Raw genomic sequence first — 57,671 nt, forward strand, 5'->3', positions numbered from 1 at the left:
TTGGAAAATATGGGAGATAATGAGTCTGTAGATTACATTCTAAATTTTGCAGATACTTCAGGTAACTGGAAAGCTATGACTGAACTTATTGCTCCACAGGGCGGTATCTGCTGTATTGTAAATAATACTGAAGAAGTAGACCTGAATTTACTGAAGAAAAAAAGTGTAAGCTTTCACTGGGAACTAATGTTTACCAGAAGTATGTTTGGAACAGATGACATGATAAAACAACACGAAATTCTAAATAGACTTTCAAAACTTGTGGAAGAAGGGGTTATTGTTTCCACTATAAATAAAAAATTCAGCGGACTGAATGCCGAAACTTTTAGAGAAGTGCATAAACTTCAGGAATCTGGAAAATCTATTGGTAAAAACGTAATTTCCTATTAAAAATAAAACCCGCTTAAAAGCGGGTTTATTTAATCTCTAATATCCATCAGTTGCCTTAACCTGTCTATGTGTTCATCAACTTCCTGAATTTTGTCTGAATAGGATCTAGCAATATGATCAGATCCTTTTTTTCTGAAATTATCAGACATATTTAGCATTAGAATTTTTTTCTCTTCCAACGTTCGTAAACAAACCCAAAGGGTTTCTTCCAGGTTTTCATTTTGTGCGAGCAGCAAAGATTCCTGCGAGAATGAGTGTCCTACATGACATCTATATCTCTCAATATCTGTATCCTTAATTTTCCAAAGAGGCCCGCCACAACTCGCACAACTTAAGGCTACTTTCTCACCAAGAAAATCCTCCGTATTTATCTGACTTCTAATTTTAGTAGCAATTTCAGCCTCGCGAATAAGAGAATAAGGGATGTCTACCCTCTTTGGAAGAGGCTCTTCAATTAGTTTTTCAATCAATTCACCTATTTCTTGTAGTGGAACAATATGGTCTATATCTACAAATTTTCGCGCGTTCTGTGGCATTCCGGAATATTCAGCAGTTTCAGGATCTTGAATTACACTTATTCCTCCGGATTTTTTGATCGCTTCCAATCCAACAGTTCCATCGTTCAATCTTCCGGAAAGTAATATTCCTATCACTTTGTTACCATAGGCAACAGCACCAGATCTGAATAAGACATCAATAGAAGGCCTGAACAAATTTTCCCTGGGGCCGTTGGAATTGGATAATCTATCGTTTATGATAACGAGATGTTGATTAGGTACAGCTATATAAACCTTTCCATTTTCTATCTCCATACTTTCTCTGGCTTCGATAGCCTCCAGCTGAATGTTCTGATTTAAAAATTTTGAGAAATTAGAAATCATATCAAATGAAGAATGAACCACAACCAAAAATGCGGCATCTATTTCCGGACTTATATTCTTCAAAATATTTTCAACGGCTGATCTGCCTCCAGCTGATGCGCCTATTAAAATGATTCTATTTGTACTCAAAATTCATTGGGTTTTTTCCTTCGAATTACGAAAGAGATTTAATAAAATGAAAAAGTCGGAAATATTCCCGACCCTTTAATAATTTGATCTGAATGTAATTCTATCCGTTCTTTTCAAAGGAAATCTTAGCATTCACCGCATAGGAGGTTATCGCATCCCCGTTCACCTGAGCCTTCATTTCCTTAATATAAACAGATCTAATATTACTAATTGATTTTGCCGCTTCTTTAACTGCATTTCTGGTAGCTTCATCAAAACTTTTGTCAGAAGTAGCGATAACTTCAATAACTTTTACAATTCCCATAATTTAATTTTTTAATTCAACATTAATTCTCTTGAATTTAACCAATATGGAATTGAATATGAAATGATTAACACAAGATTACGAGAAATGGCAGATTAGCAGACCTATTTTTCAGGCTTTATGGGGACTAAATAAACCGGAACTTTAGTGCTTTCCAGAATGTGGCTCGCTGTGGTTCCCATTAAAATCTTTTCCAGAACTGAATGACTATGAGTACCTAAAACAATCATACCTGCACCCCATTCTTCGGCATAATTTAAGATTGCCGTGGAAGTTGGTCCTTCAGCCATATAGGTGGTTACTGTTGGATCTTTTAAATGTTCAGCTGCTGTTTGAACGAAATCCTTAGCTACATCCCTCAATTCAGCGATGACATTTAAGTCTACAGCCATTTCATTGTAACCCTCGTAACCCATAAAACTGGGATAATTCATCCCGTAATAGCTAACGTCTGCAAGTACATGAATTAGGCATACTTCCGCTCCAAGCTTTTTGGCCAGCTCATAACCACTTTTAACCACGATCTCTGAATTCGGATTATAATCCAGACCTATAAGCACCTTTTTCATCTATATAAATTAAAAGTTATCACTTCTAATTTAACTATTATTCAGTTATAGCGAATCTGATAATGGTGAAATAATTTCGTGAACATTATTTTAATTTATAAATCATATTCAAAATTAGGACAGTGTTTTTAACTCTATTCAAGAAAAAAACTGAGATCCACGAAACTTTAAAATCTCAAGATAAGGAGGTGAAATAAATAAAAAGAAAAAGCATTAGAATGATAAGATAACTGGTTCGAATGATCAATGCGGAAGTCTTCATAAGGATTTAATTTAGAGTTAATAATCCGGGGTAAATGATCGGTTCAAAGGATTAATATACACCAATCTGAAGATTGAAAATATGGGGGTAATCCCGCATAAAAATACATTTTTAAAACACCTCTTAACCTCTGTCTATCAACTAAATAAACTCATTAAAACACTGTTTAATTTCTCTATTTTGAAGTATCTTTATATGGTTAAACCAATAAATTTTCAGTCGTATGAAAACTACAAGAGAATTAGCGCGGGAAGCAAGTCATAAAAGCCTGGTTCATATTCTTTCTGATCTGCTGGAGAAGAACTATGACGCTGAAAAGGGCTATAAGAAAGCAATGGAGCATACAAAGAATCCGGATCTCCGGAATTTTTTAAAAAATCAGGCCGTACAGAGGAATCATTTTGCCACGGAAATAGATAAACAAATACATCTTTTAAATGAACATCCTAAAAATAACAGCAATGGTAGCGCATTGGGATCTATTCACAGGTTCTGGATAGAGATTAAAGGTTCCTGGGCTAAACAAGATGATGAATCAATCCTGGAAGAGTGCCTTCGAGGTGAAAAGAAAAGTTTGAAAGAATATGAAGATAAACTTGAAAATCATATGTTCACCCTCGAGGTTAAAGAATTATTGGAAAGCCATCGAGATGCTATAAGTAAAACTTTGCGGCAAATAAAGATTCTTGAAGATCTGCGTGATTAAATAAAAAAGCCGGATTTAATTCCGGCTTTTTTTAAATATTTCTGTTTCAACTAATTCTTTACAACAATCAATTCGGCTTTGGCTCCGGTTAAAAGATTCCATTCCTTTTTTGCCAGTTGTTCACCTTTTTCACTCAACACTCTTAATTCAGCGGTGTTGGGACCAGAACTTCCCTGATTTAAAGCTACGAATTCTATACTATTAAAACCATCTTGTAAATTAACCAGAATAGGAGTAAATCCTGCCGTTAAGCTCACACTTTTTGCCACGAGCTCACCGTTTACAAAGATCTGAACTTTATCTCCATCAATATATTGATGGTCCCTGCAATAGACTTCAACAAATCTACCCTGAGTCACCACATTTCCAAGGCTTTGATCGTTTCTATATTCCTCTTTGACCTCATTATCTTCGCTCCACCTCTTCTTAATAACATCGGCTTCCGTCATCAGACCATTAGGATTTTCCCTAAGATCGATCGCTTTCGGTTTTTCCTTTAAAAATCTACTTTCTCTTTCTGTTTCCTCTCTTTTTAGAATAGGAAATCCTGTAGAGCTAGATTCCTCTGCTTTAATTATAGGGCCAGTATTAGTGGTTCTGGGAATATCAACCTGAGCAAAACAACCCAGACTGAAAAATATACTGAAAGTTAAGAATAAGTATGATCGCATTTTTTCTTTATTATACTAGCATATAATGTATCAAAAATACAGCCAAAATTCGAATTCCGAAAAATTCGGAATCAAACTTTTGTTTCCGACAACTTACCTCTTTTAATGAATCCTACAATTATTACCGCTCAAGGAGAATGGTGGAACGAATTATAATGGAAATGCCTCACATTCTAAATTCTTAAAGGAATATTTCCCTCAAACTTTACCTTTTTTTATATCGCTAAATTTTTATTCCTCCGGAAAATCAGGACTAGATTTAACTTCTTCAATCTGTGCGGTATGTCTTTCTGTATGTCCAGCCATAAACAAAAGTGTCTGATACCCGTCTACAGGGCCAAAAGGGAAATCGGTAATTACTATGCTTCTCATATCGGCATCTGAATCTTTGATCCAATCTGTAATATTTTCTCGCTGGTCTATGAAAGCCTTTATAGCGTCATCTGAAGTCATATATTCTCCTGTTGGCTCAAATTGATTTTGAGTTTTAAATTTCTGACTTCTATTAGTAATTAATTGGATCACCTGATCATCAGTCATCTTCACCACGGCATCTTCATTTTCATCACTAGCATTCATCTTATTGATGAGCATGGATTTCATAGAATTTTCAACCATATTGATATGTTCAATAATTTCAGCTATAGACCAGCTTTCTGTATCCGGTTTATATTGCATTTGTTCTTCAGAAAGATCTTCGGTAATCTCAATAAGTGCCTCCTCTGTTTCTTCAAGATATTCTAGTATATCTTTTTCATTAAGATTTATAATATTACCTGTGCTGGCAAGTTCAGTATCTGTGCAATTTTTATTTCCTATATAAATTGCACCAAAGAAAAACAATCCAAAAAATGCTATTAATGTCTTCATATTTATTTATTTATGATTTTTATTTAAAGTTTTAATTCAGCATCGTTCAAGCTTTTTTTATCTGAGTGACATAAGTTCTAAGTTCTTTAACTTTATTCTTCTTAGAGGAAAATATGTAAATATCACAAAAGGCATATTTTCTCTTTTTTCCGGGTTCTACCTGAAACTCTACCACGCCTTCTACTACCGATTTTTCTTGATGAATAATCATATCACTAACGGTAATTTGCATGGGGCCGCCATGTTTCATTCTGTCTAATGAACTTTCAAATTCTGTTCTTCCGGAAATGGTTTTTTCTCCTACGATGATCCAGCGAATATCGTCCGTAACGCTGTCGGCGAGAAATTTTGTATTGCAATCTGCAAAGGCTTCATTAAATTCATATAATAATTTTTCTCTCCCTTCCATACTTTTCAATTTAAGTTATATAAGCAGAAAAATTTTTATCTACCTATTACTGATAATCAGATTACCAAAGCTCCGGGTTGGGGCAAGAATGAAAATCAACAAATTTTAAATAACTGACTTTCTGAATTTTAGGTCTATAAAAATACATTTTTATTTTGAATGTATATCCTTTAAGCAACTGATCTTATGAACATTGCATTCTGAGAATAGGTGAAATCAAAACGTCAAAATCGATTAAATTTTGAGAGTTTAGGTTCTGAAATGAAAAGCTTAAATTTGAGCTGAAATCAATAAAATTGAAGAATGCAGGTTCAGGAAATACTCAAAACCAATTCTATTGCGAACAGGTTTATTTCGCAATTAAGAGATACGGGAATTCAAAAAGACAGAATGCGTTTTCGCCGGAATATTGAGCGACTTGGAGAAATCATGGCGTATGAATTAAGTAAGGAACTTGAATACGAAAAAAGAGAATTCAATACTCCGCTTGGGAAATCTGAAGTTGCGATGCCTAAGAATGAATTGGTAATCTGTTCTATCTTGAGAGCTGGTTTACCTTTGCACCAGGGAATTCTCAATTATTTTGATGATGCTGAAAATTCATTTATATCTGCATATAGACATCACCCTAATAATGACGAAAATTTCGAGATTTTAGTTGAATACCTGGCTTCTCCTTCCCTTGAAGGAAAGACGCTCATTTTAGCAGATCCCATGCTTGCTACCGGAAGATCTTTCAGTAATGTTTTAAATGCCTTAGGTTCTATGGGAACTCCTGAAAAAATTCACCTGGTTTCTGTCATAGGATCTGATGAAGGCGTGCAATATTTAAAATCTGAATTTCCTGAAAATTCCAAATTATGGATAGCTACCATTGATCATGAACTGGACAAGAATGGATATATAGTACCGGGGCTTGGAGATGCCGGAGATCTTTGCTTTGGAAATAAAATGCAACATTAGAATGGGTATCCAATCGCAAAATTAAATACCGGACTTCCAAAATCGTTTACCCATCTATCACCCATTGGTTTTCGTGGGTCGTGCATTGGAAAAGCAAGATCAAACCTGATCACAAAACTTTGTATATCTATTCTTAACCCTGCTCCTGCTCCTATTCCCAATTCATTCAAAAAGTCTGAATCAAACTTTCCAGTTCCATCGCCATTTGCATTGGTAGTTTCCGGGTTTGCTTTAGAGGTCCAAACGTTCCCTGCATCTATAAAGAATGCTCCGTTCAAATAAGTGACAATAGGAAATCTGTATTCTGCATTGGCTTCAAACCTAATATTTCCTGTCTGATCCCTGAATCCTATATTTACCGGATCATCTTCAGGATTATCAGGATCTAAGGGTTCTTCTTCAATTAAATTGTCTTCAGCAGGATTATAAGTTCCTGGGCCAAGTGACCTTGTTCTAAAAGCTCTTACACTATAAGGCCCGCCAGAAAAATACTGTTTACTAAATGGCAGCACATCAGAATTGCCATAAGGATGTCCATAACCGGCAAATAATCTGGTAGCTATTACCTGTTGCTTTCCAAGCCTCAGGTGATAACGAAGATCCATGTCAAGTTTAGCATACTGCGCATATTCCAGCCCCAGAACTTCTTTATTTCCGCTTTCAGCCTCTTTCCCAAATAAACTCATGGTATTTCCAGCCATGTCAAAATTTGTGTTCAAAAAGAATGCGTGCGTTTTATCGGTATCAATAATTCCGTTGTAAATGAAGGAATACGTGAGTCCGGCAATAAACTCCTGGTCAAAACTGCTTGCCAGAAATGGATTTTCATCCAGGGTTGCCTGAAATTCTGGAGTAACATTACTTAAGCTTACATAGTTTAAACTTATCGGGTTAAACTCATGTGTTACATACCTGTTGGCATTCCACAGATAACCAAAGGAAGCATTGAGAGAACTCAAGGTAAAAAGCTGACTTCTTCTTAGATAATCTCCTCCAAGACTCATCTTCGTTTTTGGAATATCATATTTGAAGAAATTCTTACTAAAACTTATAGGAAACAGTAACCTTGGAATTATAAGATCATTGGTTAATCCCAATTGCAAGGAGTTTCTTCCAGGCACATTCCCTGTCCCCTGCTGAAATTCATATCCTAAATTTGCTGATATATTCAGACTTTCCCCACCCTTGAATAAATTTCGGTTAAGGAAGCTTAGCGCCAGGTGTGGACCTGTAAAACTATTAGATTTTGTTACTGCCTGTAATTCGGCCCTGATAGCACGCTTTTTAAGAGGAGATAAATAAATATTTGCCTCCAGTAAACCAAGATCGTCACCAGCGAGCGTGTCAATTTCATCATACCTTATATTGACGAATTTATAGGAACCAATTGAACCTAGCCTTCTGCTAGTACTCCTGGACAGAACCGGGTCGTAATAATCCCCAGTTTCGATCAATATATATGGATCAAGGTATTTAGGTTTAAAAAACAGTTCTTCCTGAAAGTAATTCTTATCCTTAAAACGCTTGTAATTTTTGGTAACCGAATCTTCATCTACATTATAATTCACATAAACATTCACATTCGAAATCTGATAAGGTATCACCGATTTTGAAGGAACATCCTTTTTTAATCTTAGAAAAAGATCAAATTTCTTCTGGTCATATTGATTTGTATCTGATTCAAAAATCAGAAACCCGGGATTGAAATTATAATAGCCATCCTTTTTTAGATGAAGATCAATACGCTCACGTTCTAACTTCAAATTTGGAAGATCAAAACGCATTCCTTTTTCTAAAACAGTCTCATCCAGCTCCTTTTGAATATCTTTATATACCAGCATCGTATCTGTATCCAGCTGGTAAGTTTCCATAGTATAAGGTGTTGGAACAGTAAGTTTGTAAGAAGTAGACGCAGTTTTATTCTTTTCATCCTCTTCAGAATCTGAACTCACTCTACTGTAGAAAAAACCTCGATTTTCCAATCGGTTAAGCAATAGATCCTCCGTATTGGTAAGATCTACATCTGATAGATAAACAGGCTCTTCTCCAAGTTTTTTATTTAAGAACTTGTTGATGAAACCTGGCTTTTCACGTTGAGCTTTATAATGAAAATATAGGCCAGGACGCATTCCCAAAAGTTGTGTATTTGGTTTGGGTCTTAATACGCTTTCCAGTTCTGTCTTTAACTGAGGTCTATCTTTTATGGTGGTGTCTGAATCAATTTCGATCTTCGCCCCAGTATAAAGAAACTCATCTTCAGGTATGAATTTTTCAACGCTGCAAGCCTGAAATAAAATTATCAGAAGTATTATAATGCTAATATCTCTAGTTCTCATCGGTCGTAGATTCTTCTTTTTTTGAATTTCCAGCTTCCTCCTTCTTCACATTTTCCATGACAGCCTTTTCAAACATATCCTGGAATTTGTTGAATTCTTTTGTGAAAATTAGGGCAATCCCGCTTACCACTAACTGGCCATCTATAACATTCTCATATTGATTTTTGCTGAAACCTTTCAATCTCCAAACGCCATTTTCATCCAGAAGATAAGAGATACTTACATTCCCAATTACAGGACTTGCTTCCTGACCCTGCTGATTACCACCCTGGATATCTACTTCACTACCAACCTGAACGATCAAGCGGTCTTCCAAGAAAGCTTTTTGAGCGCTGATCCCTAATTGTGTTCTTTCTTCAGGATTCGTTCCCTGATAATCTGTAAAACTATCTACATTAAAATTAAGCTGCAATCCGCTTTCTCCTAGAATTTTACTAGAAAGCATATTTAACTGATCTGAAAGTGCTGAATTCAGGTTATCACGCGCCACAGCCAGTGTTCCTCCACTACTTCCATCGCTGCCTGATTCAGGAAAGAATCTATTCAATACCAGTAACGAAAATACCTGTTTGTTCAATTCCTGCTCCTGGTTATTCAATTGCTGAACCCTTCCGAATATTTCACCACCGGCAACTCCCTGTTCTTCTTCAGGTAAATCAAGACCAAAAGAAATTTTAGGTTCCATAAGATCACCATCAACATTCAGGTAAACAAGAAATGGAAGCTCTTGCCTATACCTCTGTCTTTCCCCACTGCTCAAACCTGATGTCTGAGAGGCCATTAGAGAAGAAGCTGAAGTTTCAACCTTGTAGATCGCACGCACATCCAGCTGAGCATCAAAAGGGTTCCCAGCCCAAGAAACACGACTACCATCAGCGATATCAAATCGCCTTTTCACAAGATTATATAGGCTCATTTCATAAAAACCGTCATTGATCTCGTAAATTCCTGTTAGCGCTGTACGACCGTTCGGATACATATTGAAAATTAGGTCTCCTTCTCCCTGAACCTGGAATTTATCTCCAGTTTCGGGACTTATGATCACATTGAAAGTAGCGCCTTCATTAACCGAAATTCTTGAGAAAATATCATAACCCGATACCACGTAAGATTCCTCCTGAGTTTGAGATAAAATATCATCAGGGTTTTCTTTATTTACAAAGATCACGATACCGTCTCTTTCCTTGATCTGTAACTCGGTTTCGGGAACTACATAAGTGAAATCTGTACTTTCCTTGATATCCATGTTCATATTCACCTTTGGCAAATTAAGATCACCTTTTATCTGAGCATCTACATCCACCACGGCAGTTCCGTAGAAGAGATCATTATCCTCTTCTGTAGAATTAAGAAGCCTAAAGTCGTTGGCCTGGACATCGAGATCAAAACCAGGATTTAGCAGATCGGTTATAAGAACCTTACCGTCTACTACAATGGCATTATTGTTACCGTCATTTATATTGAATTTATTGAATGAAATTTCATCATTATTCAAACTTAATTGTTCGTCTGGAAGTATAAAATCTGCATTCAGCATAGCAATATTGAACTTTGCATCATTGAAATCCAGACTACCTTCATATTGTGGTTCCAGTAAAGTTCCATTAAGCGTGAAGTTACCGGAAAAACTACCGCTACCATCCCTGATTTCTCCTTGTGAGAAACCTTCCAATGCAGTCATTTTAACCTCGTTCAGATCCAGGTTCATATCTAAGATCGCGGAAGGATCTGATGCCTGATAAGAGCCGGTAAGATCAAGATCTACTTCGCCTCCTTTTAAAGCCATTTCGAAATCATAATTGCTGAATCCGCTGGAATTACCTTTAAGACTTAAAGTATTTAGATCAACATTCATCACCTTGAATTGATCAATTGCCAAATCTGCAAGTATACCGGTTTCTCCAAAAGGTTCTTCATAAACGATATTCCCGTTCAACTGTCCAGTAGCCAGTTGATTTTCAGGATTAAGATAGTTTAGAAATGCCGCTAACTTGAAATTCTTGAAATCCAGGCTCAAATGCTCTTTTTCAACACCGGGTTTGTCATTGCTCAGCACCATTTCCTGATCATTTCGATATAATCGGAAATTATCAAAATTGAGATACTCTGTCGCGTAACTTAACTGGTTGCTACTATCAATATTCCATGGATTTTTATTCAGAATAAGATCCTGCGGATCTACATGGAATTTCAAAGTGTCACCCTGAAAATTGAGTTCAGATTTCACTCGCACTAGCTGCTCTTCATCATAGGTCGAAGAAAAATCTAGATTCAATTTCCTATTCAGAACATCTCCTTGCAAATTGGTTCGTTTTATGGCCAGCGGTCCGGCGTTTAACGCATTAAACCCTAAACTGAAATTAAGATCTGAAGGATCTGAAACCATATCGATCTTCAAGCTATCTATCTCGCTGCCATAGAAATTAATGAAAGGAACTGAAATTGCAGCATCGAGTTCACGGTCTCGTTCTCTGAAATCAACAACTACATCAACAGTATCAAGCTCTTCCAGGTTTACCAGGAATACTTCATTTAGAATTGGCGCCTGACTAATTTTCGCATTCAGTTTAAGGTTTACCGGGCTAATGATAGAATCTTCCTGATAATCTTCAGCTATATATCTTTTAAAATGCCTGTTAATTGCCGCCGAAAAAGCTACAGGACTGGCGTTAGACTGTAGATCCAGGTCCAGCATCCTGTTTTGAATTTTCACCGAAGTGGTATCTTCACGAACATATGCAGTCGCATCAAAACTTCCCAGTAGATAAGTTTTGTTGTTATAAACAGCCACGCCGTCAATAATTTCTGCCTGCATTTCATAATCGGTACCATTTCCCTCATACCAACCTTCGAGTGTAAATCCAGTTTTAATATCCTTCTGGGTGATCCCTAAAGCTCCTAGATTTGCTCCATCCATATAAACATTGAAATCGAATCTCGGAGATACTGAATCAAGCTTAATTGTGGTTTGCGCTTCCATGTCAAGATTTTCATCCTGATAGATCAGGTTTACTGGTCCTTCACCGTTCTCAAGTTCCCCGTTGATATCAATATTCCTGAATTCATAATCCTTGTATGTAAACGAACTGATTCTCGAATCTAGACTTGCGTTGAGATTGTTTACAGAATTACCGCTTCCTGAAGCTTTAAGGTTCAACTGAATATCTCCCAATGCTTCATTTTGCAACAGGTTGCCAAGTGCAATACTATCTCCTTGAATTTCTGCGTCAAAAACGATCTGGTCTCCCATATTAAAATCACCATTCACTCTTAAAGTCCCATCTGAGGTTACTAAAACCGAATTGGTTCTAATCTCATTCATATTGCCGGCAAAGCTACCTCTAAGCGAAATATCATTGGGTAATTTCAATCCTATATCCTCCTCTTTTACAAATTTTAAAAGATCGCTTCTCTTTGAGTTCATGCGAACATTTGGAAGGTCAAAAGCGAGATTTTCAGGATCCTGAAGATTTACAATTCTTCCATTGCCTGAAATACGGGTTCTACTCCAGTTAAGATTTAAGGAATTCAGTGCCAGATTATCTATTTTTCCTGAAGCGCTCAGACTTCCCCGTACCGGCGAATCATCCAGCGATTGCATATAAGGATCATCGCTCAGATCTGGCTGAAACCTATAAACATCTCTTATATTGAAGTAAATATTATTCAGGTTGAGATTGAGACTGGCATTTCCAGGAGCCTGAATGAAATCATTTAGGCTCGCATAGGAAACTTCCATATTTCCAGAAAGACTGTTAGAATTCACCGCTACATCAAGATCTGAAAACTTCATTTTTTGATCTGTGATACTGGCCTGGATATTGAATTTTTTTACTTCGATACCTGAACCTTCTTTAAATTCAAGTTTTTCGATAATCGCATCAGCTACTCCCGGTGTATATCTAATATCATTTCCAGTGAATACAAGACTGTCCAGTTGAACAGCATTAGGATCAAATGTTCCATTCTTTACTTCTGCCCCATTAAGACTATAAAAAAATGAATTATTACTAAGGTCAATTTCTGAAATATTCACAGTCCATTTTGGCCATTCGAAAGTATTATCACCCGGATCTGCAGTTTGATTAGCCTGAGAAGTCTTTTGCTGAAGTTTTAGATTAATCTCAGAATCAGAAAGCTGGATAAGGTCACTGGCAATTTCATTTGTCTTGAGATCAAATCGAGAATTATCTAAATCCAGGTTGGCGACATCAAAATCAGTATCCAGTGAATCTGGAACTGATCTATAGAAACCAGAAATATTATTAAAATCAATATTGGCTACTTCCAGTTTAGGCATTGGCGCAGGCTCCTCATTGCTTTCAGGAAAGGGCTTCGTCTGTTCATATTCGATACTGGCATTGGTTAAAATAGCATCATTGACCCTGAAGATCATTTTTTCCAAATCTGTTTCGGTGAACTCAATTCCCAGTTTATCAAGAACTATATGACTATCTATGCCGGAAACTTCATCTTCGTAGATTACGTCAATATCCATAAGGTCTATATCTCCTATTGAAATTTGCATAGGAGCAGCTGAAGTATCTGCTGGAGTGGTAGTTTGTGTAGTATCTGTGGCATAAGCATCTAGCAAAAACTCATAATTAAATCCCTCAATGCTATCTTTTCTACTGATCCTGGCTTTCAGATTTTTTACGTCAAGCGCATTAAGACTAAAACTATTTCCTTTGATAATTGGCCAGATAGGAATATTTGCCGAGAGGCTTTCAGAAAAAATTATAGTATCCCCAGAAAGGTCTGCTATGTATAATTCATCAATCTGTATATCACCGTTGAATTGAATAAATAGTTTTTCCAATTCTATAGTCGCCCCAGTCTTCTCTTCAACAGAAGCAATGAATTTATCTTTAATAATATTCTGACCCCAAGGACTTCTTACAAAAAGAATAAGAAGGAGCAGGAAAATAATGATCCCAAGGAACACTTTTCCTATGATTTTTAAAACTTTAAAAAAAATTCTCCTGGCTTTGGTCAAAGGTTAGATATTAAAGAATCCCAAAGTTATCGTTTAGGCACAATACTGCGAAACTACTGAATCCCAATTTCTAATAAACTTGTGTTAAAATCAATTACAATCCGCTGTTTCTTCAAGTTTAAATTGGATTTAAAAAAGGTAAAAGTGTAGAGAAATTATACACAATTCAGATTCTTTTCTACATTTTTAATGGCAATTTCTTTAAAAGGCTATCTTGATAAATTCTTCGCTAAATTATATTTAAAAACATTTATAAGTAAACTTAACACATTTATTTTAAAGGGTTTAGGTGTTATTTATTTATAAATTTGTTTGCTTTTGGCATATTCATCCCAATATTCAGCAAGGCGTTGGCATTATTATAGTTTTTAGTAAAGCGATTGATAAAACTAAATAATCAACAATTAAAATTAAAAATCTATTTATGAAAAGAGCAATAACCGTAACCGTATTAGCAGCCACTATGCTATCATCATGTGTTTCGAAAAAGAAATATGTAGCGCTTGAAGGTGAACTTAATGATACAAGAAGTATTTTACAGAAAACTCGCGTAGAAAAAGAGGAGATCGAGGAGAAATACGCTCGTATCGAAGAAAGAGTTGCCGATTATAATGCTAAAATCAATTCCTTAAGAACAGAAAATGAGGGAATGATGGAGATGAACGACCTAACGGTAATGTCTAAGAACACTAAGGATAAAATGAAAAGATCCATTGCTAAAATGGATCCTGAAAAAGTAAAAGGAGCTAAAACTCTTGAAGATTCAATTAATCTTGCTGTATCTTATAATCTGAAGCAAAATATTTCTGAAGGTGCAGATGAAGATGATATTGATATTAGTGTTGACGAAACTGTTGTAATGATCAATGTTTCAGATAAGCTTTTATTCGGAAGCGGTAGCTACAGAGTGACCAATGAAGCTCAACCATTATTGAAAAAACTTGCTGAAGTTATTAATAGCGAGCCAGCAATGGAGGTAATGATCGAAGGTCATACAGACGACAGAACAATGGTAAAAGAATCTTATTTGAAAGATAACTGGGACCTAAGTGTTAGAAGAGCAACTTCAATTGTAAGAATACTACAGGATAAATATGATGTAGATCCTTCAAAACTAATTGCTGCTGGTAGAAGTAGTTACCAACCATTAGTTGAAAATACGAACAAGGATAATATGGCTAAAAACCGTCGAACAAGAATTGTTATTATTCCTAATCTGGACAAATTTTTTGCAATGCTAGAAGGTGAGGCTTCAGTAGCTAAGAATTAAGTTAGATACTTGAAATTTAATTAAAAAGGGAAGCATTTTGCTTCCCTTTTTTTTTGATGATTTTTATCCTTTAAATGAAAAAATATAAGGTTGAGCTTACTATCAAACCAAGAATAGCAACTATTCCTGTCATAACTGTCCAGGATTTAAAAGTTTGCTTTTCAGATAAACCCAGATATTTCCCTACCAGCCAAAATCCGCTATCATTTACGTGAGAAAAACCGGATGCCCCTGCAGCAATTGCAATTACAATCAAAGCTGTTTGTGAGGGACTTAGCGCCGCAGAAGCTAATACCGGTGCCGTAATTCCTGCAGCGGTGATCATTGCTACCGTAGCGGAGCCTTGTAATAGTCGTACCAATAATGCTATAATAAATCCGAAGAGCAATGGATTAAAAAATGTACCCTGTAGAGATGCCGCAATCATCTCCCCGGCTCCAGTTTCAATAAGGATCTGCTTAAATGCTCCACCAGCACCTGTTAGAAGAATAATAATTCCTGCTGCTTCAAAAGATTTCAACGCGGTCTTATTTAAAAACTCCTTACCGGCTCCTCTTTTAATCCCAATAAAATACCAGGCTAACAAATTTGCAATTATAAGTGCTGTGAAAGGATGTCCCAGTAAGTTAATTAAGTATAACAACGGTCCCGAAATAAAATTTTCAGGAAATAATGGACTAGTGAGGACTGTATTTAATACAATAAGAAATATTGGTGTCCCGATAATGGAAAGAATTAGTCCGGCTGACGGTAGATCATGATTAGAGTCATCTTTCGCTTCTGCAAAATGAGGTGGTGAAACTTTGATTTTCCTGGCAATGAATTTGGCAAAAACAGGTCCGCTAACTATTGCTACCGGTATTCCTGTGATTATCCCAAAAAGGATCACCCAACCTAGATCTGCTCCCAATATATCTGCAACGGCAATTGGTCCCGGTGTTGGTGGAATAAAAGCGTGGGTTATCGTTAAACCTGCCAGCAGAGGTAAGGCATACAACAACAATGATTTTCCTGTTTTCCGACTAAGAGCGTAACTAATTGGCACCAGAATAATAAAGGCGACATCAAAGAATACCGGGATCGCCACCAGAAAGCCAGTCACCATCATGGCCCAGGGAGAACGTTTTTCACCTGTCTTTGAAAGGAGATAATTAGCCAGGCTTTTAGCACCCCCAGATTGCTCAAGTATACCACCAAACAAAGCTCCCAGTCCAACTACTGTAGCTACAAATCCCAAAGTACTACCCATGCCTTCCTGCATAGTAATCATTATTTCCTTGGCAGGTAAGCCGGCAAATATGCCAACAAGAATGCAAACTATTAGTAAAGCTAAAAATGCCTGAATTTTAAGCCGCAGAATTAAAAGTAATAAAATGGCTATTCCTCCAAGGACACTGAACAAAATCTGAAGATCCATATACTATTCTGATTTCCAGTTAGAATGAAAATATTCTCCCCGTTCCTTATCTACTCTTTCATAAGTATGAGCGCCAAAATAATCCCTCTGCGCCTGAATAAGGTTTGCCGACGTTTTTTCATTCGTAAAGCTTAGAATATAATTCAGTGCAGAGGAACTTACCTGCATTGGGCAGCCCATTGCTAAAATTGAGGGAATAACATTAATAAAGGATTCTCGTGTATTATCAAGTTGCTCTGCAATTTCAGGATATAAAAGTAAATGTTGGGTATCACCTGAACTGTAAATTTCTGCAAGGCTTTCCATAAAATCAGATCTTATTATACAGCCGTTGATCCAGATTCTTGCAATTTCTGAAAGATCGAGATCCCAGTCGTATTCAATTGAAGAAATTCTCAGCATTTCAAAACCTATACTGTGATTTATAATAGACGCAGATTTGAAAGCCGAATAAAGATCCTCATTGCTTATATCTGAATTTGTAACTATATTTTTACTGTAAAGTTCCTTTACTTTAGCTTTTTGAAATTTAAATGCAGATATATTCCTGGCAAATACAGAAGCTGTAATTGTATCCAGTGCCACTCCCAATTCGAGTGCAGCATTGGTTGACCATCCACCGGTTCCTTTCTGCCCAGCCACATCTAAAACTTTATCCAAAAGATAATTCCCGTCTTCTTTTCTCCTAAGAATATCCACAGTGATTTGAAGAAGAAAACTTCTCTCCTTTATATTCCATTCAGAGAATGTTTTTGAAATTTCTTCTGGAGATCTCTCCTGGTAATATCTCATAAAAAAATAGAATTCGGCAATTAACTGCATTTCCCCGTATTCTATTCCATTATGCACCATTTTCACAAAATGACCGGAAGAACCTGGCCCTATATAAGTGCTGCAAGGCTCATTGATTTTGTCCCTAGCAGCTATTTTGTTCAGGATATCTTTGACCATATTATAGGCTGTTCTTGAACCGCCAGGCATTATGGACGGCCCGTTTAATGCGCCTTCCTCCCCTCCGGAGATTCCGATTCCCATAAAATGAATACCGAGATTATTCAACCTTCCAGATCTTCTTTCTGTATCTTTATAATTAGAATTTCCTCCATCCATTATGATATCGCCTTTCTGTAAGAGGGGCGACAGAATTTCCACAATTTCATCTATTGGATCTCCGGCCTTTATCATCAAAAGGATTTTTCTCGGAGATTTTAGACTTGAAACAAAGCCTTCAAGGTCATCAAAGGCATCAAAATAATAAGTGTCGCTATGACGGATGGCGAAATTTCGGGCAATATTATTTTCTAACTCTCCCTCTTGCCGATTATAAACGGAGACAGAAAAATTATTTCTTGCCATATTAAGAGCAAGACTTTGCCCCATTACCCCAAGACCAATAATTCCGATTTCAGATCTATTCAATTTTTGTACAATTTCCTTTAATGATTCCACTGGTGAATTTTCTACCTTAATATGAATTCCATAATTCGGCGGTTCAAGCGTATCATATTGTGATTTTAGAAGATTAGGGTCAAAAAAGTGCAATTTCCTTTTCTTGATCCTATCGGCAATAACATTGAAATCTTCGTATAAAAATATCCATTCAATTTGACCAGAATTACTATTAGAAAGCTGATTGCGGTATTTTTCTTTCAAGGCAGAACATGCAAGAACGCCCCCCTCAGAACTGATCCAATCTTGAATATGATTACTTATTTCGCTAAGCCAGCCTTCCCTATCCTCGTCGTTTAACGAAATTCCATTTTGCATCTTCTCCTTATTTGAAGAAGAATGAAAATCGTCAGCATCATAAAATGGTTTTGAAAGTTCTTTAGCCAGCATTTGACCAAGTGTGGTTTTCCCCACACCAGAAACTCCCATCAAGATATATACTTTGCTCAAATGTTTTCTATTTTTTGTTTTGGATAAAGAAGTCCAGGGAATATTTTCCGCCTCCACAAATTACCAGCAGTAAAAATCCAAACATATAAAGAATAGGTAATTCCTGTTTACCAAAACCGTCTGGCACATGAACAATAAAGGCCGCTACTGCCATAGTGATAACTATTGGTATTGCTGAAAACCGAGTTAAAAATCCAAAAATGATAAAAATAGCACATACAAATTCTGCAAAAACAGTTAGAGTAAAAGAGACCTTTTCTCCAAGACCTATGGGATCTGCAAATTGAATTTTTTCGGCTCCGAAAAAATCTAACAATTTAGGGAAACCATGGGTTAGCATTAAACCAGCAATGGCTATTCGAAAAATCAGCAATCCAAGGTCAACATTATTTAAACTTAAATTGGTTTGGTAAGTCTTAGTCATATATATGTTTTCCTCTAAAATAGAAAAATAAAAATTGAAGAACGGCTAAGAAATAATAATACAGCTATTAATTCTTTGAAAAATCAAATGGCTCAGAAATATAACAGTTAATAATTAGATAAATTTGCGTATTTCATCGATTTTTTAATGCTTTTTATCGATTGTAGTCTATTCGTTTTTTATATTTACATATGCAGAAAGAACGCATCGGTTATATTATTCTTTTTTCCCTCCTTATTATTTTTATAAAAGGTTACGGACAGAATAGCGCAACTGCAACCTTTACAGCTACCGTTAATATTGTAGAACCAATCTCTATCCAAACAACCGCAAACATGAATTTTGCTAGTATAGATGCGAGAAAGGGTGGTACGGTAATTTTAAATCCAGATCATTCAAGAATCACTACTGGTGATGTACAATTGGAAAATTCAGCAAATGTTTCAGCCGCCACATTTGAAGTAAAAGGCCAGAATGGATACTCTTATAACGTAATTATTTCACAAGGCTCCTATAAAATGATAAATGGTCCTGATGAAATTGTTATAAAGGACTTCAGCACTAGTTCCAATTCAAACACTTTAAATTCTGATTCTCAAACATTCAGTATAGGAGCAACTCTTGAAATCGAACCACAGCAGGTACCAGGAACTTACGTTACGCAAACTCCCATAGAAGTAATAGTAAGCTATAATTAAGGAGCATAATCATTTGTAAGTAATTTCTTGTTATTCAAATTTCACCTTCCTTCAAATTATATCCTAAAATTTTTTTCTTAATCCACTCTACACCACTAAATACCTAATATATTCAATCTTTATCGTGAATAATTAGTGAAAGATTTACAGCTCACCGAAGTATTTTTTCCTTTCAACGATTATAATTTACCACTTAACGAAAAATTTTGGTCAATCCTTACATATACCCTCATCTTTACTGACCAAATCAAACTACAAAACCTACTCAAACATGAAAAAAATTACTTTACTAGCCTGCCTACTTATTTCAGGAATGGCTTTTGCTCAAAGTTCAGCTTCAGGAACTGCTGCTGTAAATGCAGTTGTTGTTGCTCCAATTTCCATCACTGCTGATTCACCACTAGATTTCGGAACTTTTACTACGGATGATGCCGCAGGTTCGATTATTGTTGGTGTAGACGGAACAAGAACATTCTCTGATGAAACAGATATGTTAATTACGGGAGAAACCGCTTCTTCAGCTGCTAAATTTACCGTTACTATGGATGCAGGTGAAACTTACAAAGTGCTTACCTCAGTATCACAACAACCAAAATTAAGTGATGATAGTGCTACAATGACTTTAAGCGATCTGGTTTCTAGTTTAACTAGTGATTCAGCGAACACTGCCGATACATTTACAGTTGGTGGTACACTTACAGTTCCAGCCGATCAGGCTGCAGGTACCTATACTGGTCAGGTACAGGTAACTGTTACTTACGAATAACAAAATCTTTTTGAGAGACCGGTTGCTATCAAGAACCGGTCTCTAATATATTTTTAAGTGAAGGTGTAATCATTATTCATGAAGAATTATCCCATTCTTATCTTGCTAATTCTAATTTCATTTATTGGATTTTCACAGAATTCAGCATCGGCCACTATTATAAGTACAGCTAAAGTTGTGGAGCCCATAGAGATCACTAAAAATATAGATCTTCATTTTGGAAATGTTATTGGCGGAAATCCGGGAAGACTTATTCTCACACCTGACGGATCTCGTATTTCTTATGGAATTGAGCTTTCAGCTGCAAATCCGGGAGAAGTTAGCCCTGCTGAAGCAACGGTGACTCATGGTAGTTATAACTATTCTATCACGCTTCCTGAAAACTTTAGATTATACAATCAGGAAAATCCAAACCAGTTCCTACTAATTGACAACTTTACAGTTGAACCTCATTTTACAGGAGAATTTACCGATATTTTGAAGATTGGCGCAACATTAAATATTGAAGCTAATCAACCCGGAGGAATGTACACTAACTCTTCTGGATTCAATGTCACTGTGACCTACAACTAATTCACAAAAATATTATTCATGAAAAGCAGACTATTCGCCCTATTGAGTTTCGCTTTCTTATTTCTCCAATCACCATTAATGGCCCAGGGAGATCTAATGATCTTACCAAAAAGGATCATTTTTGATGATCAGGATCGATCCAAAGAAATCAATCTTATAAATACCGGAAAGGACACCGCAACCTTTGCTATATCCTTTGTTCAATATCATATGCAGGAAAATGGCGAGTTCGTACAGGTGGAAGAGCCGGTTGAAGGTCAGCGATTTGCAGATCCATTTCTTCGATTTTTCCCGAGAAGAGTGACACTTCCGCCAAATGAGGCACAGACAGTAAGACTCCAGGTGACCAAAACTAGTGAAATGAGTGATGGTGAATATAGATCACATGCATATTTCAGAGCAATTGAAAAGCAAACGGCGCTTCAAAGCGAAGATTCTATCGATAAAGAAGAAAATATCTCGATCAATATTAAAACGGTTTTTGGAATTAGCATTCCAGTAATAATAAGAAAAGGAGAAACTTCAGCAAATATCAAAATTGACAATATTATACTTGATAAAAAACCCGGGGAAGTCTCTTTAAGATTGAACAGGACTGGAAATGCTTCAACATATGGCAATCTCAAGGCAATGTATTTAGCAGACGGTGCTAAGGATCCTATAAAAGTTGGATTGGTGAAAGGCATCGCGGTCTACACTCCAAACGATTATAGAAATTTCAAATTTCAGCTTCAGAATTCAGAAAATATTGATCTAAATAATGGACAATTGATCATTAGCTACGAAAATTCCAAAGGAGGCATCTTTGATGAACAAAAGATAAACCTGGAATAAATATGTCTGAAATAAATAAAACATACCTGGTTTTATTTTTCCTGCTTTTTTCTTTCAGTTTTACCACTTCACAGAACCTTGTATTAACTGGGAATACGATTAACATTCCTGATGATGGTACTTCCTACATTTATGATAATGTAATATTTCAAAGCAAAAACAGTGTTCTGAATATTAATGGGACTCTTATCGTCAAGGGTGACATGGATCTCACTAAAAAGGATAGTCAGCTTAATATTGGAACAAACGGTGTTTTGATCGTGTATGGTAATATTGATATTTCCACCACAATAACCTTGAATTTACAGAATTATGTAATTCTACAGGGAAATTTAACTGGTTCTAACGGTGCGGGAAACAGTCCTATATTGAATATAGATGACAGTCATCTATATATTCTTGGAACTGTTAGCAGTTTAGATCAGCTGAATTCTTGTGGAGAAAATTATCCTGGAACTACAATTAACATTAGTGATTCCTGCAATTACGGAGACGAATCTGCGCTAATCAGCAACTTTGAATATTTTCCAGAAGTAATCAAAGATAAATTGAGCTGCTATAATCTAGGGACTCCCGTTACTCAAGATATCTGTCCTGGAAATTCTGTCAGCTTTAACGTCATTAATGATCCTGAATTAAATTACAGCTGGCAGGTGAAGGCTCCGGGGGATACAAGATTCTATGATATTGCTGGTGCAACATCTTCAAATTTCTCCATCGCTAATGTTACCGAGGCTATGGACCAGAACCAATATCGAGTCATTGCGAGAACAAATTTAACCGGTGCAGCAGCTGCCGGAACTTGTAAAATCACTATTTCTAAAGCAGCTACTTTAAATGTTTTGACCACTTTACAATGGTTAGGAACAGAAGATGCGAACTGGAATAATATCAATAACTGGAGATGTCTTAAGGTTCCCGTAATTGACGATAATGTGATCATTAAAACATCAGCTGCTAATTACCCAGTTGTTAATTCAGGAAACTCAGCTCAGGTGAATAACCTCGAAATTGAATCTGGCGCAAACCTGGAAATTTTAGATAACAATATTGAGATCGGCGGAAGCCTAACAATAAATGGAACCCTGGATGCAGAAAATGGAAAAATTATTTTATCAGGGAGTAATACGCAGATTTTTGGAACCGGATTATTAAATAACATAGTTCAGGATCTTGAAATTAATAATCCTAACGGGGTAACTTTAGATCAGATGCTGAATCTCACTGGAACTTTATTATTGAAATCCGGGAATCTAAATTCTAGTGGAAATTTGAATCTCATATCAAATGCAACCAGAACCGCGTTAATTGATGGTTCCGGCATTGGTTCTGTATTAGGTGAAGTTAGTATGCAAAGAATTATAGCTCCCGCTTACGGCTATAAATATATAAGCACTCCATTTAGTAATACCACGGTTGGGGATTTTTCTTCTTACGTGGATTTGGCATCAGATTTTCCTCGATTTTATGCCTATAATGAAAACCGCAAGGACAGTAATAATAATGATGCAACTGGCTGGACGCAATATACTGAAGTTACTAATACATTGAATCCAATGGAGGGTTATGCCATTAATTTGGGTGAAAACACGGGTGACCTTAATATTCAGCTGAAAGGTTTTATAAATGATGGTAATTTCCAGAAAACACTGGAAAATAACGACGGAAAATACACCAAGGGGTTTCATCTGGTAGGAAACCCGTACCCCTCTCCTATCGACTGGAATTCATCCACTGGCTGGACGAGAACAAATATTGGTACTGCTGCATATTTCTATTCTAATAGTACCGATGACGCATATGCTGGTAGCTATACTTCTTATGTAAGTGATATTTCCAGTTCTGGAACTGCCACCGGAATAATTCCTTCCATGCAGGGCTTTTTTGTGCATGTTGATGATGGAACTACAGGAACTTTTGGAATGACAAATGAAGTAAGGATCAATGATTTTGATCAGGCATTCTACAAAGCTCCAAAAAACGAAAAATCGCTGATCAGGATTTCGGCTGAGTTTGAAGATAAAAATCTAAAAGATGCTGTGGTCATCTATTTTGATCTCTCTGCTAAGACTTCTTTTGAAAGTGATAAAGACGCTTTAAAGCTATTCAATACAAATGCTGAAATTCCGAATTTCTATATGCTTTCAGGAAAAAAGGAGCTTTCTATAAATGCCGTATCAGGAAAAATTATATCCGATAACCAAAGAATTCCGCTAGGTTTGAAAATAAACAGATCAGGTGAAATGACTATAAAGCTACAAGATTTTCAGAATATCGATAATAGCAACAGAATCTTTCTTGTAGATCATGAGAAGGGAATCCAACATGACTTAACCGATAGCGATTATCATTTTTTTGCAGTTGAAGGTACTTGGAATTCGCGATTTTCCCTTTCGTTTGATCCCAACGATACAGTAGAAAATTTAAATGATCAGGAGCTGGTTTTTCAATCAATTTCAAAGGATCGTTCAATTAGCGTGAGAATGAATCAGGAAACACCGCTTAAGGGTAACCTTCAATTACGCAGTATTGATGGTAAGCTTTTATTTAACCAGAAAGTCATTGGAAATGACCAGATCACAATTGATAATATTAAAACAAGTGGAGTTTACTTACTTAGCTTCACCGATGGATCCAGAAATTATGTCAAAAAAGTGATCGTAAAATAAGAAATTTAGCATGATGAAGCTACCTAAGAGCATTTTCTGGATATTATTGTTTTCAATAAGCATGATCGGTTATGCTCAGGAAAATCCGCCAATACCAACAACTGTTGAAGTAAGACCGGTGAATGTAATGAATTTTGGAGCATTTCTTATCGATCCTGCTGGAGGTAAAATAAGCATGGATTATAACGGCTTGAGAACTGTGTTATACGGAGCAACTCTATTTAATTCTGGCGAACCACCGGCAGCCGCACTTTTTGATGTCTATGCCAATCCGGGAACTATTTTGAATATCATGCACGATACTTCGTATGAACTTAAAGGTGACAATGGAGGAACCATTATTCTGGAACTCGATAGTTATAGCGTAAACGGTAAAGAAGTGTTCAATAAATCCTTTATTACCGAAACGATTTCTACGGTACCGAATAGTGTTTTTGTTGGTGGAACTCTAACAACCAAGAATTCAGATGGAACACCTCCGGGAAATTATAGCGGAACTATTTTAATAACCTTCGTTCAGGAGTAACAGAGAGATCAGGCTTATGTTTACGAAGAGTTGCGGCTTTAATATCCCAATTTCATATCTTATAATTTTCGCTTTAACCTTCTTAATTAGCAACGGTTTAAAGGCTCAGGAGTATCAGGAATATGATGAATTGAACGTAGAAATGAACGTTCTGGAAATAGGGCTTTTGGAAGTGCCTGTTGCGATAAAAGGAGAAACTGCCTATATATCTGTAACTGATCTTTTCGATACTTTTCATTTAAAAAATGAATATGATAATAATACTGGAAATGTTCAGGGTTATCTGATCGATCAGGAATCAAATTATCTTATTGATATTCAGAATAAGAGAATACAATTTAAAGATACGAATCGTTCTCTTTCTGAAAATGATTTTATAAAAACTCCGACTAGCCTTTACTTAAGATCAAATCTTTTTTCTGACATTTTTGGTTTGAATACTGAATTCAGTTTTCGTGAACTTGCCATCTCTTTTAACACAGAAATAGAATTACCTGTGATCAAGGAACAACGCAGGGAAAGGGTTCGAGAAAACATTAACAAAGTTAGAGGCAAATTTGAAGCAGACACGTTAATAGCTAAAAGACATCCATTTCTAAAGGGTGGTATTCTGGACTGGGGAATTAATACTACGCAGCAAATCAGAGCTACAAATGATAATCGTTTTAACCTTGGTTTCGGCGGATTTCTTGCCGGTGGTGAAACAACTATTCAGCTTAATTATTCCAATAGGGTTCCATTCACATCCAGGAATCAATTTTATCAGTGGAGGCATGTAAACAACGACAATAAAGTATTCCGACAGGTAACTCTTGGGAAAATTTTTACGGGTGCTACTTCCTCCCTTTTCGCACCAGTTGTTGGTGTTCAGCTAACCAATTCTCCGTTGCAGAACAGGCGAGCTTTCGGTACCTATGTATTAAACGATTATACTGAACCAAGGTGGACGGTTGAACTCTACGTGAATAATGTACTAGTGGACTATGCTAAGGCAGATGCTACCGGTTTCTATACTTTTGATGTTCCACTGATGTATGGAAATACTAATGTGAATCTTAGGTTTTACGGCCCTTATGGAGAAGAACAATCTGAAGACAGAGTTATAAATATTCCTTACACGTTCGTTCCAAAAAACAAACTTGAATATAGATTAAGCACTGGTATCGTTGAAAATGAAAAAAATAGAAAATTTTCGCGTCTCGATCTCGATTACGGAATTTCAAATGGCTTTACGATTGGAGGTGGTGTAGAATATCTTTCGGAAACAGAAAGCGGTGATGTGATGCCGTTTGTAAGCACCTCCATAAGTCTTGCTTCAAATCTGCTATTTTCCGGGGAATACAGTTTTGGTGTAAAGGGAGAAGGAGTCTTATCTTATCGAACCCCGAAAAGTATGCAGTTTGATCTAACTTATGCCAAATACCATGAAGACCAGACTGCAATAAACTATAATTATCTCGAAGAAAGAAAGTTTAGCTTTACCTCTCCTATAAGAACAAGGCTTTTCACGGCCTATTCCAGGTTTAGTTTTAGTCAGATAATTTTGCCTTCGACAGAATTCATGACGGCACAATTTTTACTCTCGGGTAATCTGTTTGGCATAAGTACTAATTTCTCAACCTTTGCTTTATATAACGACAGGCTAGATCAACCCACGATCTATTCCACACTAGGTCAAACTTATAGATTACCTGAAGAATTTCTTTTTTCACCGAGGTTACAATACGATATTAGTCAGAATACCATTCGTAATATAAATCTTGAACTGGAGCGCGTGATGTTTAATAATGGGTACGCCAATTTGTCTTTTGAAAAGAACTTTTTGAGAAATGCATATACCGTTGAAATTGGCTTCAGGTATACATTTGATTTCGCCCAAGCAGCTCTTACTTCAAGGATTGGTAACAGGAATTCATCTTTCATACAATCTGCTCGTGGAAGCGTGAGGCTTGATGATAATTCTGGAGATGTCATGTTCAATTTCAGACCTGGTCTAACTCGGGGTGGCCTCACACTAATTCCATTTCTGGACTTGAATAATAATGGTGAGAAAGATGATATGGAACCTAATGTCTCAGGTCTGAAATTAGAATCTAACAATGGATTAGTGAGCTACAACGAAGATAAAACGATTCTGAGAATAAACGATCTACAGCCGTATGTAAATATGAATTTAAAAATTGATGAAACCAGTCTGGACAATATAGCCTGGAAAATTCAGAATCCAAATATCGTGGTAGAAACGGTTGCCAATTATTACAAATCGATTTATATACCTGTAAAAGTTCTTGGAGAAGCATCCGGATACGTCTATCTTCTAGAAAATGGTAACTCCAATGGAATTGGAAGAATTTTAGTAAATATCATAGATGCAAATGGAAATCTGGTAAAAAGTCTTCTTACTGAAGGAGATGGTTATTTTTATCATTTAGGACTTCCTGCCGGAAATTATACTGCTTCTATTGATGAAGTTCAATTAAATGATCTTGGATTTACAAGTAGCGGAAACATCGAATTTGAAATTGAAGTTAGTGAATATGGAGATATCGTAGATAATCTTGAATTTGTTCTGGAAAAAGATCAATAAGAGATTTTTAGGATCTTCAATTTTCTAACCTCATTGCCTAATATAAAATCAGTCTCCTCTCCCACTTTTTTACCTGTAACTGCTTTTGCAATAGGCGCTACAAACGCGATCTTGTTCTTTTTGATATCTGCCTCATCTACTCCAACGATCTGAAATTCCTGTTTTTGATTTGAGGTTAGATTCTGTAATTCAACCCTGGCTCCGAACCTCACTTCATCTTCAGGTTGATCTTTTGGATCAAGTAATCTTGCAGTCTGTAACCTTTCTGCAAGCAAATTTATTTTTCCATCTATCAGGCTCTGAGCACGACGTTTTTCAGTATCATTTTCAGCATTAACATGAGCTCTTTCATGTTCCAGGTCCTTTAGTTCCTCCTTGAGTTCATTTAATCCGTTTGGAGTGACATAATTCGTCACACCATCAGGAATAGCAGCTCTTGGCGGCACCATTACCGGTTCTTCCTGATCTTCTTCCTTTACAAATCCTCGACTCATTTTCTCTATTTCTAAGTAATTTAAGACATAATAATTAAATCTTTACTTCCCATCAAAAACCGAATCATAAATATTTCAGAAAGTATGAGTGCAAATCGAGTTTAAAGGTATTTTTATGTGATGAAAATTAATCAATGACTCTCGAGATCATCTTATTATTTGCCATTATCCTGGTGGTAATATTCCTTTTTGCACTGGAAGTTTTTCCGGTTGATAAGATTGCATTTTTTATCATGGTAAGTCTTTTATTGACCAATCTAATTAGTCCGGAAGAAGCAATTTCAGGATTCTCCAGTCCGGCAACCATAACAGTTCTCGCCTTAATGATCATTGCCATCGGCCTGGAAGACAATGGAGTAATTGACTGGTTGGCTAACGGGTTAAAAAGATTACGTGGCCTTCCTCTGTTTTTCATGGTTCCGGTTTTTATGTTTATTGCCGGAGGAATTTCTGCATTTATAAACACAACTGCAGTAGTCCTGGTTTTTGTCAAAATTATCAATGAACTCACCGAAAAGTATGATATACCGAATTCAAAGTTATTGCTCCCTATTTCATTTGCGGGAATCATTGGTGGCAGTTGTACGCTTATGGGAACGTCTACCAACCTCATTGTTAATGCGGTAGCCGTTAAACGTGGCGTGGAACGTTTTAGCTTTTTTGAGTTTACCTGGCTTGGAGCCATTTTTCTGGTGATAACCATTGTGATCGTAAGCCTGATGGCACATTTTTTACCTAAAAAACAAAAGAGCAGTATCTCTAATGTTTATGATCTGGACGAATTTATTACCCGTGGGATCGTTAACAAAGATTCCGAATTAATAGGAAAAAATATTCAGGAAGTTTTTGGAAATGAAAATGAAGGAATTGAAGTGATACGCCTAAAAAGAGCGGCGGTTGTAAACGAACATCCTGGAAAATATACCACGTTAAAGGCAGACGACCAGCTTCTATTGCGATGTAGCATCGAACAGTTGATCAAATTAAAGGAATCGGGTGATCTTACAATTATTAAGAAAACGGATCAGGATAAGCCTGAAGAACTCGATCAACCAATTGAGAATATTGAAGAAAATATTCAGGTAGTTGAATTATTAATGCTGCCAAATTCACCTTTGATCGGAAAAAGTATTAAAACTGTTGGCTGGTATGATCTTCATGGAGCTGTTCCGTTGGCGATTAGAAAACGTCGAAGTCTAAGAAATCCTGGTAGAAGAATATTTGATAAAAAGTCTGACGATATAGAACTGAGAGTTGGCGATAGGCTTTTGGTTGAAGTTACCGAAAATGACCTCGAGCATCTGAGCAAAATGGACAATATCAGTATTCTTCAAGAACATAGAGATATAAATGTACCAACTATCTGGAAAAGAAATATGACCTTCGGAATTCTTTTGCTGGTCATTGGTTTATCTGCTTTTTCTATTTTCCCTATTTTGAAAAGTGCTTTGATTGGCTGTTTTTTGATGATCTTTTTAAAATGCATAGATCTTGGAAAAGTCTATTCTCAGGTGAACTGGCAGATCATATTCTTGCTTGCCGGAATGATTCCTCTTGGTGTGGCTATGAGCAATACCGGGGCCGATCAATGGATATCAGATAATTTACTGAAACTTTTTGATGATAAAGGCAATTTCATGATCATCGGACTTCTATTTCTGGTTACTATGTTTCTTAGCGGTTTTATTTCTAACAACGCCACCGCCATAATCATTGCGCCAATTGCGATTACGATTGCGACATCGCTTCAGCTTGATCCAAAACCATTTATCCTGGCCGTTTTATTCGCTGCAAACTTCAGTTTATTTACGCCGGTAGGCTATCAGACCAACACCATTATTTACGGTATGGGTATTTACAAATTCAAGCATTTTCTAATTATTGGTGGTGTAGCTTCCATAGCACTCTGGATCACTGCCACAATACTTCTTTCAGGCCTGCTATAAAATGTTATTTTTGAAAAAAGTTTGAATGCCAGATTTACTAGTTATTGGTTATGTGTGGCCTGAACCGAAATCTTCGGCTGCGGGATCTCGAATGATGCAACTGCTTGAATTTTTTATCTCTGAAAATTATCGGGTTACCTTTGCGACGACCGCGCGTGAAACTGAGAACAAAACTGATCTTGCTAAACATGGGATTTCCATTGAAAAGATCAAATTGAATGATCCGGGATTTGATGAGCTTTTAAAAACCTTAAAGCCAGATGTTGTTCTTTTCGATCGTTTTATGATGGAAGAACAGTTTGGCTGGAGAATAGACCAAAATTGTCCTGAAGCTTTAAAAATTCTGGATACGGAAGATCTCCATTTTTTAAGGAATGCTCGTCAGGAAGCTTTCAAAAACAATATTGCTGCGGAAGATTTATTCACTGATTCTGATCTTGCAAAAAGAGAAATTGCAGCGATCTATAGGTGTGATTTGAGCTTGATCATTTCAGAAATTGAAATGAAATTGCTGATTGATAATTTTCAGGTACCTGAGAATATTCTATTATATCTTCCTTTTTTACTGGAAATATCTTCCGCAGAACAATTATCATTACTGCCAGATTTTAAATCAAGAAAAGATTTTATTCATATCGGCAATTTTCTACATAAGCCGAATTGGAACACTGTACTTTATCTAAAAGAAAAAATATGGCCAATTCTTAGGAAAAAAATTCCTGATGCCAGCATGCAAATATATGGTGCTTATCCTTCTCAGAAAGTACTCAACTTACACAATCCCGGTGAGAGATTCATCGTGAATGGATGGGCAGAAGATTCTAAGCAAGTAATGCAAAGTGCCAGAATCTGCCTCGCTCCTATTAGATTCGGAGCAGGATTAAAAGGAAAGCTGGTAGAAGCAATGCAATATGGAACACCCTCAGTTACTACTCCGGTTGGAGCTGAAGCAATAAACGGAAATATGGAATGGAATGGATTTATAACCAATTCAGACCAAGAGTTTATTGATAAAGTTACCTTATTATATAATGATGAAGAAATATGGAATATTAAACAGTCTTTCGGATTTCAGATTTTAACAAAACGCTTCAACAAAGAGGAACACGTGGAAACTTTGAAAGTTAAAATTGAAGAATTAAAAAATGATCTCGAAAAACATAGGTCTGCTAATTTTACCGGTAAAATGCTAAAACATCATTTTCACAAAAGCACCTATTTTATGTCGCGTTTTATCGAAGAAAAGAATAAGAACCAGAATTAAAAAACCGCCTTCAGCAAAGCTTTCCGGCGGTTTTCACTACACAAAAAAACAGTTTAATCGAATTCTAACCAAAACTGAATCAGACCGTTTTCAATCGATCTACGAACAGTTTAGAATTAAGTTTTTGTAGAGTTTCTACTTTATTTCGGGTATCTACCAGCAGAGAAATATTATTATTACTTCCTCCATAAGAGATCATTCTCACGGGAACATCCTGAAGTATTTCAAACAGTCTTGAAGTGTTTCGATCTTCAATAAGACCTTCCCCAACAACACAGATTATACTGTGTTCCGAATCAACGCTTATTTCACCATATTCATCTAACTCCGCAAGAATTTTATCGAGATTTCTGGTATCATCAATGGTTAGAGAAATCGCGATTTCTGAAGTGGTGATCATATCAATAGAGGTCTCATATTTGTCAAAAACCTCAAAGATTTTTTTCAGAAAACCATGCGCCATAAGCATTCGGTTAGATTTGATCTTGATCGCGGTTATCTCGTCTTTGGCCGAAATCGCTTTTAGACCTTTTCTTTCAGCTAATGCACTTATGCACGTACCCGATGCTTCAGGAGTAAATGTGTTTTTTAAAAATACAGGAATGTTCTTACCAATTACCGGCGAAATGGTTTGGGGATGAAGAATCTTGGCCCCGAAATAAGCAAGCTCTGCGGCTTCTTCAAAACTCAATTGTGAAACCGGGTGCGTATTTTCAACAAACCTTGGATCATTATTATGCAAACCACTGATATCTGTCCAAATCTGGATTTCAGTAGCCCTTATGGCTGCTCCCAGAATAGTAGCAGTATAATCGCTCCCACCCCTTTTCAAAGTACCTATTTTATTATTTGCATCAATCCGTACAAATCCCTGCGTAATTATTATCTCGTTCTCCTGATTTCTTTTCAATTCATCATTTAGAAGTTCTCCTATCAGACCAGTATCAGGATTTTCCAGGTTTTTCACATTCATGAAATTCCTGGCATCCAGCAAAGTATTTCCTAACGATTCAAAGCTCAAAAACGAGCTGAAAATAAATGTAAGAAGTCGTTCTCCGATAGTAACGATCAATGAATCAATTTCAGTATTCCAATTACTGGAACAGATCGAACTAAGTTCTTCAAGTTGTGAACTAATGTTTTCCTTTACTGTATAATTGAAATTTTCTTCAGAAATCAGTTCATCTATCAGATCAAAATGTTTCATTCTCAATTCTTCCAGCTTATCTTCGATTAAATTAATTTCTGAATTTTTGGAAAAAGTAGATAACTCTACCAAATGATTGGTAACTCCAGACATTGCTGAAAGCACCAGTAATTTATTACCTGGAATATTTGAAATGATATTTTTTACATTTCTAATACTTGCTGCAGAACCAACCGATGTACCACCAAATTTTAAAATTTTCATACCTGATAATTTCAGGCTGCATAGGTATTATTAATCTATAGTGAACCAAAAATTTTATTTCATTTTATATACATTTGCACAAAATGTTTAATAATTAACAATGAAGACGATTACCACTTGTGTTCATGATATCATAAGACACCAGCCTTTCCTTGATGATGCCATCGCCAGAGATATAGTAAATTTCAGCGGACTTGCAGCTGATATACAGCCACAGGTAGAAAAGGAAATGAGAAAACCTGTGAAACAAGGGAGTATCATTATGGCTTTAAGACGATATGCCCCAAGTAGAACTAAGGTAAATATGCAAAGTCTGCGTGAATTAGGAGACATTATTGTGCGCTCCGGAATTACTGAATATACTTTTCTCAATTCTAAGACCATTATATCGAATAAGATAAAGCTCATGGATGCCGTGAAGGATCAAACCGGAGTCTATCTTAATTACTCCAGTAATTATCAGGAAAGTAATATCCTGGTTTCCTCTTCATTAACAGACCTGGTTGAAAAATGTTTTAGAAGTGAAGTTCGGGTATCCATTAAAGAAGAACTTTCATCCATTACTATAGAATTACCCAAAAACTCTTCTCAAAGTGTTGGGCTCTATTTTTATATTTTCAAATTACTGGCTTATGAAGGAATACCGATTTTTGAAATGATTTCTACTTCAAATTACTTCGCCTTATTTCTGGAGAAAGAGTATGTGAACAAAGCTTTTCTTTTAATGAACGAGATCAAACAATGATCTACCAGAATTCATAATAAACCCCGGTCATAGCGATTATAGCCATAATAATTACAATGGCGATAGCCACGTAAATGGTCTTATTGATGCCTTGTCGGGAAGTGCGGTAATATTCCATTTCAGATTTTTCAGTGGAACTATTCTGCGATAACATTAGACGGTTGGTTTATAACGGCACACAATATACTAAAAATCAATTACTTAATTCAGAATCAATTAATATTTTCATAAAGTCTATTCATCCTGTAGCCGGCTGAATTAAATTTAAATAAAAATTTTTAAGGCTATGAAGAGTATCATTCGTGCCCTGTTAGCAGGTTGGGGTGCCAAAAAACTTGGCGGAGGTTGTGGTTGTTTTGGAGTGATCGTGGTTTTTATAATTCTATGGATTCTTCTAGGATATCTTGGCTTAGGAAGTTAGTTATAGTCCTTCACTAAAGTTGCCCATTCCATAGTTTTTAAAGTTCTTATAAGGACTGGATTCACTTTTTCTAAAAGATCAGAGTTTTTAGGAAAAGCATAACTGTAATAATCCTTTTTTAAACTTTGTCCCAGAATTTCAAGATCTTCGGAAAGATCTCTTCTTTGTATTTCAAATTTTAAAATGGGCTCATCATAGACAAATAAAGCGGATTCACCGTCGAGAATTACCTGAAGTCCGGCAGCGCCATCATTTACCAAAGTGTTTTCAATATTATAAAGATCCAGTAATTCCTGCGAGCTAGAACTTTCAACGGTGGTAACGTCAAATCTCTCCAAATCCTGGATATTGGTAATTTCTTCATTGATACTTTTAACCGTTAATGAGGATGCTATTCCGGCTGTAAAACTGGATATGATGATCACAGCCATGAACATCCAGATCAATCCAATAATTCTTCCTCCAATGGTCTTTGGGGATTTATCGCCATAACCTACAGTGGTCATAGTGACTGCACTCCACCAGAATCCCTGCATTACGCCTTTAAAATTACCTCCAAATTCTTCATGGTTCTTCTTGCGTTCAAATATCCAGACCAGAATTCCAAAAATAAAGATCACCAGTAATAATAGCGCTATGACCGAAAAGAAATTCCAGCTGAAAATATTCTTGATGTGTTTTAGGAATGTCGACTCTTTTTTCTTTGCGACGCTGGTATGAGAGATGAAATAAGGTTGAGAGAAATTCATCCTTTTCATCCGGTTATCGGTCACCGTGATTGGATTGATACTAAGATCTACTTCGCCACTCTCAACACCTTCCAGTAAACTTCCCAAATTATCATATTCCTTAAATTCATAGGCGACCTGCAGATGTTCATTTACCATTTTCCAGGATGCAATACTTAATCCAGCATAGCCCTGAGGTCTTTTTTCAACAAAGGGAGGAGTTTCTGTGATACCGATTACCAGTTTTTTATTGATATTTAAAGAATCTGGCTCCTGGCTGAAACTGGCTATCGAAAAGGAAAGAAAAAATAAAAATAGAAGGCTGTTTCGAAAAAGTGACATCAGAAATCTTTTAAAATTCGAATATAATATAAAGATCTCAGTCTGCCATTAATCTGAAAGGCTGTCCCTTTCAAAAATATAGGAGATATTGATCTTTTGTCTCCCGAAATTCCTGGCTCGTTCAACATCTTTTCCCATATAAATATCAATGCGATTCCTCCAGCGATAATGCATTTTATCTTTGATCAAAAAAACGCTGTCAAAACCTTCAATTTTGATCTTTGAATTGTGATCTAATCCTAACTTCAACAGGTCGCGAGAGACAGCGATGGCATTCATTCCTGGTTTTAATGTGTCTCCCCAGGCAGTGATACTAGGATGTCCTTCGGTTTGATATTCTACGGAATTATAAGCCGTGGCGGTGACACAAATGGTATCCCAGTCCAGATCTTCATCTGATGCATTAAATTTTTTGCAGGAAGTAAGCACTACCAGAAAAATAAATAAGATCGAAGCACTATATAAGTACTTCGATCTATGGAATAATTTAATTTTTTTGAAATTCATTTATTACTATAAGGTAAACCCTTCAGGATACTCTCTCTTCACAAACTGGTTCGCCTCATCAAAATTGGTCACTTTCATATTTTCTGCATCCCAGATCATTTTGATATCTCTACCCGGGTAAATTATCCTTTCCTCATTACTATTTTCCGATTTTTGAGTTTTTTGAATATCATAACCCCTTATAGCTAGATTGGCAATCAATAAGGATTCTGTCAATGGTCCCGCGATATCAAAAGGAGAACTTACTTCTTTTTTACCATAACCAGCAATTGCAGCTTCTACCCATTGAGCATAGTGGCCATCCATTCCTCCTTCTACTCTGTCATATTTCTTCGGAACATTGACTTCATCAGTTCTGGAAGTTGGCAGTAATTGCGGATTCAATCCATAAGTACCACATATCATTTTACCTTTATCTCCAATGATTAAGGCTCCATTTCCTCCATCACCAAAAACTTCTTCCGGACCTAATTCTTCAGGACGCATAGGTTTTATTCCACCATCCATCCAATGTAACGTGATATCATCTGAATTCGTATTCTTCCCTTCGAAACTCATAATTACGTGGCTTGAAGGAGGGCAACTCTCAGGGAAATAACCGCGTTGAAATTCATCCACATAAACGCTTCCAACACTGCATTCCACATCCTTTGGATATTTTAGGCCAAGCACACTGAATGGCGGTTCAATTAAATGACAGCCCATATCACCTAAAGCTCCAGTACCATAATCCCACCAGCCTCTCCAGTTGAATGGAACTAAACCGTCCACATATTCTTTATAAGGGGCTGTACCTAACCATAATTTCCAGTCTAATTCCGGCGGAATAGGAGAAGATTTTTGTGGCCATGAAATTCCCTGTGGCCAAACTGGCCTGTTAGTCCAAACATAGACTTCGTTTACATCACCAATTAGTCCTGCGTCATACCACTCCCGCATTTTTCGCACCCCATCACCGGAAGCTCCCTGGTTTCCCATTTGAGTCACCACTTTGTATTTACGGGCTGCTTCGGTCAAAGCTCTAGCCTCATAGATATCATGCGTTAAAGGCTTTTGCACATAAACATGCTTACCTCGTTCCATAGCGGCCATTGCCTGTACGGCATGATTGTGATCTGGTGTAGAAACACAAACCGCATCAAAATTTTTAGATTCTTTATCGAATAGTTCTCTGTAATCCTTATAATATTTAGCTTTTGGAAATCTTTCTCTTGATTTACTTGCTCTTCTGTCATCTACATCACATAGAAATGCAATTTCTGCCTTACCGCTTTTATAAAAGCTATGAAGATCTGATTCACCTTTTCCTCCTACTCCAATTCCGGCGATGAGAAGTTTATCACTCGGCGCCGTAAATCCAGGTCCACCCAGGACGTGGCGTGGGATGATCATAATTCCACCGGCAGCCACCGCAGTTTTCTTCATAAAGTCTCTCCTGGACTCGATACTTGTTTTTTTCTTTTTTTTACTCATTATTTAAGTAGTTAGTTTGACAGAGTTGAATATTAATATTTAAGATACTGCATCCAATTTAATGAAAATATGACAAAATGCGTCATCATCGGTTATTCTGTCGGGTTATTTGGCATTCGGCAGGGTACTTGCACAAATTGGTAATAAATGGCTGAAAATTAGTTTGTAGCCAAATTTAAAATTGAAAAAATACTTTTTATGAGTCAAGTAAAGCAAAATGACGCCGTTAAGGTACATTACACAGGGAAGCTAGAAGATGGTCAGGTTTTCGATAGTTCAGTAGAGCGTGGAGAACCTATTGAGTTCACTTTAGGACAAGGCCAATTGATCCCAGGTTTTGAAGAAGGTCTTATCGGTATGGAAGTAAACGAAAAAAAGACTATCAATATACCAAAAGAAGAAGCTTACGGTGAGCCTAAAGCTGAGTTGATCCAGGAAGTTGAAAAAAGTCAACTACCGGAGGAACTTAAGCCAGAGGTTGGAATGCCACTTGTTTCTAAAGGGCCTGATGGTCGTGAGATCAACCTTGTAGTAACTGAAGTTAAAGATGAAAGCATCGTAGTTGATGCAAATCATCCACTTGCAGGAAAGGACCTTGTTTTTGACCTTGAAGTTGTTGAGATCAAGTAATTTCTGACTATTATATAATTTATTAAAGCCTGGAAAATTAATTTCCCAGGCTTTTTTGTGTTATAAGACTTTGTGATTGGTTAAGGTTATTATAATTCTTTTCCTGTTTAGCTTATGCTGCTTAATTTAGAGGGAATCAAAAAAAATAAATTATGAAAAGAAAAGGATCAGCCGTATGGAAAGGCTCATTGAAAGAAGGAAACGGAACGGTTAGTCTGGAAAGCGGAGTTTTAAAAGACGCACAATATTCTTATAAAACACGTTTTGAGAATGGAAAAGGCACTAATCCGGAAGAATTGGTTGGAGCAGCTCACGCAGGATGCTTCAGCATGCAACTTTCAGCCTTTTTAACGGAAAATGGATTTGAACCGGATAAAATTGAAACAACTTCAGAAATAACTTTTGAAGATGGTGAGATCACTAAGTCACACTTAATTCTAGATGCTGAAGTTCCAGGAATAGACAAAGAAAAATTTGAGAAAATCGCGAATAAGGCTAAAGAAAGCTGTCCGCTATCTAAATTGCTAAAAGCTGAAATCACTCTGGAATACGATCTAAAATAATACTAAATTTCAATATATTTTAAAAGCCTCTAAACTTAGAGGCTTTTTTATTTGAGCTTTTTCAAGGACTGAAATATTAAATCTTTTAATTCCTCAGGGAACTTATTATTAATCACAAATTGCTGGTTGATCTCTAATTCGATCCCAAGGTAATTTTCTCCAAATTTCTTGCGCAGATAAGTGGTAAAACCATCTGCTTTGCCTAAATAAGGATAATTGTAGCGCACATTTAATTTATTAGACCAGGCACTCTTCAATTCTTTTTTCCATGCTGAACAAAAATCTTTTTCAGCATTTCTGGAAGGATCATAAAGTAATCCTATATCACAATTCCTTTCGAGACCATTTAAAACCGGAGTAAAACTATGTAAAGATAGATGCAGAACTATATATCCTTTTTGAAGAAATTGGTGTATCCTATCTTCTATCTCTTCTCGGTAAGGCTTATAATACTTATTTATAAGGCCGTCCTTTTCAGAAACCGACAGATTCCTAATAAATTTCGAAAAAAGCTTGGGATGATTTAAAGACCTGTTGGTTTCAATTAACAGCCTACTCACAGTTTGACTTTTACCAAAGCCTGCCAGCTTTTCCAGATGTTTATATAAGTCAAGAGTACCAGGGTCGTAAGCTTCATGAGTTGTTAGAACTTCCAGATATCTATTTAAATTGACTAAATAATTTTTAGGAATATCGGCAACTGCATGCTCACATGTAAGCACCAGCATCATGGCCTGAACATCCTGTTTTCATTTAGACATTCTGCCAATTTGAAATATACCTTGTGGATATTTTCCTCGGAAAAATCATTCCGCAAAGCTTTTAAAATCCTGGTAGACAGGCTTCCGTTCTGTAAGATAAATTCAATATGCTTCTGATGATTTTCATCAAGCCTATCTCCTACACTTTCGTAAAGCTTTTTCCAGATCTTTTTAACATCTGCATCTTTCTTTAGATCAAAAATAGCCAGGTACTTTTTATCAGTAATTAAAGTGGTTTCTGCATTTTTAATTACATCATTAAAAATTTCAAAAAGTGGGTCTTCGTGCCATGATTTCTGATCTTCTAAGGAAACCAGTTCCTCACTTACCAACAATTTCAGCACCTCAATAATAAAAGCCGCAATGGAAATATCAGCTGAAGGGTTCTCCTGAATATCTATTACCCTAATTTCTATCGCGTTTCTGTCAAATCTGGAAATCGCTCCTCGAGAATTGAGAAAATGTTGATCCAGAATATTTTCCGTGTCAAAAGATTTAATGGCATTGGTTATAGGCTCAAAAATGATCCTGTGATAATCGGCTTTATTAAAAACCTGTTCAGGAATTACTTTTCCGGTCATATGAGGAATTTCCTTCTGGTTGGTTTTGTAATATTCCATACGCATATCCTTAAATCCTGAAAATTTCCCATCAAGAACCGGTGAACTAGCCGAAAGCCCTGGAATTATTGGCAATAAAATCCTGATTGCTGCATGAAGTTTTTCAAACTCAGCATCATCGAAAAAAGGCAGATTTATATGCATACTTTGTACATTGCTCCAGCCATGCCCTTTACAGTCAAATATCTTATTGTAAAGAGAATATATTTCGTTATGATCATGTTTCCAGAGCTGAGTTTCGATATGTGGATCCATTATTGGATGGGAAGCTGACGGCAATAAACATTTTCCGTTTTTATTCAAACGATCATTGATCTCCTTAATGTTTTCGTTAAATAAAGCGTCTAATTCTGAAAGATCTGCTGTAGGACCATTGGTTTTCAATTCCACTACGTGAGCTACCAGTTCATTGCTCCATTCAATTTTACCATTTTCTATATCAGAGGTTATGGAGCCATTCTTGTCAATGAAAAGTTGATCTACGCTTGGGTCAACCTTAAGATTGGATTTATCAACCAACATATATTCCAATTCAATACCGAAAACTTCAAAAAGGTGATACGCCATTATATTTTATTTTCTAATCGGTTTTTAAGAGCCATCAATATATCTGAATAAACCTGGTCTCCGTAATAATTATCTTCCACTCCGGCATCTATGTTAGGATTGTCATTGATCTCGATCACAAGTGCCTTTCCATCAACTTCCTTAACATCTATCCCGTAAAGTCCTTTACCCATTAATTTTGCCGCTTTTAAAGCATATTTCAGGATCTTTTCCGGTACCTCTTCAATTGGCAAACAATCAGCGTTTCCATCCTGGTCATCTTTTTTCTTTGCATCCCAGTTGTAAATCTGCCAGTGTCCTTTAGCCATGTAATACCTGCAGGCATAAAAAGCTTTCCCGTCCAGAACTCCAATTCTCCAGTCATAATCTGAAGGAGAAAATTCCTGCGCGATCACCAACTCAGATTTTTTTAGCATCGCCGAAACCATTTCCACGTACTCTTCTTCAGTTTTAGCTTTTTTCACACCAAATGAGAAAGTTGAATCGGGAGATTTCAAAACCACCGGAAGTTTAGTGATTTCAAGAACAGAATTTATATTGTCCTTGTGTACAATAACAGTTTTAGGTGCCGGAATCCTGGAATTTTCAAGAGCTTCAGCCATAAAAACTTTATTACAGCATTTTAAAATGGCATCGGGATAATCAACTATCGCTATATCCTCCTGCTGTGCTTTTCGGGCAAAGGCGTAAGCTTCATTATTAACTTCGGTACTTTGCCTAATCAATAATGCGTCGAAAGCAGATAATCTTGAAAGATCCTTTGGACCTAAAATCTCTGTATAAAAGCCTAGTTTTTCTCCTATTTCAGTAAATTTTTTAAGTGCTTTGGCATTGCTTGGAGGAGCAACGTCTTCTGGCTGAACCAGAATGGCCAGGTCATATTCATAATTGCTGGTTCTAGGGGTATCATATCGCTTTTTTGAAAAATATTGTTCCGCGAAATAAAGCATGCTTTCCTTATGCTCATCAGGAATTTCAGCTTCTGATATGGCCTTTATACTTTTTATATTCCATTTAGAGGAATAATTAAACTTCACTCTAAGGAATGGAATTTGAAAATGCCTGAAAAACATGGCACTTAGTTCTTTATATTTAGCAGCAACGTTCTGTCCAAAATAGATACTCAGGGTAAATTCCTGGGATTTTATATTCTTCAAAGATTGCTGAATAAGATCATCAAAATCTTCGGAAACTATCTTCACCAGTTTTGGCTCACCAAGATCCACCAGGTTCTTAACGGTTGGGATTGCTGAATGACCTCTGGCTTCTGCGAGTAAAGAAACATAATAGCCTTTAGACTGGTATGAATAGTCCTTGCACAAATTGAAGATCCTGGCCTTTTTAAGCTGCGAATACTCCGGTTTCGTGAGGTAATCTTTAGACGAAATGATCTTTAAATTCTCAGAAGAGATCGTCCAGGTCTCCGGCTGATTTACGATAATATATTTATTCATTAAAAATGAAATGTTTGATCAAATGTATATTAAAATCCATTCCCATTTCAGATTTTAAGGATAGCTTAATATTAATTCTTAAATTCAGTTTTTTAAATCCAATCCAAATTTTATGAAACTAAAACTTACCGGTCTATTTCTATTTTCCAGCCTGCTTTCTGTAAATGCTCAAAATACAGATCAGGATCTGTTGAAAAGAGCTAAAAAACTGCATACGGAGACTATTACTATAGATACTCACAATGATATTAATGTAAACAACTTCACCGAGGCTAAAAATTATACCATGAACCTGGACACACAGGTGAATTTACCGAAAATGGATATTGGAGGTATGGATGTAACCTGGTTGATCGTGTATACCGGTCAGGGAGATTTAGATGAGGAAGGTTATAAGGCTGCATATGAAAATGCGATAAGCAAATTTGAAGCTATTCACAGACTTACCGAAGAATATGCACCCGATAAAATTGGCCTGGCTACTAATTCTAAAGAAGTTCGAGAACTCGTAAAGGAGGGCAAAAAGGTAGCCATGATTGGTGTGGAAAATGCATATCCCGTTGGAACTGATCTAAGCAGAATAGAGGAATTTTACGATATGGGAGCGCGATATATGTCGTTATCTCATAATGGTCACTCTCAGTTCAGTGATTCAAATACCGGAGAGGAAAATGATGAATGGTTGCATAATGGTCTAAGTGAAATTGGAAAAGAAGCTGTGGCAGAAATGAATCGTCTTGGGATGATGATAGATGTTTCGCACCCGAGCAAAGAGGCTATCAAGCAAATGTTTGAGTTATCTAAAGCTCCGCTTATTGCCTCACACTCTTCTGCCCGCTCTATCGGAAATGTTAGCAGGAACCTTGATGACGAATTACTTGATCTATTCAAAAAACATGGTGGAGTGGTTCAAACAGTCGCTTTTAGTTCTTATCTAGATCCTGAAAAGCATCAAGAATTTGCCGATTCCAGTAAAGTAATTTATGAGAGGAAAGCTCAGGAGATGAACTTTTCTCTTTTGGAAAGAGATTCTGTCCGAGCATTATCCAATGAAGATCGAAATGCATACTATACAACCTACAATGAAATTAGAAATGCATCAAAACCTGAAATCGAAAAGCTAAAGAGCAGAGTTGAGGCCGTAAATGTTTCAGACTTTGTAGATCATATAGATTATCTGGTTAAAAAAATTGGAATAGATCACGTTGGAATCAGTTCAGATTTTGATGGTGGCGGTGGAATAGATGGTTGGGATGATGCTTCAGAAACCCTTAATATTACAATTGAACTGGTAAAACGAGGATATTCAAATGAAGAGATCAAAAAACTTTGGGGAGAAAATCTGTTAAGAGTTATGGATGAAGTTGCTGCAGTAGCGGAAGAAATTCAGAAATCTTAAAAGAATTCAACTTCCAAAATATTTGCCGGACCAGATAACGATTCATTTGAAATAAACATACGGCCGGATGGACTAAAACAAATTCCTTCCGGCTGTTCAAATTCTTCAGGATCCAATAAATGTAATTCTTTAATGCTTCCTTTTGGATCAACTATCAATACTTTTTGAAATTCAGCGTCCAAGACAAATAGATCATCTGAATTTGGTGAAAACGCCAGATCTGATGGTCTTATCAATTTTCTTGGATTATCCGTCTTAAGCACATCAAATTTAGGATCATTATACATGATCTTCAAGATAGGCTCTTTATTAAGCTTTTTTGAAACCGGGTCAAAAGCATATACTCCCTTATAATCTCCTTCATTATTAAGATTGCGTTCTTTTACCGATAACCATAATTTTCCATCTCGACTAACTGCAAGTCCTTCAATATTATTTCGGTATTCAAATTCAAGATCAAAAGATTCGGTATTGAGAGCAGCACTCTCCAATGATTTAATATTGAATAATTTACCGTTACTTTCTGCTACCCAATATTCACCATCCTTGAAACACAATGCCTCATAATCTCCATCGTCGGCAAATTTATATTTATTGGTAACCATCGATTTGTTCAGATCATACACATAAATAATTCCGTCTTCATCCTGAACGCAAGCAACCTTATTATCCCCTACCCAGTAAAGTCCTGAAATTTCTTTGAGCTCGTCTGGCAGTTCCCAGCGGTTTACAATTTTGTATGATTTTGTAGCGTCGTCGTAATCGTAATCATTCATTTCATAAATAGCATAAACAATTCCAGCTAAAATCAGGACAAATGCTACAATTCCTACAACCCACTTATTCATATTTATTTTTTAGAGAACTAAAATTACACTAATGCTTATGCGTCTCAAAAAGATTAACAATAATTTGAAAACTATAATTAAATCTAGACCACCATAATGTTCTGAGTTTCAATAAAGTTAAAAATATGTTAAATCGGTACCTTCTATTACATAGTACTGTAACGGTTATAGAAGTGTGTCGTCTTTTAAATAGAAACAATCATTAAAAACATCAATCATGACAACTTTAGTAAGTAACACCAAGAGTAGAAAATCTTTTATGAACACCGAAGCAAATTCTGAAAGAACCAGCTTTATAAGCAGAAGAAGATTCTAGTCGACATCAAAAAATTCATCAATCATCAAAATCATCAATTATAAGAACTTTATTCAACATCAGAAACAGGAAAACATTTATGAGCACAGAAGCTAGTGTAGAAAAGCTAAGCTTATCAGGAAAAAAACGTTTCTAATTAATTAATCATCAAAATTCATCAACCATGAAATCACTAGACAGCATCATCCAGGATTTTGGAACGAGCAAAGAAGGGGGACTTACTCATCGAAGGCCCTTTTTGAACCTGAAGGAAACCAGCGGACATATCAATTGGTATAGCCGAAGGACCTACGCATAAACTTTCATCAATCAAAAACTATTCATCATGGCCGCATTAGCTTATCCAGTTATGGAATTTGGAGTTGAAAACGATTCTAATTTTACTCACAGAAATGGGTTTCCAAACTCCAAATATTTCGACGGATACGTTTGCTGGTATCATTGAATAAGACATATTTAGCACCAAAATTAACGTATGAAAATCTTTTCAACCTAGCCGGTATATTCACGTTTACCGGCTATAATTTTTGGTTAAAAAACTTTAAAATAAGCTTAAAATTTAACGTTCTGGCTCAAACATTTGTTTATTTGCAGAATTTACATTCAACAAATGTTAGCAACCATAAAAAGACACCCCAAATTAAAATGGGCATTAATTACAATAACGAGTTTAATTGCCCTTTTCTTTTTATTTTTTGGAAGTATCTATTTTGGCATGTGGGGTAAAATTCCAAGTACCAGGGAGCTTACAGAATTAAAACAAAATAAAGCAACACAGGTTCTTGCTTCTAATGGAGACCTGATTGGGAAATTCTATATTTTTGATAGGCAGCCAATATCTTTTGAAAAGCTTCCCTCCTATTTAATTGAAGCCTTGATCGCTACTGAAGATGTTCGTTTCTACGAGCATGACGGTATCGATAATCGCAGTCTTTTACGTGTTTTTTTTAAATCTATTTTACTTCAGGACGAATCTGCCGGTGGAGGAAGCACCATCACCCTACAATTAGCTAAAAACATTTATGGTAGACGCGACTTCGGTATGTTTGGTATCGTTATCAATAAAATGCAGGAAGCCGTGATCGCCAAAAGACTGGAAAATATTTATTCCAAGGATGAGATCATTCAACTTTACTTCAATACGGTTCCTTTTAGTGACAATACTTACGGTATTGAAAGTGCATCGTTAAAATTTTTCAATAAACATACTTCTGAATTGACCCTTGAGGAAGCTGCTGTATTGGTAGGAATGTTGAAAGCCAGCCATTATTATAATCCGCGAATCTTTCCCGAACGTAGCAGACTAAGAAGAGATGTGGTACTAATGCAAATGGCTAAATATGATTATCTATCGGAAGCACAGGCAGAAGAAGCCAAAATGCAGCCATTGGTACTTGATTATAAAAGTTATAGTAATAATAAAGGAGTGGCACCATATTTCCGTGAACAGATAAGGAAGGATGTAAGTAAGATTCTGGACACTTTGAAAAATAAAGATGGCCAGAAATATAATATTTACAGGGATGGACTTATCGTTCATACCACACTGAATTATGACATGCAGATTCTTGCTGAAGAGGCCATGGTAGAACATATGTCTGAACTTCAGCAGGAACACGAAAAATCATACGGAAACTATGCGCCCTGGATTAGAAACAAGCAAATCCTGGATGATGCTATAAAGAGATCAGAAAGATACCAGAACCTGCAAAAGGAAGGTTTTAGTGAAAAAGAGATCATGCAGAAATTGGAAGAAAAGCATCCAACTGAACTTTTTGAATACGATGGAATGGAAACTAAGAATGTGAGTACCATCGATAGTATTTCGCATTACCTGAAATTTCTAAATTCAGGAATGCTCGCGGTAGACCCTGAAAATGGGGCCGTTCAGGCTTGGGTTGGCGGTGTGGATTTCCGATTTTTTAAATATGATCATGTTGCTCAAAGTAAAAGACAGGTAGGTTCTACTTTCAAACCAATAGTTTATACGGCAGCCCTGGAAAAAGGAATGGATCCCTGCTCCTATTTTTCGGTTAGGGAAGTTACCTACGGTGATGGTTGGACTCCGTCAAATTCCTCTTCTGAAGGAGATGATCCAAATATGAATTACAATCTTAAAACTGCTCTAAGCCGATCCATGAATACCATCGCAGTGAAAGTTCTGATGGAAACAGGAATTGGAAATGTGATTGAACAGGCTAGACGAATGGGAATTGAATCTGATCTTCCACAGGTTCCTTCAATCGCACTGGGAACAGCCTCTTTGAACCTTGGTGAATTGACATCGGCCTACACAAGTTTTGTAAATAATGGGCATTCAGCTAAACCTTTTTATATAACCAAGATCACTGACGGTAATGGGAATAAACTGGCAGAATTCAAACCAGAGATATCTAAAAACAAAGCGTTTTCTGAAGATACCAAGAAGATTATGCTGAACATGATGCAGGCGACTGTGAATGAAGGAACGGCAACCAGGTTGCGATATAAGTATGGCTTGCAGAACGATATTGCCGGTAAAACCGGGACCACTCAGGATAATAAAGATGGATGGTTCGTAGGAATTACCCCGGAGCTGGTTTGTGTAACCTGGGTAGGATCAGACGATCACAGAATTGGATTCAGAAATACTGCTATTGGTCAGGGAGCTAATTCAGCATTGCCGGTATTCGCCAAACTCATGCAGAAAATGAATGCCGATTCCAAGTTCAATGATATCACGAATGCGAGATTTCAGCCTTTACCATCAGAGCTTGCGGAATTGATGGAATGTCCACCAGAAGAGAGAGACAACTTTTTTGAAAGGTTATTCTCCGGTAAAAAAGATCAACGCTCAGAAAAAAGAAATAAAGACGACGAAAAGGATAAAAAGAAAAAGAAAGGTTTCTTTAAACGAATTTTCGGCGGCAAGGATGATAATTAGAACTCCTTATTGATCTGCATTCTTAGTTTACGAGAGTAATCCTCTTCCAGCCAGTCACGGTAGTTTTTTGTGCTTTTACTGATACAGTAAGAATATTGCTTGATTCGTGATGCAATATCATCTTTCAGCTCTTTTGCTAGTATTCTAGCGTCAAATACATCTTCACTATTCTCCACGCACATTTTCACATGTTGTTCCATAGACCATTCCAGTACAGCTTTAGATTTTAAACCTTTTTTGATCACTTCATCGTAGGCTTCTTCTACATTAAAAGTGACATCTTCGGTTTTAGAAAACTGCTCACGAATTTCTGGAGGCATTTCATATTGAAATTCTCTTTCAATATCCTCATCGCTTAGTAGGTTTTCAAAATAGAAATCAGGAGAACGGAAGATCTGCTTCCAGTCTACCGGCGTGCTCCAATGACCGAATCTGGCCATATTATTACCAAGATCTATAACATTAAATTCTTCCTTGTTTTCTAGCACCCTTGATCCCCTACCTATCATTTGGAAATAAAGAGTAAGAGACTTTGTAGCTCGATTCAGAATGATCGTTTCTACCGTTGGTTCATCAAAACCAGTAGTTAAAATACTAACTGAAGTTACTATCGCATCAGGAGTATTTTTGAACCATTTTAGAATATCCTTACGATCCTGTTTACTGGTTGTGTTATCAAGGTGACGAATTGGTAATCCAGCATTTTTGAAGGTATAATAGACTTCTACAGAAGTATTAATACCATTATTGAAGATTAGTGTTTTTTTACCTTTAGATCTTTCGTAGTAGGCGGTAAGAAGCTTTTCCTGCATGCTATAATTGGAATAAAGCTCTTCCGAAGATTTTACGGTATAATCACCGTTCATACCCACTTTAAGATTAGTTAAACCAACATTATAGCTGTAAATGTTCGCCCTCGCCAGGAAACCCTTCTCGATCAACGACGATATTGAATCTCCTACGATTAGCTCTCTATAATTATCTTTCATAGGAAGCTTGATATTGGAACTCAGTGGCGTTGCTGTTACTCCAAGAATAAAGCACTTTTCAAAAAACTTAAATAATTTTCTGAAAGAGTTATAATGCGCCTCATCTATAATGACCAGACCAATGTCCTCAATTTCCAGTTTTTCATCATTCAGCCTGTTATTGAGTGTCTCTACCATGGCGACGAAACACATGTAATCATCCTGATCTGGTAGTTCTTTGACCTTACTGTTAATGATTTTATTGCGAACCCCAAATCCTGAAAGCATTTTTGAGGTTTGCTTACAGAGCTCGATTCTATGGGTTAGAATTAAAACTTTCTTGTTTGTTCGTTGAATATACTCCCTGGTCATTTGAGAGAATATTACCGTTTTTCCTCCACCTGTAGGTAGCTGATAAAGAAGATTATAATTTTCAGGATGTTCTTCAATTACCCCGAAAATCTTATCGATATCCTTTTGTTGATAATCGTATAATTCCTTGTCTACTTTCTTCTTTTCAATACCAAATGTTTCTGACGCCATAGATTTTTTTAAGTAAGCAATTTTGCAAAAATAAGCCATTTTAAGCATTACTCAAAAAATTATTGAAGTTTATAAAGCCCGAAATCTTAAAACTAACACAGAAAATTATCGTAAATTAGCGAAACCCTATAAGATTGAAATTCCAGGCCCTGGAACAATGACTCTGTAATCCCCCGGACTTTTATTAACTAAATTTCCGGTGAATTGACTTCAGCAGAACATCTATATACCAAATATTCAAGAACCCTTTCCAGTTGCGAATTATTTTCAGGATTATCCAAGCTGGAGTGGCTTGATTTTCTGCAACATTTTCATGAAGAAAAATGGAGTAAAAATACCTGTATTATCAACCACCAGAAATTTCTTTTTCATTTCTACATCATTACTTCCGGTCGAATAAAAATGTATAATGTAGATGATCTAAGCCAGAAAGAACACACTCTTTTTTTACTAAAAAAAGCTGACGTTTTTGACCTCTTCTGCCTGCTGGATGGCTTTAAACATAAAGTATATTATGAATGCCTGGATAATATAAAGGTATTAGCGATATCCATGCAGGAATTAAGAGACTGGCTGAATAAAAATCCTGGTTTTTACAAAAATTTCCTTTCTTATTCGGCTAAGATCATGAGAACCCTGGAAGAAAATGTATCTCAACTAATTTTTGCAAATATTTCCACCCGTCTTTTAAAACTTCTGGTGGATAATATAGATCATAAATCTAACCAGCTGGAACATATCAATGATCTACCGAATAAAGAACTGGCACATCTTATTGGCTCAACCCGCGCAGTAGTGAACAGACATTTACAGGAATTAAAGAAGAAGGGTTCCATTTCTATCGCCAGAAATCAGGTGGAGATAAAAGACATCAATCTGCTACTTCAGGAATTGGAGAACAATGTTAAAAGTCGAAAATAAACCTCTTGTGCTACCTAAGTCGTTTTACTTCAGAACCTTAGACTCTATCTTAGCTTTCAACAATTACATTATTCATCAATTTAAAATTAAATCATGAAAAAATTAATCACCTTAATTTTCGTAGCAGGATGGGTTCTTACCACCTATTCTCAAGAAATCATTCAACTGGAAGAAACCAGAGTGAATTTTGATCCCACAGCAGAAATTGTTTTTGAAGACTACCGCAATGGAATAGTTAAAGTAAAAGAAAAGTACGAATCACAATTTCAGTCAGACGCAATTGCCTTTATAAAAGAAAATTTTGATATCAATAAATTCCTGGAAGCTCAGGACGGTCTTACCGGTGATATTGAAATTACGGCCAGAAGTAAAAAAGGTTATTTAATAGCGACTTTTAATGAAGATGGTGAACTCATCAAAAATTATCAGAAATTCAAAGACATCGCTTTGCCTTATGACATCAGAAATCAAGTATATTCTCAAAATAAAGGATGGACGATGGTTTCTAACAAGTATGTTGCCTCTGGTGAAGGAGATCAACTAGATCAGCAGAAATATCTGGTTAAACTTCAAAGAGGAAAGGAAAAAACCAAAATGAAAATCGCTCCAAGCGCATCAATTAGCGGGGTTGCATCAATCGATTAGTAAATAATACGAAGGCTGTAAAAATTTTAGCGGCTGTCAAATCTCAAAAAGACAGTTCAATAATGTTAGAATGTAATAGTAGTTAATAAGATTGATCTCTCAGATCAAGCCAGAGTTAGTGCTAATTTTTCTACAGCCTTTTATTATTTCTTGAATAAATCTGATGACAAATACCTGTCTCCTCTATCACAAACAATACTCACCACCAATCCACTTTCCAGTTCATTACAAAGTCTAACGGCTGCAGCAGCCGCTCCACCACTACTCATACCGGCAAAAATCCCTTCTTCCTCAGCAAGTCTTCTACTCATCTCTATAGCATCATTCTCATTAACCTCCATAATCCTATCAACTTTATCAGGATTAAATATCCTAGGAAGATAAGCTTCAGGCCATTTTCTTATCCCCGGAATTCTTGCATCATCGGTTGGCTGCACTCCCACGATTTGAATTTCCTTATTCATTTCTTTTAAATAAGTACTCGTGCCCATGATCGTACCTGTGGTTCCCATAGAGGAAACAAAATGAGTTACTCTATGATCTGTATCTCTCCAGATCTCTGGACCCGTAGTTTTATAGTGTGCCTGCCAGTTATCATCATTTGCAAATTGATTCAACATAAAATAATCCCCTGAATTCATCTTACCTTCCGCATAGTCTCTAGAACCTTCGATACCTACATCAGCATCTGTTAGCGTAACCTTTGCTCCATAGGCACGCATGGTTTGTACTCTTTCAATAGTAGAATTTTCAGGCATTACCAATTCAATATCCAATCCAAAAATTCCTGCGATCATGGCCAAAGCGATACCTGTATTACCACTGGTAGCCTCGATAAGTTTGGTTCCTTTTGTAATTTCACCGCGGTCTAAAGCACTTTTTATCATGTTATATGCAGCACGATCTTTTACACTACCTCCGGGATTCTGGCCTTCCAGTTTAAAGTAAAGATCTACACCCGGTTTATTCACCAGTCTTTTAGATTTTACAATAGGAGTATTTCCTACCAGGTCTATGATTGAATCATTCATTTGTCGTTGTTATTTTTAATATTAATCTGAGGAGTATGAGATACCATTGAATTTTTGGGAACAGATTTAGTCAACCAGACGTTTCCTCCAATAATACTATTTTCACCAATGACTGTCTCCCCGCCAAGAATTGTAGCATTGGCATAAATGGTAACGTTTTTCTCGATCGTTGGATGTCGTTTTACATTTTTAAGGGTTTTATTCACAGTAAGTGCCCCCAAAGTAACACCTTGATATATTTTCACATTTTCCTCGATCACAGCAGTTTCACCAATCACAACTCCAGTTGCATGATCTATGAAGAAAGAATTTCCAATTTGAGCGCCAGGATTAATATCGGTTCCGGTAAGACTGTGCGCGCATTCCGTCATTAATCTAGGAACTAATGGAAGTCCGAATTTGTAAAATTCATGACTTAACCTGTAAACGGCGATCGCAAAGAATCCAGGATATGATAAATAAACTTCTTCCACAGAATTTGCCGCTGGATCATTTGTGGCTATAGCCTCTGCATCTAAATTTAGCTTTTTCAGGATTTCCGGAAGTTTGTTCACGTAATCATTCCAGATATCCTGGCATGGAGAACCCGGTTCCCAGCAAACAAGTTTCGCCAGAACTTCAAAATCCATCCCCAGCTCCATCAAATTATCCTTGACCGGAGTTTGCTTATCGAAAAGCGTATAAAATAATTTTCGTGTAAATGCTTCAGTTTTTTCCTTAATGCTGAAATTGAGATTGGGAAGATGTTTTTGATCTTCGATCTCCTTGATAATTTTTTCCAGTTTCATAGCGACGATTTTGTCTCTTTCAAATTTACTTAATTACAATGAACTCAAAAAGCTTATTTCACAAGGGTTTTGAGCTAATTATTTATTTCAGCATTTTATAGTTAAACATTTACTAAGAGAAGAATCTTCAAAGCAATCCTGATGTAAATTAGAGTATAAATTTTAATATTATGGCACAAGAGAAAAAACCGAAAAATGATCAGAAGAGCCAGCAAAAGCAAACTCCAAAATCGAAAGAACAAAGTAAACCTAAGAAGTAATTTTTAGTGATTTAAAATGTTTAAAGCAGGCCACCTCTAAAGGGTGGCTTTATATTTTGATCAAAAAATTATAAAAACCTGTCCCTCACCCGATCAAACTGGTAAGCATTAGACCACTCCTGTGCCACGGCTTCTTCGGTAATCTTATTTATTCTGCCTCCAAATTCAGCAGAAATCCCGTTAATTATCACATAATCTGCAGCTTGCTCATAAGATTTCAGCATACTTTTTTCAAAAGATTCAGTTATATTTTCTCTGTCGCTGGAAAAGGCCTGGGCAATTTCAATATTATAGAACATAACATCTGCCAAAGCATGAGGTTCCATTTCCAGCTTCAGAAAATGCTTTATCAGTTTATGAGCCACGGACCGGCGTTTTTTTGGTCTTCGATTATTCGGTGGAAAATATTCTTTTGAAATTTTAAATTTGGCATCTTTAACAAGCTTCTCTTCATTAGGGTTGAATACGAAATTGTAAAAAACTTTTACATCATCAAAACGCTCGTATAAATCCAAAATTTGTTCCTCTAGATCTTCCTTTTCCAACGATTTGATATATTTTTTAAAAGCTCTTTTACTCATGTCCTTTTTTATTTAGCCTCTCTATGTTCTCCAGTAATTTTTCTGAAATATCCAGCAGCCATTCTAATTGGCCGGTCACCAAATGCGCTTCCTGCAATTTTAGTCTCATATGCTCGTCGATCTGAGTCTTACCAGATTTAATCTCTACGTCTCTTTCCTTGGCAAGATCATCATACTTTTTGTGCAGAGATTTTCCGGCTTTTGATACTTCTTCAGATTCGCTTTCGTCTTTTTCCCGGTTCTCAAGAATATTTACAGAATTAGTCAGATTGAAGCTTATGGCATCTGTATAAGTATCAAAATCTGCTGATGCGCTGGTAGTAGGATGATTTCTGATGTACGTTCCTAATGATGCTGATGCGGTGAGAAAGGTATGATTTAAACTTACAATTTCATAAACTGAAGTTACCCCTCGTTGTTTTGATTTTGGTTCCTGGGTCATTCTCTGAAAAGCTCCACTTAAATTTCCCATTTCAATGAAAGCTTTTTTTCGGGCAAGTTTATACGATAATGGCAAAGTTTCCTTCGTATGATAAAACTCATCGATCTCGTTTAAATAATCCAGGTTGGCGTTTACAGAAGTGGCAATTACATTATTGATGTTCTGAGATTCCCATTTTGGCCAAAGGATAAGATTTCCGAAGGCAGCCAGGCCTGCGCCTATGATCGTATCTACAATCCTGAACTGAATTACATTTAATACTTCCGGTTGCAATAAAGCGTAAATGAATATAATACTCAAGGTAATAAATATCGCTGCGGTGGTATAATTACGCTGAATTAATGAAAAGGCAAGCGTTAAGGAAAGTATTCCAAGAACCGCGTAAACCGTAGTATTTTGAGTAATAATTACGATTCCCACTGCGAGGGCGCCTCCTATTAAAGTTCCTATAATACGTTTCCTAGTTCTTTCTTTGGTCAAACCGTAATTAGGTCTCATGATGACCACCACGGTTAGCAGGATCCAGTAAGAATTTTGAACTGAGAAATAATCCCCTATTAAATAACCAATGAGAACAACCAGTGACAATCTAAGCGAATGCCGGAAGATCGCTGAGCTGAAATTCAAATTATTGATGATGGTTTTAAAACTATAATCCTGCTGAGTTAAAAATTTCTGAACCTCTTTTTCCTTAATAAAGATCTTTTTATTGCTTTCCAGGTTCCGCAGAATCCGGTCTATATTATTTATTTTCTGAGCTTGCTTTGTCTGGTAATCGAAAAGATTTCGTAGGAGCAGCATTGCGTCTCTTCTTTCTCTAATGTCAATATTACTTCTGAATTCAGATAGCGCTTTTTTGACTTCTTCCAGTTTTTCCGGAACCTTGTTCTCAGGAAGTTTTATATTTTTCTGTACAGACAAACCTATTTCTTCCAACTGATCAGCCAGACGTAAAGTAAAATCACCAAAGATCTTTAGGGTTCCGGGATCCTTTTCAAATGATTTTCGCATTCTTTGATAATCTATCGGATGTGCCATGGCTAATTCCAGCATATCAACAAGATCTATAAAGACCAATAATCTCTTCCTCGAATAACCTGAACTTCCTGATGCCTGCCTGGACCGAATTAGTATTTCCCTTAAACTTTCATGATGGTCGTTAAGATCTGTTTGTAACTGAAATAATTGTTTCTGCAAATCCTGGGTAAAATTATCAGTTCTCAAGAGCTTGATTCTCAATCTTAAATAATCTGCAGTGATTTCCATGGTTTCACCAAGCAATTGCTCGGTAGCTCTTTCAGGTTTTATAAAATACCATCCGATACTGATTAATAAATACCAGATACCTCCAGAAAGAATTAGGAGCGACTTTTGCCAGATATCGATTTCTGAAGAAAGATTGGCAAAACTTAAAACTACTGCCAGTAACCCTGCGAAGGTTACCAGAGAGGCCCTGAATCCATAAACCGAAAGAAACGAAATGGAAAATATCATGATGACCAGCATCGGGATGATCAACCAACCGAACGCTGCGGCGTAACCTGCAACTAAGAACGAGGAAGCGCCAAGGATCGCAGCAGCTACCACTCCATAAATCTTATGTTTGAAGCTTCCGGGGACATCACTTGGAGAAGATAACAGGCAGCCCATAGCAATACTAACTCCAATTTCAAGATTGCCAATATGCGAAAATACTAGAATTGGTATGACGATCGAGATCGTGAGAACAATGGCTTTTGAAAAATCGGTGCTTCTCAAAAACTTGATAAAGTCATTTTTATATCGGGTAAATGGGATCGTCAAATTCAAAATTCTTTCAAGGTTTGAAATTAAAGCTTTAACCTCAATTAATAATAGCTTTCCGCGATTTTTCAACTTTTAAGGAGAAATTGGCATCGCTTATTTGCCGGGTATTTTATTTCAGATTAATTTGAGAAAAACATTAGTTATGAACCAACAAATTATATTAAAATCAAGACCAAAAGGAAGACCAGAAACCGAGGATTTTGAGTTTCAGGAATTTCAAGTAAATGATAGCGACAAGCTTAAACTTGAAGCCAAATACATTTCGGTAGATCCATATTTACGTGGGAGAATGCGTGATGAGAAATCTTATATCGAACCTTTTAAAGTCGGCGAACCTTTAGAATCCATGGTAGTAGCTGAAGTGATCGATTCAAAATCTGAAGATTTCAAAAAAGGAGATCATGTCATCGGGATGTTAGATTGGAAAATAGTACAGGTGCATTCTGGAAAGGACCTGAGAAAGGTTGATTCTGAAATTGCTCCACTTTCAGCGTATCTAGGAGTTCTAGGATTAACCGGACTAACCGCATATTTGGCTCTGGATAAAATTGGAAAGCTTCAAGAAGGTGAAACTTTACTTGTTTCAGGTGCTGCCGGGGCAGTTGGTAGCGTCGTTGGTCAAATTGGAAAAATTAAGGGTTGTCAAGTGATTGGAATTGCCGGCAGTGATGAAAAAATCGAACATATTCAGCAAAAATTCGGTTTTGATAACGGTATCAATTACAAGACCACAGAGAATATGAAGGAAGCCATTAAGAAAGCCTGTCCTAATGGTGTGGATGTCTATTTTGATAACGTTGGTGGAGAAATTCTTGATGCCGCTCTCCAAAATATCAATAAAGCTGCACGTATTATAAATTGCGGTGCGATTTCGATATATAATGAAACAGGAGTACCAACCGGTCCCAGACCAGAAGGTATATTAATTAAGAAATCGGCTTTAATGCAGGGATTCCTTGTAAGAGATCATATGGAAGATTACCAAAAAGCAATTTCTGAACTTGCCGGCTGGCTGAAGTCAGGAAAATTGAAATACGATGAAACCATTGTGGAAGGATTTGAAAGGACTCCTCAGGCATTTATCGATATTTTTGATGGGAAGAATCTCGGTAAGATGGTAGTAAAAGTTTAAAATAAAAAAGCCCCGAGATCGGGGCTTTTTAAATATTTTATATTGAACAATTCTATTGTTCCTGCTCTGTCGGCATAATGAATACATCATTAATGTTCGCACGTTTTGGTTGCGATAATGCATAGAAAATTGATTCTGCAATATCTTCTGCTTCCAATGGTGTCATTTCCTTGAAATTAGAAAGTAAACCTTCCTTGATTTCTTCATCAGTAATCGTATCTGTAAGCTCTGTAGATACAAAACCAGGTTCAATGGAAGTTACATTAATATTGAAATTTGGAGCCAATTCCTGTCTTAAACCTTCTGAGAACATTCTGACTGCGGATTTCGTCGCACAGTAAACTGCCCCACCCGGGTATATTTTTCTACCGGCACTAGATGAAATATTAATGATATTACCACTCTTCTGCTCCATCATCGTTGGAAGCACAGCTGCCACACCATTCAATACTCCTTTAATATTTACATCTACCATAGTATCCCATTCATCGGTATGTAGATTTTTTACGTAAGATAAAGGCATTAAACCGGCATTATTGATGAGACCATCAATTGTTTTAAATTCTGCTTTCGTCTTTTCTACCAGGTTTTCAAAATCTTTTTTATTTGTTACATCGCCAGGAACTACTAATGCTTTTCCTGCATTTTCCTTTTCGATCTTGCTTTTTAATTCTATTAGACGCTCTTCCCTTCTAGCTGTCAACACAACATTTGCACCTTCTTTAGCTAATTTTAAAGCTGTAGCTTCTCCAATTCCACTAGAAGCACCGGTAATTACATAAGTTTTTCCTTTAATACTCATCTCAATTTCTATTTTTTTATTTTTCACAAAATTAACCTATATCCTCGGAAACACTAGATAAATCAATGGGTTTGTAAATACTTTAACCAGTTTTACTAAGGCTTGTTAAATTTTGAAACAAAAAAAGCTCTGCTGGTTTCGCAGAGCTTTAAAAAATTTTTTTACTGATTATTTTTTTGGAGGTTGCGATGGTCGAACCTCAATTTTACTCGGCAAGGTTCTCGGATTCATCTTCAACAGATCACCTACGAGTTCTCCAATATCTTCAATTTGAATTTTCCATGCATCGGCTTCGGAAGGTTCATGATCATTGAAATAGGTTGCAACAGAGCCCGGCATGATCGTGCTCACCTTTATCCCTTTATCTCGAAGATCCAACATTACCGCCTGGGTAAATCCGGTTACACCAAACTTACTGGCATTATATGCAGCACCACCGGCAAAGAAATTTGTTCCCGCCAAACTCGAAATGGTAATAATATAGCCTTCAGATTTTTTCAGAGCATCCACGCTAGCTTTAATACTGTAAAAAACACCGGTAAGATTGGTGTCTATGGTATCATTCCAATCTTCAATCGTAAGATCTTCTACAGATCCAAAGTTTCCGATCCCTGCATTTGCAACAAGAACATCTAGCTGTCCCCATTTATTTATCAGTTGATCAACTGCTTTTTTCTGACTGTCAAAATCACGGACATCTGCTTCCAGACCAAGTGCTTCTCCAAAAGCTGACAATTCTCCCGCAGCTTTTTCAGCAGCAGAAAGTGATCTACTGGTCACAGCTACCCTGTAACCCATTTTTAAAAGTGATTCTGCTACACCATAGCCTATACCTTTACTTCCTCCGGTAATAAGAGCTGTTTTGCTATTCTTACTCATAATTCAATTTTTGTGGATTAAAGCTAATAAAGACGGCTATGCTCCTGAAATTAAAAGCTCTAAGATTGTGTTAATTTTAAAGGTTAAATACTTGATAAAACCTAAGAAAAGACTTTTATAGAAACGTAAAAAAACTAACTTTGTGTCCTTGAAAAATTCAGCAGAAAATTGAATTTTCGCAAAAGCAGAACTGACTAATTTAATAGAGATACCTTGGAAAATATAAAAGCACAGAAGTTACTCAATAAAATTCAGCGCGACCTTATGCGCAATGGAATTATCACCAATACCATAGTTCAAGATCTTAAAGAT

The 57,671-nt window shown here is 36.5% G+C and carries 52 protein-coding genes (2 of these 52 running past the window's edge); 24 read left to right on the forward strand and 28 right to left on the reverse strand.

Features of this window, described 5'->3' with window-relative positions; genetic code table 11:
• On the forward strand, window positions 1–390 hold the end of the coding sequence (locus AC2S94_RS12800) for a zinc-binding alcohol dehydrogenase family protein (RefSeq protein WP_484628963.1). The gene continues 618 nt to the left of window position 1, outside the view; 390 of the gene's 1,008 nt are visible here — the last part of the coding sequence; its start codon lies off the left edge, out of view; it ends in the stop codon at window positions 388–390.
• 29 nt (window positions 391–419) lie between these two features.
• Here the strand turns inward: AC2S94_RS12800 and AC2S94_RS12805 are convergent, their stop codons facing one another.
• The 3 genes from AC2S94_RS12805 to AC2S94_RS12815 all read right to left on the reverse strand — a co-directional run bounded on the left by AC2S94_RS12805 (window position 420) and on the right by AC2S94_RS12815 (window position 2,273).
• Window positions 420–1,400, reverse strand: a complete 981-nt coding sequence (locus AC2S94_RS12805) for a chemotaxis protein CheB (protein ID WP_484628964.1) — start codon at window positions 1,398–1,400, stop codon at window positions 420–422.
• Between the two features lie 100 nt (window positions 1,401–1,500).
• On the reverse strand, window positions 1,501–1,704 hold the full coding sequence (locus AC2S94_RS12810; RefSeq protein WP_484628965.1) for a dodecin family protein: 204 nt from the start codon (window positions 1,702–1,704) through the stop codon (window positions 1,501–1,503).
• Window positions 1,705–1,808: 104 nt separating this feature from the next.
• Complete coding sequence (locus AC2S94_RS12815; protein ID WP_484628966.1) at window positions 1,809–2,273, reverse strand: universal stress protein; 465 nt, start codon at window positions 2,271–2,273, stop codon at window positions 1,809–1,811.
• 485 nt (window positions 2,274–2,758) lie between these two features.
• Between AC2S94_RS12815 and AC2S94_RS12820 the strand changes: the two genes are divergently transcribed.
• The gene (locus AC2S94_RS12820) at window positions 2,759–3,241 is read left to right on the forward strand and encodes a ferritin-like domain-containing protein (protein ID WP_484628967.1); all 483 of its coding nucleotides are present in this window, start codon (window positions 2,759–2,761) and stop codon (window positions 3,239–3,241) included.
• A 50-nt stretch (window positions 3,242–3,291) separates the two neighbouring features.
• Here AC2S94_RS12820 and AC2S94_RS12825 read toward each other — a convergent pair whose 3' ends face one another.
• The 3 genes from AC2S94_RS12825 to AC2S94_RS12835 form a co-directional block, all read right to left on the reverse strand.
• Window positions 3,292–3,912 (reverse strand): hypothetical protein, encoded by a 621-nt coding sequence (locus tag AC2S94_RS12825; RefSeq protein ID WP_484628968.1) that lies wholly within the window; start codon window positions 3,910–3,912, stop codon window positions 3,292–3,294.
• Window positions 3,913–4,143: 231 nt separating this feature from the next.
• A complete protein-coding gene (locus AC2S94_RS12830; protein WP_484628969.1) occupies window positions 4,144–4,782 on the reverse strand; it encodes a DinB family protein in 639 nt (212 codons plus the stop codon).
• Window positions 4,783–4,828: 46 nt separating this feature from the next.
• Window positions 4,829–5,191: a nuclear transport factor 2 family protein gene (locus AC2S94_RS12835; protein WP_484628970.1), complete on the reverse strand. Its 363-nt coding sequence runs from the start codon at window positions 5,189–5,191 to the stop codon at window positions 4,829–4,831.
• Window positions 5,192–5,494: 303 nt separating this feature from the next.
• On the opposite strand from AC2S94_RS12835, the gene upp reads away from it, so the two are divergent.
• Complete coding sequence (gene upp, locus AC2S94_RS12840) at window positions 5,495–6,154, forward strand: uracil phosphoribosyltransferase (RefSeq protein ID WP_484628971.1); 660 nt, start codon at window positions 5,495–5,497, stop codon at window positions 6,152–6,154.
• Here upp and tamL read toward each other — a convergent pair.
• Window positions 6,151–8,490, reverse strand: coding sequence for a translocation and assembly module lipoprotein TamL (tamL, locus tag AC2S94_RS12845; RefSeq protein WP_484628972.1), 2,340 nt, complete (start codon window positions 8,488–8,490; stop codon window positions 6,151–6,153). The two genes, upp and tamL, sit on opposite strands and share 4 nt — an antisense overlap.
• Window positions 8,480–13,486 (reverse strand): translocation/assembly module TamB domain-containing protein, encoded by a 5,007-nt coding sequence (locus tag AC2S94_RS12850; protein ID WP_484628973.1) that lies wholly within the window; start codon window positions 13,484–13,486, stop codon window positions 8,480–8,482. The genes tamL and AC2S94_RS12850 overlap by 11 nt, the downstream gene beginning before the upstream one ends.
• Window positions 13,487–13,910: 424 nt before the next feature.
• Here AC2S94_RS12850 and AC2S94_RS12855 point away from each other — a divergent pair, with 424 nt between their 5' ends.
• A complete protein-coding gene (locus AC2S94_RS12855) occupies window positions 13,911–14,756 on the forward strand; it encodes an OmpA/MotB family protein (protein WP_484628974.1) in 846 nt (281 codons plus the stop codon).
• A gap of 70 nt (window positions 14,757–14,826) precedes the next feature.
• Here AC2S94_RS12855 and AC2S94_RS12860 read toward each other — a convergent pair whose 3' ends face one another.
• From AC2S94_RS12860 to AC2S94_RS12870, 3 genes are read right to left on the reverse strand one after another with little or no spacing between them, the layout of a single operon-like run.
• Window positions 14,827–16,173, reverse strand: a complete 1,347-nt coding sequence (locus AC2S94_RS12860) for a GntP family permease (protein WP_484628975.1) — start codon at window positions 16,171–16,173, stop codon at window positions 14,827–14,829.
• A 3-nt stretch (window positions 16,174–16,176) separates the two neighbouring features.
• Window positions 16,177–18,072 (reverse strand): NADP-dependent phosphogluconate dehydrogenase, encoded by a 1,896-nt coding sequence (gene gndA / locus AC2S94_RS12865; RefSeq protein ID WP_484628976.1) that lies wholly within the window; start codon window positions 18,070–18,072, stop codon window positions 16,177–16,179.
• Window positions 18,073–18,079: 7 nt separating this feature from the next.
• Window positions 18,080–18,496, reverse strand: a complete 417-nt coding sequence (locus AC2S94_RS12870) for a DoxX family protein (protein ID WP_484628977.1) — start codon at window positions 18,494–18,496, stop codon at window positions 18,080–18,082.
• Between the two features lie 191 nt (window positions 18,497–18,687).
• Here AC2S94_RS12870 and AC2S94_RS12875 point away from each other — a divergent pair, with 191 nt between their 5' ends.
• The 7 genes from AC2S94_RS12875 (at window position 18,688) to AC2S94_RS12905 (ending at window position 27,149) form a co-directional block, all read left to right on the forward strand.
• Window positions 18,688–19,194, forward strand: a complete 507-nt coding sequence (locus tag AC2S94_RS12875) for a DUF4402 domain-containing protein (protein ID WP_484628978.1) — start codon at window positions 18,688–18,690, stop codon at window positions 19,192–19,194.
• Between the two features lie 271 nt (window positions 19,195–19,465).
• Window positions 19,466–19,960 carry a DUF4402 domain-containing protein gene (locus AC2S94_RS12880; RefSeq protein WP_484628979.1) on the forward strand — a complete coding sequence of 165 codons (495 nt, stop codon included), beginning with the start codon at window positions 19,466–19,468 and terminating at the stop codon, window positions 19,958–19,960.
• A gap of 78 nt (window positions 19,961–20,038) precedes the next feature.
• Window positions 20,039–20,533, forward strand: a complete 495-nt coding sequence (locus tag AC2S94_RS12885; RefSeq protein WP_484628980.1) for a DUF4402 domain-containing protein — start codon at window positions 20,039–20,041, stop codon at window positions 20,531–20,533.
• An 18-nt stretch (window positions 20,534–20,551) separates the two neighbouring features.
• The gene (locus tag AC2S94_RS12890) at window positions 20,552–21,367 is read left to right on the forward strand and encodes a fimbrial biogenesis chaperone (protein ID WP_484628981.1); all 816 of its coding nucleotides are present in this window, start codon (window positions 20,552–20,554) and stop codon (window positions 21,365–21,367) included.
• Between the two features lie 2 nt (window positions 21,368–21,369).
• On the forward strand, window positions 21,370–24,036 hold the full coding sequence (locus AC2S94_RS12895; RefSeq protein ID WP_484628982.1) for a T9SS type A sorting domain-containing protein: 2,667 nt from the start codon (window positions 21,370–21,372) through the stop codon (window positions 24,034–24,036).
• Window positions 24,037–24,046: 10 nt separating this feature from the next.
• Window positions 24,047–24,562: a DUF4402 domain-containing protein gene (locus AC2S94_RS12900; RefSeq protein ID WP_484628983.1), complete on the forward strand. Its 516-nt coding sequence runs from the start codon at window positions 24,047–24,049 to the stop codon at window positions 24,560–24,562.
• A 16-nt stretch (window positions 24,563–24,578) separates the two neighbouring features.
• The gene (locus tag AC2S94_RS12905) at window positions 24,579–27,149 is read left to right on the forward strand and encodes a hypothetical protein (protein ID WP_484628984.1); all 2,571 of its coding nucleotides are present in this window, start codon (window positions 24,579–24,581) and stop codon (window positions 27,147–27,149) included.
• On the opposite strand, the gene AC2S94_RS12910 is transcribed toward AC2S94_RS12905, so the two are convergent.
• On the reverse strand, window positions 27,143–27,643 hold the full coding sequence (locus AC2S94_RS12910) for a GreA/GreB family elongation factor (protein WP_484628985.1): 501 nt from the start codon (window positions 27,641–27,643) through the stop codon (window positions 27,143–27,145). The two genes, AC2S94_RS12905 and AC2S94_RS12910, sit on opposite strands and share 7 nt — an antisense overlap.
• 134 nt (window positions 27,644–27,777) lie before the next feature.
• On the opposite strand from AC2S94_RS12910, the gene AC2S94_RS12915 reads away from it, so the two are divergent.
• The gene (locus AC2S94_RS12915; RefSeq protein ID WP_484628986.1) at window positions 27,778–29,589 is read left to right on the forward strand and encodes a sodium:proton antiporter; all 1,812 of its coding nucleotides are present in this window, start codon (window positions 27,778–27,780) and stop codon (window positions 29,587–29,589) included.
• A 25-nt stretch (window positions 29,590–29,614) separates the two neighbouring features.
• Window positions 29,615–30,853 (forward strand): glycosyltransferase, encoded by a 1,239-nt coding sequence (locus AC2S94_RS12920; protein ID WP_484628987.1) that lies wholly within the window; start codon window positions 29,615–29,617, stop codon window positions 30,851–30,853.
• Between the two features lie 79 nt (window positions 30,854–30,932).
• On the opposite strand, the gene AC2S94_RS12925 is transcribed toward AC2S94_RS12920, so the two are convergent.
• A complete protein-coding gene (locus AC2S94_RS12925) occupies window positions 30,933–32,264 on the reverse strand; it encodes an aspartate kinase (protein ID WP_484628988.1) in 1,332 nt (443 codons plus the stop codon).
• A gap of 100 nt (window positions 32,265–32,364) precedes the next feature.
• Between AC2S94_RS12925 and AC2S94_RS12930 the strand changes: the two genes are divergently transcribed.
• Entirely contained in the window at window positions 32,365–33,009 is a 645-nt protein-coding gene (locus AC2S94_RS12930) for a hypothetical protein (RefSeq protein ID WP_484628989.1), read from the forward strand.
• 1 nt (window position 33,010) lies between these two features.
• Here the strand turns inward: AC2S94_RS12930 and AC2S94_RS12935 are convergent, their stop codons facing one another.
• Window positions 33,011–33,163 carry a hypothetical protein gene (locus AC2S94_RS12935; RefSeq protein ID WP_484628990.1) on the reverse strand — a complete coding sequence of 51 codons (153 nt, stop codon included), beginning with the start codon at window positions 33,161–33,163 and terminating at the stop codon, window positions 33,011–33,013.
• Window positions 33,164–33,295: 132 nt separating this feature from the next.
• Here AC2S94_RS12935 and AC2S94_RS12940 point away from each other — a divergent pair, with 132 nt between their 5' ends.
• Window positions 33,296–33,430, forward strand: a complete 135-nt coding sequence (locus AC2S94_RS12940) for a hypothetical protein (protein ID WP_484628991.1) — start codon at window positions 33,296–33,298, stop codon at window positions 33,428–33,430.
• Here the strand turns inward: AC2S94_RS12940 and AC2S94_RS12945 are convergent.
• From AC2S94_RS12945 to AC2S94_RS12955, 3 genes are read right to left on the reverse strand one after another with little or no spacing between them, the layout of a single operon-like run.
• Window positions 33,427–34,500, reverse strand: coding sequence for a transporter substrate-binding domain-containing protein (locus AC2S94_RS12945; RefSeq protein ID WP_484628992.1), 1,074 nt, complete (start codon window positions 34,498–34,500; stop codon window positions 33,427–33,429). The two genes, AC2S94_RS12940 and AC2S94_RS12945, sit on opposite strands and share 4 nt — an antisense overlap.
• Before the next feature lie 48 nt (window positions 34,501–34,548).
• A complete protein-coding gene (locus AC2S94_RS12950; RefSeq protein WP_484628993.1) occupies window positions 34,549–35,007 on the reverse strand; it encodes a 3D domain-containing protein in 459 nt (152 codons plus the stop codon).
• 6 nt (window positions 35,008–35,013) lie between these two features.
• Window positions 35,014–36,480 carry a Gfo/Idh/MocA family protein gene (locus tag AC2S94_RS12955; protein ID WP_484628994.1) on the reverse strand — a complete coding sequence of 489 codons (1,467 nt, stop codon included), beginning with the start codon at window positions 36,478–36,480 and terminating at the stop codon, window positions 35,014–35,016.
• 198 nt (window positions 36,481–36,678) lie between these two features.
• Between AC2S94_RS12955 and AC2S94_RS12960 the strand changes: the two genes are divergently transcribed.
• Complete coding sequence (locus tag AC2S94_RS12960) at window positions 36,679–37,110, forward strand: FKBP-type peptidyl-prolyl cis-trans isomerase (protein WP_108171597.1); 432 nt, start codon at window positions 36,679–36,681, stop codon at window positions 37,108–37,110.
• 152 nt (window positions 37,111–37,262) lie between these two features.
• Window positions 37,263–37,673, forward strand: coding sequence for an OsmC family protein (locus tag AC2S94_RS12965; RefSeq protein WP_484628995.1), 411 nt, complete (start codon window positions 37,263–37,265; stop codon window positions 37,671–37,673).
• A gap of 47 nt (window positions 37,674–37,720) precedes the next feature.
• Here AC2S94_RS12965 and AC2S94_RS12970 read toward each other — a convergent pair whose 3' ends face one another.
• From AC2S94_RS12970 to AC2S94_RS12980, 3 genes are read right to left on the reverse strand one after another with little or no spacing between them, the layout of a single operon-like run.
• Window positions 37,721–38,404: an N-formylglutamate amidohydrolase gene (locus AC2S94_RS12970; RefSeq protein WP_484628996.1), complete on the reverse strand. Its 684-nt coding sequence runs from the start codon at window positions 38,402–38,404 to the stop codon at window positions 37,721–37,723.
• Window positions 38,401–39,621, reverse strand: a complete 1,221-nt coding sequence (locus tag AC2S94_RS12975) for a glutamate-cysteine ligase family protein (RefSeq protein WP_484628997.1) — start codon at window positions 39,619–39,621, stop codon at window positions 38,401–38,403. The genes AC2S94_RS12970 and AC2S94_RS12975 overlap by 4 nt, the downstream gene beginning before the upstream one ends.
• A complete protein-coding gene (locus AC2S94_RS12980) occupies window positions 39,621–41,075 on the reverse strand; it encodes a RimK family protein (RefSeq protein ID WP_484628998.1) in 1,455 nt (484 codons plus the stop codon). Before AC2S94_RS12980 ends, AC2S94_RS12975 begins: the two co-directional genes overlap by 1 nt.
• A 112-nt stretch (window positions 41,076–41,187) precedes the next feature.
• On the opposite strand from AC2S94_RS12980, the gene AC2S94_RS12985 reads away from it, so the two are divergent.
• Window positions 41,188–42,474 (forward strand): dipeptidase, encoded by a 1,287-nt coding sequence (locus tag AC2S94_RS12985; RefSeq protein WP_484628999.1) that lies wholly within the window; start codon window positions 41,188–41,190, stop codon window positions 42,472–42,474.
• On the opposite strand, the gene AC2S94_RS12990 is transcribed toward AC2S94_RS12985, so the two are convergent.
• Window positions 42,471–43,322, reverse strand: coding sequence for an SdiA-regulated domain-containing protein (locus tag AC2S94_RS12990; RefSeq protein WP_484629000.1), 852 nt, complete (start codon window positions 43,320–43,322; stop codon window positions 42,471–42,473). The genes AC2S94_RS12985 and AC2S94_RS12990 overlap by 4 nt on opposite strands.
• 479 nt (window positions 43,323–43,801) lie before the next feature.
• On the opposite strand from AC2S94_RS12990, the gene AC2S94_RS12995 reads away from it, so the two are divergent.
• The gene (locus tag AC2S94_RS12995; RefSeq protein WP_309561072.1) at window positions 43,802–43,936 is read left to right on the forward strand and encodes a hypothetical protein; all 135 of its coding nucleotides are present in this window, start codon (window positions 43,802–43,804) and stop codon (window positions 43,934–43,936) included.
• Window positions 43,937–44,248: 312 nt separating this feature from the next.
• Window positions 44,249–46,561, forward strand: a complete 2,313-nt coding sequence (locus AC2S94_RS13000) for a penicillin-binding protein 1A (protein ID WP_484629001.1) — start codon at window positions 44,249–44,251, stop codon at window positions 46,559–46,561.
• Here AC2S94_RS13000 and AC2S94_RS13005 read toward each other — a convergent pair.
• Window positions 46,558–48,072: a DEAD/DEAH box helicase gene (locus AC2S94_RS13005; protein ID WP_484629002.1), complete on the reverse strand. Its 1,515-nt coding sequence runs from the start codon at window positions 48,070–48,072 to the stop codon at window positions 46,558–46,560. The two genes, AC2S94_RS13000 and AC2S94_RS13005, sit on opposite strands and share 4 nt — an antisense overlap.
• 204 nt (window positions 48,073–48,276) lie before the next feature.
• On the opposite strand from AC2S94_RS13005, the gene AC2S94_RS13010 reads away from it, so the two are divergent.
• Together AC2S94_RS13010 and AC2S94_RS13015 are read left to right on the forward strand one after the other, a co-directional pair.
• On the forward strand, window positions 48,277–48,993 hold the full coding sequence (locus tag AC2S94_RS13010; protein ID WP_484629003.1) for a Crp/Fnr family transcriptional regulator: 717 nt from the start codon (window positions 48,277–48,279) through the stop codon (window positions 48,991–48,993).
• A gap of 93 nt (window positions 48,994–49,086) precedes the next feature.
• Complete coding sequence (locus tag AC2S94_RS13015) at window positions 49,087–49,638, forward strand: hypothetical protein (protein ID WP_484629004.1); 552 nt, start codon at window positions 49,087–49,089, stop codon at window positions 49,636–49,638.
• Window positions 49,639–49,781: 143 nt separating this feature from the next.
• Here the strand turns inward: AC2S94_RS13015 and cysM are convergent, their stop codons facing one another.
• The 4 genes from cysM to AC2S94_RS13035 all read right to left on the reverse strand — a co-directional run bounded on the left by cysM (window position 49,782) and on the right by AC2S94_RS13035 (window position 54,549).
• Window positions 49,782–50,669 (reverse strand): cysteine synthase CysM, encoded by an 888-nt coding sequence (gene cysM / locus AC2S94_RS13020; protein ID WP_484629005.1) that lies wholly within the window; start codon window positions 50,667–50,669, stop codon window positions 49,782–49,784.
• Entirely contained in the window at window positions 50,666–51,457 is a 792-nt protein-coding gene (epsC, locus tag AC2S94_RS13025; protein WP_484629006.1) for a serine O-acetyltransferase EpsC, read from the reverse strand. The genes cysM and epsC overlap by 4 nt, the downstream gene beginning before the upstream one ends.
• A 328-nt stretch (window positions 51,458–51,785) precedes the next feature.
• Window positions 51,786–52,298 carry a DUF6155 family protein gene (locus AC2S94_RS13030; protein WP_484629007.1) on the reverse strand — a complete coding sequence of 171 codons (513 nt, stop codon included), beginning with the start codon at window positions 52,296–52,298 and terminating at the stop codon, window positions 51,786–51,788.
• Window positions 52,291–54,549 (reverse strand): FUSC family protein, encoded by a 2,259-nt coding sequence (locus tag AC2S94_RS13035; protein WP_484629008.1) that lies wholly within the window; start codon window positions 54,547–54,549, stop codon window positions 52,291–52,293. The genes AC2S94_RS13030 and AC2S94_RS13035 overlap by 8 nt, the downstream gene beginning before the upstream one ends.
• Before the next feature lie 139 nt (window positions 54,550–54,688).
• Here AC2S94_RS13035 and AC2S94_RS13040 point away from each other — a divergent pair, with 139 nt between their 5' ends.
• Window positions 54,689–55,678 (forward strand): NADP-dependent oxidoreductase, encoded by a 990-nt coding sequence (locus AC2S94_RS13040; protein WP_484629009.1) that lies wholly within the window; start codon window positions 54,689–54,691, stop codon window positions 55,676–55,678.
• A 52-nt stretch (window positions 55,679–55,730) separates the two neighbouring features.
• On the opposite strand, the gene AC2S94_RS13045 is transcribed toward AC2S94_RS13040, so the two are convergent.
• Together AC2S94_RS13045 and AC2S94_RS13050 are read right to left on the reverse strand one after the other, a co-directional pair.
• Window positions 55,731–56,480 carry an SDR family oxidoreductase gene (locus AC2S94_RS13045; RefSeq protein ID WP_484629010.1) on the reverse strand — a complete coding sequence of 250 codons (750 nt, stop codon included), beginning with the start codon at window positions 56,478–56,480 and terminating at the stop codon, window positions 55,731–55,733.
• Between the two features lie 168 nt (window positions 56,481–56,648).
• A complete protein-coding gene (locus tag AC2S94_RS13050) occupies window positions 56,649–57,359 on the reverse strand; it encodes an SDR family oxidoreductase (protein WP_484629011.1) in 711 nt (236 codons plus the stop codon).
• A 213-nt stretch (window positions 57,360–57,572) separates the two neighbouring features.
• Between AC2S94_RS13050 and AC2S94_RS13055 the strand changes: the two genes are divergently transcribed.
• On the forward strand, window positions 57,573–57,671 hold the 5' end (the start) of the coding sequence (locus AC2S94_RS13055; protein ID WP_484629012.1) for a hypothetical protein. Its footprint extends 294 nt past the window's final position; only the first 99 of its 393 coding nucleotides appear in the window; it begins with the start codon at window positions 57,573–57,575; the stop codon falls past the right edge of the window.

It is taken from the genome of Christiangramia pacifica (genome assembly GCF_057221535.1).

Excerpts from the sequence above, each read along its gene's own strand:
- AC2S94_RS12810 (WP_484628965.1), bottom strand. The coding sequence starts at position 1,704 with ATGGGAATTGTAAAAGTTATTGAAGTTATCGCTACTTCTGACAAAAGT.
- AC2S94_RS12815 (WP_484628966.1), bottom strand. The coding sequence starts at position 2,273 with ATGAAAAAGGTGCTTATAGGTCTGGATTATAATCCGAATTCAGAGATC.
- AC2S94_RS12820 (WP_484628967.1), top strand. The coding sequence starts at position 2,759 with ATGAAAACTACAAGAGAATTAGCGCGGGAAGCAAGTCATAAAAGCCTG.
- AC2S94_RS12825 (WP_484628968.1), bottom strand. The coding sequence starts at position 3,912 with ATGCGATCATACTTATTCTTAACTTTCAGTATATTTTTCAGTCTGGGT.
- AC2S94_RS12830 (WP_484628969.1), bottom strand. The coding sequence starts at position 4,782 with ATGAAGACATTAATAGCATTTTTTGGATTGTTTTTCTTTGGTGCAATT.
- AC2S94_RS12835 (WP_484628970.1), bottom strand. The coding sequence starts at position 5,191 with ATGGAAGGGAGAGAAAAATTATTATATGAATTTAATGAAGCCTTTGCA.
- upp (WP_484628971.1), top strand. The coding sequence starts at position 5,495 with ATGCAGGTTCAGGAAATACTCAAAACCAATTCTATTGCGAACAGGTTT.
- tamL (WP_484628972.1), bottom strand. The coding sequence starts at position 8,490 with ATGAGAACTAGAGATATTAGCATTATAATACTTCTGATAATTTTATTT.
- AC2S94_RS12855 (WP_484628974.1), top strand. The coding sequence starts at position 13,911 with ATGAAAAGAGCAATAACCGTAACCGTATTAGCAGCCACTATGCTATCA.
- AC2S94_RS12860 (WP_484628975.1), bottom strand. The coding sequence starts at position 16,173 with ATGGATCTTCAGATTTTGTTCAGTGTCCTTGGAGGAATAGCCATTTTA.
- AC2S94_RS12870 (WP_484628977.1), bottom strand. The coding sequence starts at position 18,496 with ATGACTAAGACTTACCAAACCAATTTAAGTTTAAATAATGTTGACCTT.
- AC2S94_RS12875 (WP_484628978.1), top strand. The coding sequence starts at position 18,688 with ATGCAGAAAGAACGCATCGGTTATATTATTCTTTTTTCCCTCCTTATT.
- AC2S94_RS12880 (WP_484628979.1), top strand. The coding sequence starts at position 19,466 with ATGAAAAAAATTACTTTACTAGCCTGCCTACTTATTTCAGGAATGGCT.
- AC2S94_RS12885 (WP_484628980.1), top strand. The coding sequence starts at position 20,039 with ATGAAGAATTATCCCATTCTTATCTTGCTAATTCTAATTTCATTTATT.
- AC2S94_RS12890 (WP_484628981.1), top strand. The coding sequence starts at position 20,552 with ATGAAAAGCAGACTATTCGCCCTATTGAGTTTCGCTTTCTTATTTCTC.
- AC2S94_RS12895 (WP_484628982.1), top strand. The coding sequence starts at position 21,370 with ATGTCTGAAATAAATAAAACATACCTGGTTTTATTTTTCCTGCTTTTT.
- AC2S94_RS12900 (WP_484628983.1), top strand. The coding sequence starts at position 24,047 with ATGATGAAGCTACCTAAGAGCATTTTCTGGATATTATTGTTTTCAATA.
- AC2S94_RS12905 (WP_484628984.1), top strand. The coding sequence starts at position 24,579 with ATGTTTACGAAGAGTTGCGGCTTTAATATCCCAATTTCATATCTTATA.
- AC2S94_RS12910 (WP_484628985.1), bottom strand. The coding sequence starts at position 27,643 with ATGAGTCGAGGATTTGTAAAGGAAGAAGATCAGGAAGAACCGGTAATG.
- AC2S94_RS12915 (WP_484628986.1), top strand. The coding sequence starts at position 27,778 with ATGACTCTCGAGATCATCTTATTATTTGCCATTATCCTGGTGGTAATA.
- AC2S94_RS12920 (WP_484628987.1), top strand. The coding sequence starts at position 29,615 with ATGCCAGATTTACTAGTTATTGGTTATGTGTGGCCTGAACCGAAATCT.
- AC2S94_RS12925 (WP_484628988.1), bottom strand. The coding sequence starts at position 32,264 with ATGAAAATTTTAAAATTTGGTGGTACATCGGTTGGTTCTGCAGCAAGT.
- AC2S94_RS12930 (WP_484628989.1), top strand. The coding sequence starts at position 32,365 with ATGAAGACGATTACCACTTGTGTTCATGATATCATAAGACACCAGCCT.
- AC2S94_RS12935 (WP_484628990.1), bottom strand. The coding sequence starts at position 33,163 with ATGTTATCGCAGAATAGTTCCACTGAAAAATCTGAAATGGAATATTAC.
- AC2S94_RS12940 (WP_484628991.1), top strand. The coding sequence starts at position 33,296 with ATGAAGAGTATCATTCGTGCCCTGTTAGCAGGTTGGGGTGCCAAAAAA.
- AC2S94_RS12945 (WP_484628992.1), bottom strand. The coding sequence starts at position 34,500 with ATGTCACTTTTTCGAAACAGCCTTCTATTTTTATTTTTTCTTTCCTTT.
- AC2S94_RS12950 (WP_484628993.1), bottom strand. The coding sequence starts at position 35,007 with ATGAATTTCAAAAAAATTAAATTATTCCATAGATCGAAGTACTTATAT.
- AC2S94_RS12955 (WP_484628994.1), bottom strand. The coding sequence starts at position 36,480 with ATGAGTAAAAAAAAGAAAAAAACAAGTATCGAGTCCAGGAGAGACTTT.
- AC2S94_RS12960 (WP_108171597.1), top strand. The coding sequence starts at position 36,679 with ATGAGTCAAGTAAAGCAAAATGACGCCGTTAAGGTACATTACACAGGG.
- AC2S94_RS12965 (WP_484628995.1), top strand. The coding sequence starts at position 37,263 with ATGAAAAGAAAAGGATCAGCCGTATGGAAAGGCTCATTGAAAGAAGGA.
- AC2S94_RS12970 (WP_484628996.1), bottom strand. The coding sequence starts at position 38,404 with ATGATGCTGGTGCTTACATGTGAGCATGCAGTTGCCGATATTCCTAAA.
- AC2S94_RS12975 (WP_484628997.1), bottom strand. The coding sequence starts at position 39,621 with ATGGCGTATCACCTTTTTGAAGTTTTCGGTATTGAATTGGAATATATG.
- AC2S94_RS12980 (WP_484628998.1), bottom strand. The coding sequence starts at position 41,075 with ATGAATAAATATATTATCGTAAATCAGCCGGAGACCTGGACGATCTCT.
- AC2S94_RS12985 (WP_484628999.1), top strand. The coding sequence starts at position 41,188 with ATGAAACTAAAACTTACCGGTCTATTTCTATTTTCCAGCCTGCTTTCT.
- AC2S94_RS12990 (WP_484629000.1), bottom strand. The coding sequence starts at position 43,322 with ATGAATAAGTGGGTTGTAGGAATTGTAGCATTTGTCCTGATTTTAGCT.
- AC2S94_RS12995 (WP_309561072.1), top strand. The coding sequence starts at position 43,802 with ATGAAATCACTAGACAGCATCATCCAGGATTTTGGAACGAGCAAAGAA.
- AC2S94_RS13000 (WP_484629001.1), top strand. The coding sequence starts at position 44,249 with ATGTTAGCAACCATAAAAAGACACCCCAAATTAAAATGGGCATTAATT.
- AC2S94_RS13005 (WP_484629002.1), bottom strand. The coding sequence starts at position 48,072 with ATGGCGTCAGAAACATTTGGTATTGAAAAGAAGAAAGTAGACAAGGAA.
- AC2S94_RS13015 (WP_484629004.1), top strand. The coding sequence starts at position 49,087 with ATGAAAAAATTAATCACCTTAATTTTCGTAGCAGGATGGGTTCTTACC.
- cysM (WP_484629005.1), bottom strand. The coding sequence starts at position 50,669 with ATGAATGATTCAATCATAGACCTGGTAGGAAATACTCCTATTGTAAAA.
- epsC (WP_484629006.1), bottom strand. The coding sequence starts at position 51,457 with ATGAAACTGGAAAAAATTATCAAGGAGATCGAAGATCAAAAACATCTT.
- AC2S94_RS13030 (WP_484629007.1), bottom strand. The coding sequence starts at position 52,298 with ATGAGTAAAAGAGCTTTTAAAAAATATATCAAATCGTTGGAAAAGGAA.
- AC2S94_RS13040 (WP_484629009.1), top strand. The coding sequence starts at position 54,689 with ATGAACCAACAAATTATATTAAAATCAAGACCAAAAGGAAGACCAGAA.
- AC2S94_RS13045 (WP_484629010.1), bottom strand. The coding sequence starts at position 56,480 with ATGAGTATTAAAGGAAAAACTTATGTAATTACCGGTGCTTCTAGTGGA.
- AC2S94_RS13050 (WP_484629011.1), bottom strand. The coding sequence starts at position 57,359 with ATGAGTAAGAATAGCAAAACAGCTCTTATTACCGGAGGAAGTAAAGGT.